General features: G+C 66.3%; 51 protein-coding genes and 1 pseudogene (1 of these 52 only partly in view). 26 read left to right on the top strand and 26 right to left on the bottom strand.

The window, feature by feature from the left end:
* Position 1: 1 nt before the first annotated feature.
* The 5 genes from ACHQ4I_RS03370 to ACHQ4I_RS03350 are packed head-to-tail and all read right to left on the bottom strand — an operon-like array spanning position 2 to position 5,819.
* Positions 2-844, bottom strand: a complete 843-nt coding sequence (locus tag ACHQ4I_RS03370) for an HAD family hydrolase (protein WP_420770142.1) — start codon at positions 842-844, stop codon at positions 2-4.
* Positions 844-1,971 carry a cysteine protease StiP family protein gene (locus ACHQ4I_RS03365; protein WP_420770189.1) on the bottom strand — a complete coding sequence of 376 codons (1,128 nt, stop codon included), beginning with the start codon at positions 1,969-1,971 and terminating at the stop codon, positions 844-846. The genes ACHQ4I_RS03370 and ACHQ4I_RS03365 overlap by 1 nt, the downstream gene beginning before the upstream one ends.
* Before the next feature lie 50 nt (positions 1,972-2,021).
* Positions 2,022-3,365, bottom strand: coding sequence for a phosphoribosyltransferase family protein (locus ACHQ4I_RS03360; protein ID WP_420770141.1), 1,344 nt, complete (start codon positions 3,363-3,365; stop codon positions 2,022-2,024).
* Positions 3,362-4,573 (bottom strand): HpcH/HpaI aldolase/citrate lyase family protein, encoded by a 1,212-nt coding sequence (locus tag ACHQ4I_RS03355; RefSeq protein WP_420770140.1) that lies wholly within the window; start codon positions 4,571-4,573, stop codon positions 3,362-3,364. Before ACHQ4I_RS03355 ends, ACHQ4I_RS03360 begins: the two co-directional genes overlap by 4 nt.
* A gap of 28 nt (positions 4,574-4,601) precedes the next feature.
* Positions 4,602-5,819 carry a hypothetical protein gene (locus ACHQ4I_RS03350; RefSeq protein ID WP_420770139.1) on the bottom strand — a complete coding sequence of 406 codons (1,218 nt, stop codon included), beginning with the start codon at positions 5,817-5,819 and terminating at the stop codon, positions 4,602-4,604.
* Between the two features lie 143 nt (positions 5,820-5,962).
* On the opposite strand from ACHQ4I_RS03350, the gene ACHQ4I_RS03345 reads away from it, so the two are divergent.
* The 3 genes from ACHQ4I_RS03345 to ACHQ4I_RS03335 all read left to right on the top strand — a co-directional run bounded on the left by ACHQ4I_RS03345 (position 5,963) and on the right by ACHQ4I_RS03335 (position 8,623).
* The gene (locus ACHQ4I_RS03345) at positions 5,963-6,538 is read left to right on the top strand and encodes a TerD family protein (RefSeq protein ID WP_420770138.1); all 576 of its coding nucleotides are present in this window, start codon (positions 5,963-5,965) and stop codon (positions 6,536-6,538) included.
* 277 nt (positions 6,539-6,815) lie between these two features.
* Positions 6,816-7,925, top strand: coding sequence for a DUF475 domain-containing protein (locus ACHQ4I_RS03340; protein ID WP_420770137.1), 1,110 nt, complete (start codon positions 6,816-6,818; stop codon positions 7,923-7,925).
* A gap of 74 nt (positions 7,926-7,999) precedes the next feature.
* Complete coding sequence (locus ACHQ4I_RS03335; RefSeq protein ID WP_420770136.1) at positions 8,000-8,623, top strand: TerD family protein; 624 nt, start codon at positions 8,000-8,002, stop codon at positions 8,621-8,623.
* A 1-nt stretch (position 8,624) separates the two neighbouring features.
* On the opposite strand, the gene ACHQ4I_RS03330 is transcribed toward ACHQ4I_RS03335, so the two are convergent.
* Positions 8,625-9,566 carry a DMT family transporter gene (locus ACHQ4I_RS03330; protein WP_420770135.1) on the bottom strand — a complete coding sequence of 314 codons (942 nt, stop codon included), beginning with the start codon at positions 9,564-9,566 and terminating at the stop codon, positions 8,625-8,627.
* A gap of 100 nt (positions 9,567-9,666) precedes the next feature.
* On the opposite strand from ACHQ4I_RS03330, the gene ACHQ4I_RS03325 reads away from it, so the two are divergent.
* Positions 9,667-10,203 (top strand): CGNR zinc finger domain-containing protein, encoded by a 537-nt coding sequence (locus ACHQ4I_RS03325; protein WP_420770134.1) that lies wholly within the window; start codon positions 9,667-9,669, stop codon positions 10,201-10,203.
* A gap of 50 nt (positions 10,204-10,253) precedes the next feature.
* Here the strand turns inward: ACHQ4I_RS03325 and ACHQ4I_RS03320 are convergent, their stop codons facing one another.
* Together ACHQ4I_RS03320 and ACHQ4I_RS03315 are read right to left on the bottom strand one after the other, a co-directional pair.
* Positions 10,254-11,183 carry a DUF389 domain-containing protein gene (locus tag ACHQ4I_RS03320; RefSeq protein WP_420770133.1) on the bottom strand — a complete coding sequence of 310 codons (930 nt, stop codon included), beginning with the start codon at positions 11,181-11,183 and terminating at the stop codon, positions 10,254-10,256.
* Positions 11,184-11,285: 102 nt separating this feature from the next.
* Positions 11,286-12,677: a glycosyltransferase family 87 protein gene (locus ACHQ4I_RS03315; protein ID WP_420770132.1), complete on the bottom strand. Its 1,392-nt coding sequence runs from the start codon at positions 12,675-12,677 to the stop codon at positions 11,286-11,288.
* A 305-nt stretch (positions 12,678-12,982) separates the two neighbouring features.
* Here ACHQ4I_RS03315 and rpsF point away from each other — a divergent pair, with 305 nt between their 5' ends.
* The 6 genes from rpsF (at position 12,983) to ACHQ4I_RS03285 (ending at position 18,550) form a co-directional block, all read left to right on the top strand.
* Positions 12,983-13,270, top strand: a complete 288-nt coding sequence (rpsF, locus tag ACHQ4I_RS03310; protein ID WP_420770131.1) for a 30S ribosomal protein S6 — start codon at positions 12,983-12,985, stop codon at positions 13,268-13,270.
* A gap of 84 nt (positions 13,271-13,354) precedes the next feature.
* Positions 13,355-13,888 (top strand): single-stranded DNA-binding protein, encoded by a 534-nt coding sequence (locus ACHQ4I_RS03305; RefSeq protein ID WP_355177187.1) that lies wholly within the window; start codon positions 13,355-13,357, stop codon positions 13,886-13,888.
* 54 nt (positions 13,889-13,942) lie between these two features.
* A complete protein-coding gene (gene rpsR / locus ACHQ4I_RS03300; protein WP_040697505.1) occupies positions 13,943-14,194 on the top strand; it encodes a 30S ribosomal protein S18 in 252 nt (83 codons plus the stop codon).
* Positions 14,195-14,210: 16 nt separating this feature from the next.
* On the top strand, positions 14,211-14,663 hold the full coding sequence (rplI, locus tag ACHQ4I_RS03295; protein ID WP_420770130.1) for a 50S ribosomal protein L9: 453 nt from the start codon (positions 14,211-14,213) through the stop codon (positions 14,661-14,663).
* 711 nt (positions 14,664-15,374) lie between these two features.
* Complete coding sequence (gene dnaB, locus ACHQ4I_RS03290) at positions 15,375-16,757, top strand: replicative DNA helicase (RefSeq protein ID WP_397042906.1); 1,383 nt, start codon at positions 15,375-15,377, stop codon at positions 16,755-16,757.
* Between the two features lie 143 nt (positions 16,758-16,900).
* Positions 16,901-18,550, top strand: coding sequence for a cutinase family protein (locus ACHQ4I_RS03285; protein WP_420770129.1), 1,650 nt, complete (start codon positions 16,901-16,903; stop codon positions 18,548-18,550).
* A gap of 1 nt (position 18,551) precedes the next feature.
* Here ACHQ4I_RS03285 and ACHQ4I_RS03280 read toward each other — a convergent pair whose 3' ends face one another.
* Both ACHQ4I_RS03280 and ACHQ4I_RS03275 read right to left on the bottom strand, forming a co-directional pair.
* The gene (locus ACHQ4I_RS03280) at positions 18,552-18,680 is read right to left on the bottom strand and encodes a hypothetical protein (RefSeq protein WP_420770128.1); all 129 of its coding nucleotides are present in this window, start codon (positions 18,678-18,680) and stop codon (positions 18,552-18,554) included.
* Between the two features lie 323 nt (positions 18,681-19,003).
* Complete coding sequence (locus ACHQ4I_RS03275) at positions 19,004-20,044, bottom strand: alpha/beta hydrolase (RefSeq protein ID WP_420770188.1); 1,041 nt, start codon at positions 20,042-20,044, stop codon at positions 19,004-19,006.
* Between the two features lie 266 nt (positions 20,045-20,310).
* Here ACHQ4I_RS03275 and ACHQ4I_RS03270 point away from each other — a divergent pair, with 266 nt between their 5' ends.
* Positions 20,311-21,210, top strand: coding sequence for a DMT family transporter (locus ACHQ4I_RS03270; protein WP_420770127.1), 900 nt, complete (start codon positions 20,311-20,313; stop codon positions 21,208-21,210).
* A gap of 7 nt (positions 21,211-21,217) precedes the next feature.
* On the opposite strand, the gene ACHQ4I_RS03265 is transcribed toward ACHQ4I_RS03270, so the two are convergent.
* Positions 21,218-21,721, bottom strand: a complete 504-nt coding sequence (locus ACHQ4I_RS03265; RefSeq protein WP_420770126.1) for a MarR family winged helix-turn-helix transcriptional regulator — start codon at positions 21,719-21,721, stop codon at positions 21,218-21,220.
* A gap of 55 nt (positions 21,722-21,776) precedes the next feature.
* Between ACHQ4I_RS03265 and ACHQ4I_RS03260 the strand changes: the two genes are divergently transcribed.
* The 4 genes from ACHQ4I_RS03260 (at position 21,777) to ACHQ4I_RS03245 (ending at position 25,887) form a co-directional block, all read left to right on the top strand.
* Complete coding sequence (locus ACHQ4I_RS03260) at positions 21,777-22,412, top strand: hypothetical protein (protein WP_420770125.1); 636 nt, start codon at positions 21,777-21,779, stop codon at positions 22,410-22,412.
* A 7-nt stretch (positions 22,413-22,419) separates the two neighbouring features.
* Entirely contained in the window at positions 22,420-23,064 is a 645-nt protein-coding gene (locus ACHQ4I_RS03255; protein WP_420770124.1) for a class I SAM-dependent DNA methyltransferase, read from the top strand.
* A 141-nt stretch (positions 23,065-23,205) separates the two neighbouring features.
* Positions 23,206-24,561 carry a WS/DGAT/MGAT family O-acyltransferase gene (locus ACHQ4I_RS03250; RefSeq protein ID WP_420770123.1) on the top strand — a complete coding sequence of 452 codons (1,356 nt, stop codon included), beginning with the start codon at positions 23,206-23,208 and terminating at the stop codon, positions 24,559-24,561.
* A 201-nt stretch (positions 24,562-24,762) separates the two neighbouring features.
* Positions 24,763-25,887 carry an NAD(P)H-dependent flavin oxidoreductase gene (locus tag ACHQ4I_RS03245; protein WP_420770122.1) on the top strand — a complete coding sequence of 375 codons (1,125 nt, stop codon included), beginning with the start codon at positions 24,763-24,765 and terminating at the stop codon, positions 25,885-25,887.
* A 131-nt stretch (positions 25,888-26,018) separates the two neighbouring features.
* On the opposite strand, the gene ACHQ4I_RS03240 is transcribed toward ACHQ4I_RS03245, so the two are convergent.
* Entirely contained in the window at positions 26,019-26,795 is a 777-nt protein-coding gene (locus ACHQ4I_RS03240) for a GntR family transcriptional regulator (protein ID WP_420770121.1), read from the bottom strand.
* Between the two features lie 108 nt (positions 26,796-26,903).
* Here ACHQ4I_RS03240 and ACHQ4I_RS03235 point away from each other — a divergent pair, with 108 nt between their 5' ends.
* Entirely contained in the window at positions 26,904-28,385 is a 1,482-nt protein-coding gene (locus ACHQ4I_RS03235) for an ABC1 kinase family protein (RefSeq protein ID WP_420770120.1), read from the top strand.
* Between the two features lie 62 nt (positions 28,386-28,447).
* On the opposite strand, the gene ACHQ4I_RS03230 is transcribed toward ACHQ4I_RS03235, so the two are convergent.
* A complete protein-coding gene (locus ACHQ4I_RS03230; RefSeq protein ID WP_420770119.1) occupies positions 28,448-29,050 on the bottom strand; it encodes a DUF459 domain-containing protein in 603 nt (200 codons plus the stop codon).
* Positions 29,051-29,166: 116 nt separating this feature from the next.
* Here ACHQ4I_RS03230 and ACHQ4I_RS03225 point away from each other — a divergent pair, with 116 nt between their 5' ends.
* Positions 29,167-29,955 (top strand): 2OG-Fe(II) oxygenase family protein, encoded by a 789-nt coding sequence (locus ACHQ4I_RS03225; protein ID WP_420770118.1) that lies wholly within the window; start codon positions 29,167-29,169, stop codon positions 29,953-29,955.
* Positions 29,939-30,715: an SDR family NAD(P)-dependent oxidoreductase gene (locus tag ACHQ4I_RS03220; RefSeq protein WP_420770117.1), complete on the top strand. Its 777-nt coding sequence runs from the start codon at positions 29,939-29,941 to the stop codon at positions 30,713-30,715. Before ACHQ4I_RS03225 ends, ACHQ4I_RS03220 begins: the two co-directional genes overlap by 17 nt.
* Before the next feature lies 1 nt (position 30,716).
* Here ACHQ4I_RS03220 and ACHQ4I_RS03215 read toward each other — a convergent pair whose 3' ends face one another.
* Complete coding sequence (locus ACHQ4I_RS03215; RefSeq protein WP_420770116.1) at positions 30,717-31,565, bottom strand: SDR family NAD(P)-dependent oxidoreductase; 849 nt, start codon at positions 31,563-31,565, stop codon at positions 30,717-30,719.
* Between the two features lie 190 nt (positions 31,566-31,755).
* On the opposite strand from ACHQ4I_RS03215, the gene ACHQ4I_RS03210 reads away from it, so the two are divergent.
* The gene (locus tag ACHQ4I_RS03210; protein ID WP_420770115.1) at positions 31,756-34,128 is read left to right on the top strand and encodes a lysylphosphatidylglycerol synthase transmembrane domain-containing protein; all 2,373 of its coding nucleotides are present in this window, start codon (positions 31,756-31,758) and stop codon (positions 34,126-34,128) included.
* Here ACHQ4I_RS03210 and ACHQ4I_RS03205 read toward each other — a convergent pair.
* Complete coding sequence (locus ACHQ4I_RS03205) at positions 34,125-34,835, bottom strand: methyltransferase domain-containing protein (RefSeq protein WP_420770114.1); 711 nt, start codon at positions 34,833-34,835, stop codon at positions 34,125-34,127. The two genes, ACHQ4I_RS03210 and ACHQ4I_RS03205, sit on opposite strands and share 4 nt — an antisense overlap.
* Before the next feature lie 112 nt (positions 34,836-34,947).
* Here ACHQ4I_RS03205 and ACHQ4I_RS03200 point away from each other — a divergent pair, with 112 nt between their 5' ends.
* Positions 34,948-35,559 (top strand): TetR/AcrR family transcriptional regulator, encoded by a 612-nt coding sequence (locus ACHQ4I_RS03200; protein WP_420770113.1) that lies wholly within the window; start codon positions 34,948-34,950, stop codon positions 35,557-35,559.
* 56 nt (positions 35,560-35,615) lie between these two features.
* Here ACHQ4I_RS03200 and ACHQ4I_RS03195 read toward each other — a convergent pair whose 3' ends face one another.
* Together ACHQ4I_RS03195 and fadD5 are read right to left on the bottom strand one after the other, a co-directional pair.
* Positions 35,616-36,221 carry a cysteine hydrolase family protein gene (locus ACHQ4I_RS03195; RefSeq protein ID WP_420770112.1) on the bottom strand — a complete coding sequence of 202 codons (606 nt, stop codon included), beginning with the start codon at positions 36,219-36,221 and terminating at the stop codon, positions 35,616-35,618.
* Between the two features lie 58 nt (positions 36,222-36,279).
* Complete coding sequence (gene fadD5 / locus ACHQ4I_RS03190; RefSeq protein WP_420770111.1) at positions 36,280-37,851, bottom strand: fatty-acid--CoA ligase FadD5; 1,572 nt, start codon at positions 37,849-37,851, stop codon at positions 36,280-36,282.
* A 339-nt stretch (positions 37,852-38,190) separates the two neighbouring features.
* Here fadD5 and ACHQ4I_RS03185 point away from each other — a divergent pair, with 339 nt between their 5' ends.
* Complete coding sequence (locus ACHQ4I_RS03185) at positions 38,191-39,165, top strand: NAD(P)H-dependent flavin oxidoreductase (RefSeq protein WP_420770110.1); 975 nt, start codon at positions 38,191-38,193, stop codon at positions 39,163-39,165.
* 65 nt (positions 39,166-39,230) lie between these two features.
* Here the strand turns inward: ACHQ4I_RS03185 and ACHQ4I_RS03180 are convergent, their stop codons facing one another.
* On the bottom strand, positions 39,231-40,184 hold the full coding sequence (locus ACHQ4I_RS03180) for an MBL fold metallo-hydrolase (RefSeq protein ID WP_420770109.1): 954 nt from the start codon (positions 40,182-40,184) through the stop codon (positions 39,231-39,233).
* Positions 40,185-40,374: 190 nt separating this feature from the next.
* Here ACHQ4I_RS03180 and ACHQ4I_RS03175 point away from each other — a divergent pair, with 190 nt between their 5' ends.
* From ACHQ4I_RS03175 to ACHQ4I_RS03160, 4 genes are all read left to right on the top strand, one after another.
* Positions 40,375-40,644 carry an acyl carrier protein gene (locus tag ACHQ4I_RS03175; RefSeq protein ID WP_420770108.1) on the top strand — a complete coding sequence of 90 codons (270 nt, stop codon included), beginning with the start codon at positions 40,375-40,377 and terminating at the stop codon, positions 40,642-40,644.
* Positions 40,641-48,200, top strand: coding sequence for an SDR family NAD(P)-dependent oxidoreductase (locus tag ACHQ4I_RS03170; RefSeq protein ID WP_420770107.1), 7,560 nt, complete (start codon positions 40,641-40,643; stop codon positions 48,198-48,200). Before ACHQ4I_RS03175 ends, ACHQ4I_RS03170 begins: the two co-directional genes overlap by 4 nt.
* Positions 48,197-49,873, top strand: coding sequence for a fatty acyl-AMP ligase (locus ACHQ4I_RS03165; protein ID WP_420770106.1), 1,677 nt, complete (start codon positions 48,197-48,199; stop codon positions 49,871-49,873). Before ACHQ4I_RS03170 ends, ACHQ4I_RS03165 begins: the two co-directional genes overlap by 4 nt.
* Positions 49,874-50,122: 249 nt before the next feature.
* Positions 50,123-51,259 carry a cation:proton antiporter gene (locus tag ACHQ4I_RS03160; protein ID WP_420770105.1) on the top strand — a complete coding sequence of 379 codons (1,137 nt, stop codon included), beginning with the start codon at positions 50,123-50,125 and terminating at the stop codon, positions 51,257-51,259.
* Positions 51,260-51,546: 287 nt separating this feature from the next.
* Here ACHQ4I_RS03160 and ACHQ4I_RS43240 read toward each other — a convergent pair.
* The 4 genes and pseudogenes from ACHQ4I_RS43240 to ACHQ4I_RS03145 form a co-directional block, all read right to left on the bottom strand.
* A pseudogene (locus tag ACHQ4I_RS43240) lies at positions 51,547-51,687 on the bottom strand (RNA-binding S4 domain-containing protein); the annotation flags it as partial.
* A gap of 45 nt (positions 51,688-51,732) precedes the next feature.
* Positions 51,733-52,140, bottom strand: coding sequence for an RNA-binding S4 domain-containing protein (locus ACHQ4I_RS03155; protein ID WP_420770104.1), 408 nt, complete (start codon positions 52,138-52,140; stop codon positions 51,733-51,735).
* Between the two features lie 2 nt (positions 52,141-52,142).
* Positions 52,143-52,811 carry a C40 family peptidase gene (locus ACHQ4I_RS03150; protein WP_420770103.1) on the bottom strand — a complete coding sequence of 223 codons (669 nt, stop codon included), beginning with the start codon at positions 52,809-52,811 and terminating at the stop codon, positions 52,143-52,145.
* Between the two features lie 382 nt (positions 52,812-53,193).
* A complete protein-coding gene (locus ACHQ4I_RS03145) occupies positions 53,194-53,466 on the bottom strand; it encodes a hypothetical protein (protein WP_420770102.1) in 273 nt (90 codons plus the stop codon).
* A gap of 141 nt (positions 53,467-53,607) precedes the next feature.
* Between ACHQ4I_RS03145 and ACHQ4I_RS03140 the strand changes: the two genes are divergently transcribed.
* Positions 53,608-54,789, top strand: a complete 1,182-nt coding sequence (locus tag ACHQ4I_RS03140) for an AAA family ATPase (RefSeq protein WP_420770101.1) — start codon at positions 53,608-53,610, stop codon at positions 54,787-54,789.
* Between the two features lie 9 nt (positions 54,790-54,798).
* Here the strand turns inward: ACHQ4I_RS03140 and ACHQ4I_RS03135 are convergent, their stop codons facing one another.
* From ACHQ4I_RS03135 to ACHQ4I_RS03120, 4 genes are all read right to left on the bottom strand, one after another.
* Positions 54,799-55,116 (bottom strand): peptidoglycan-binding domain-containing protein, encoded by a 318-nt coding sequence (locus ACHQ4I_RS03135; protein ID WP_420770100.1) that lies wholly within the window; start codon positions 55,114-55,116, stop codon positions 54,799-54,801.
* Complete coding sequence (locus tag ACHQ4I_RS03130) at positions 55,022-55,441, bottom strand: peptidoglycan-binding domain-containing protein (RefSeq protein WP_420770099.1); 420 nt, start codon at positions 55,439-55,441, stop codon at positions 55,022-55,024. The genes ACHQ4I_RS03135 and ACHQ4I_RS03130 overlap by 95 nt, the downstream gene beginning before the upstream one ends.
* Positions 55,442-55,632: 191 nt before the next feature.
* The gene (locus ACHQ4I_RS03125) at positions 55,633-56,784 is read right to left on the bottom strand and encodes a BTAD domain-containing putative transcriptional regulator (RefSeq protein WP_420770098.1); all 1,152 of its coding nucleotides are present in this window, start codon (positions 56,782-56,784) and stop codon (positions 55,633-55,635) included.
* Positions 56,766-57,671 carry the 3' portion of a protein kinase domain-containing protein gene (locus ACHQ4I_RS03120; protein WP_420770097.1) on the bottom strand. Its footprint extends 465 nt past the window's final position, so the window shows 906 of its 1,371 coding nt (coding positions 466-1,371); the start codon falls outside the window, past its right edge; the stop codon is at positions 56,766-56,768. Before ACHQ4I_RS03120 ends, ACHQ4I_RS03125 begins: the two co-directional genes overlap by 19 nt.

Here is a 57,671-nt window from a genome sequence, read left to right as displayed (position 1 = left end):
GCTAGGGGGTGTCGGGGGCGGCCTTGATGAACCAGTTGATGATCTCCTCGCCCGCGAGGATGCCGGAGGCTCGGGTAATGGTGAGATTGGGGTGGGTCCAGTTGAGGTGTTCGAGTTCGCCGTGGCGGGGGCGGATGGCGGAGTCGGCGGTGCGCAGCATCTCGGCGTCGAGGGCGCCGTCGCCTGCGGCGAGAGTCATTGCCGCATTGCTGAGTTCACCGTTGTCGATCAGGCGGCGGCGGACCTCGCGGACCGCATGGCTCTTGCAGACGGCCATGGGCATGGTGTAGATCTTGCGGCCCTGCTGGGAGACCGACCAGCCGCGCGGGCGGCACCAGTCGTCCCATTCGGCGAGGAAGCCCTCGGGTACCTCCTTGGGCTTGACCACCAGGTAGGTGAACAGATGGTCGGCGATGCGGAATTTGGTGACCCAGGATTCGTCGATCCGCGCGCGCAGTTCGGCATTCACCTCCGACAGCGTCGCGCCGCCGGCCCGCACCTGTGCGTCGATATCGATGCGCCAGCGCATATCCGGAACGCCGTCGACCAGGATATTGCCGCCATTGCTGGTGATCGCGTATCGCCAAGGGGCGCCGGGGAGTTGGATCCGCTCGAACTGCTTGATGGTCCGAGTGGTGGTGGGGATGACGGCGGCGGGGTCGGTCAGGGTCTGCATCCGCAGGGCGGCGGTGGTCGTCATGAACGACAGGGGCGCGCCCTCCAGGTGCTCCACACAGACCGTCGGCACGTCGGTGGCGGCGTGGAAAGCGTTGCGCGAGTAGATCATCGTCCGGTCGAGATCAGTAGCGATAAGAGCGTGTCTGCGTAGTTTTCGTAGATGCATTACTGCTGTACGTCCTTGATCAATCCCATGCACGAATAAGCGAGATCGGGAACGACCTCGACCGGAACACCCCGAGCGGCGGCGAGCAGCCGGATATGCGCGTGCTCGGGCGCATCCGCCTCACGCACCAGCACCCGCCACGGCAGCCGCCGCAGCAGCACCCGGGTCGTTTCGCCGACACCGGGTTTCACGAAATTCACGCTGGCTACGCCATACGCCGCACGCACCTGGTCCACCGAGGCCCAGCCGGTCCAGGTCGGGGTCCGGTCGCCAGCGCGCACGGCGGCGAGTTCGGCGGGCACACGGTCGCGGACGGTATCGAAGGCCGCGCTCACGGTGTCGAGCAGGCGGCCGGACACATCGTCGCCCGCCAGGTCGCGGTAGAACTTCGCGCCGTGGAAGTCACCCGGTCCGATCAGCGTGTCGTTGAGCACCGTGCGTGAAATCAGTCCGGATACCGTCGAATTGAGGCAGGCCGAAGCGATGAGGAAGTCGTCGCGGGTGCCATAGGTGCGCACACAATGTCCCGGATCGGCGAGTACGGCGAGTTCGTCATTGAAGCGCGCGCCACCCGCGGCGTGATAGGCATCGAGCGCTTCGGTGAGTTCGCGGGTGATGGCGCCCTTGCCGGTCCACCCGTCGACGAATACCACCGACGCCGGATCATGATGGCGCGCAAGGTAATCCAATGCCATGGCATCGATGCCGCGATCGCGCACGATCGATACCGCGTAATGCGGCACATCGAGACTCGGCAGATCCGCACCACGCCCGCTGCGCAGCCAGCGCCGCATCAGGATCCCGATCGGCGTCCCGGCCCGCGCCAGTGACACCAGCACGATGTCGTCACCGCGTTCGGCGACAACGAGTTCCGATACCGTCGCGACGGCGAGCGCCAACCGTTCGGCGCTGTCGGCCAGCACCTCGTCGAACAGCGAGCGATACGCGGCATCGGGCTGATATTCGATCGGCAGCGATTCCGCGTAATGCGCGGCACCGGACTGGATCCGGCGCTCGCGCTCGGCGACATCCGCCTCGAGGTCGACCTCGGATAGATCCTTCAGCAGCCAGGAAACCTCCTGGGCCGCATACGATCCGAAGGCCGGGCCGTGCAGCGGCACCGGCAGTTCCGATGTCGACTGCGTGGTGATATTCGGTTCCGGCACAGCGTTCGACCTCACAGCACTCTCGGTTCGGGCACATCGCCCATAAGCAGGGCATCGCTGCGCTCGGCATGCAGCATTCGCGGATCCGCACCCGGCAATACCGCCAATACGACATCGGCACCGGATGCGGTCAGCACATCGATCAGACCGCTTTCCGCGCGCAGTTCCGCGGTGTCCGCGGGCGCATCGATGACAACGACCAGAACCGGATCGACCGACAGCGCATCCTCGATCCAGTGCGCGTTATACAAATAGCGTGGCTGCGCCTCACCGGGTTCGGGTGCGATGAACCGAAACCCGCGCCGCAGCGGATAACCGGGCTCGTCCAGCACATACGCGGGCGAGCGGGTGGTGGTCTGGAAGCGCGTCGGAATCCCGGACTCGGTGAGTTCGGCCGCCAACCGCAGCGGCAGATACATCAGCTCCTCGTGCCCGAGGACAATCGCGGGCCGTCCGGCGAAATCCTGCGCGAGCCGGACCCGCAACGCCTCGGCCGCCTGCACGAGCGCCGCCTCGAAAGCGTCGGTATCGGATCGCAGAATCCCGTGCCTGCCGCCCTCGGGAACCGAAGCGGGCCACGGCAACTCGACCTGATCGAACGAACCACGCCGCACCGCAGTCGGATTCAACACCGGATCGGGCAAGGCGGACACCGTCTCGATCAGATTGTCCGGCAGCGAGGTACGCCCCGATGCCAAACACACGGTATCGATCCGCGCGCCCAACTCCTCGGCCGCCGCCTCGAACCGCGCCCGATCATCCGCGGTCCGCATATCCACCAGCGACGCGAGCACATAGCGCGAACGCGGCGCGAACGCGTGCAGTGCCCGTACCGCATCGATCGCGGTATCCCCGGTGGAGATTTCATCGTCGACCAGCACCAGCGGCAGATCGTTGACGAAGATATCGGCGGGCGCGGGCTGCAGCAGATGCGAGGTGGCGTGCGAATGCCCCTCCTCGAATCCGGTCAGTGTGGTGGCGGCGGGCACCTCGCGCCGGGTCGAGTGCAGATAGCATCCGGCCCCGATCCGGGCCGCCACGCAGTGCCCCAATCCGGTTGCGGTCTCGGCGAATCCGAGCACCACCGCCGCTCGATCGCCGAGTACCTCGCGCACCACATCGCCGAGCCGATTGCCGGCACCGAGCACCACCCGGGGATCGGTCGGCAGATGTTTGCCGAGCACCGTCGAGACCAGCAGATGCGCCCGGCGTGGGTTGCGCCGCAGCCCGGGCTGGATCAGCGTCGCGATGGGGAGTTCGGCGGGCAGCACATCCACCGATCCGGCACCGCCGTGGGAGCGCTCGTGGTGCAGCTCGATGCCCAAATTAGTTGTCGCCCAAGCATCCGCGCTCATTCGGTCACCAGCGCCGTCAGCAGATCCACGAAGGAAACACCCTTGTGCGCGACACCGAAGACCCGGGCCCGCAGCAGCGTCTGGCGCGCCCAGCTGCGATGCGGCCGCATCTCGTTCATCTTGTTGCGATAACCCGATGCCGCCACCCCGCCGACGTCGACCTGCAGAATGTCCAGCGCGTCCGAATACTCCTCGTGCGTCACCACCGACAGCGCGTGCACCGCCGCCACATGCGACGGATGGATCACCGTCTTGCCCTGGATGCCATTGGCCCGGTCCAGCGTGATCTCACGTAGTAGACCGTCCAGATCCCGGCTGACCAGATAGCGCCGGAACGGCACCGCATCGGATTCCTCGAACGGCGCGGTCCGCAGCAGCGGCCGGAACATTCGCTCGTGGTCGGCGAAGTACTCCCAGACCGGCCCGGTGATCACGAAACCGGAACCGTCGGAACGCCCGAGGTAGTTCACGATATCGGCGATGACATCGGCGACCACCCGCACGTCGTAGATCGTCAGATCCCGGTCGCGCCGAATGCCGAAGGTGGAGCACATATCCGTCGCACCGACGCGCACCGCGAGTATCCGCTCCCGATGTTCGCCGAGCAGCGCGGCGATCTGGGTCAGCTCCTGATCGCGGGTCTGGCGATGCACCAGCGCCGCCGATTCGAGTACCGGCATGCCGTAGACCGGCCTGCTCAGCCGCTCCCCGGCCGCCTCGAGCGCGGCGAGATATTTCGGTCCACTGGCACTGTCGAACTTGGGGAAGACGAATCCGGTCAACACCGCCGCACCGGCGCCGAGCTGCTCGACGATCTCGCCGACGGTATCCGCGTCCCGAACACGGACGAACAGCAGCGGGTTCGGATCAGCGCTGCCCGCAAGCAGATTCAGCGTCATGACGGTCTGCTGTTTGGCGAATTCCACCTCGTGGTCGGCGACCGCGTCCTCGAGATCGATGACCATCGAGCACACCCCGCGCGCGGCCCGCCTGCTGATGGTCACGGCGAGGTCCGGCCGGGTCGCCGGTGCGTACAGGGTGGCGCCGAGCGCGATCGCCAGTAATTCCCGGTCGGCATGATCACCGAACGGTTCGGGTTGTCGATGGAAAAGGCGCCGCGCCTCCGGGCCGTGTAACTGCCGGAAATGGCGCAGCGGCAATTGCTTTCGCAGGGAGATCTGTTGCTGGACGGCGATGCCCGCGGTCATCGTTGCGCTGTCCTCATCCCTTGTTGCCTCATTCTCGTCGTGGTCCTGCTTGCTTTCTCATTCGATCCACTACCCCGGCTACGAACTCCGCGACGGCATCCAATTCGGCCACATAGGCCCAGTAGTCGGGGTGACGCCCCGACAGGTTTTCGGTGATTCGATCGATTCGGTCCACCTGTGCATCGAGCACAGATCCCCATTCGCCGACCAGCCCGCGGCTCACCGCGAGCATTTGCGCGTCCCGCAGCCGAAATCGTACGGCCTTGGCCTTCTCTTGCGGATTCTCACGGACCTCGCGCAGCAGCGTCAGCCGTTTGGTGACGGCGTCGACCTTTTGTTCGGCCTCTGCGAGGTAGCCCCGTGCGGATGTGGTCAGCTCAAGTGCAAACTCCGGATTGTTCTCGGCCGCCGCCGCACGCGCCCGGACCAGGGCAGCGTCGGCGGCATCGATGGCCCGTTGACTGTCCTGCCCATTGTTAGCCAGATCCGCCGAACTCGCAGCATTGAACTCCCGCAGCAACTCCGAATAGGCGGGCGCCAACCGTTCGCCACGGGTGCGCACGGCGGCCATTCTGGTGCCTACCGAGGTGATCGCGTTGGCAGCCGCGGCGGCCCGGGATGGGGCCTGCGCCAACGCCTCTGCCAGCGCTTTCGTCGCCGCTTCCAGGCGGCTGGCGGCCTCGCGGATAGTCGCCGCCGGTACCCCGGAACCATGGGCCTGCAGTGTGAGCAGCGACTCATCCACCGCCGCGGCGTGCTGACGCACTGAGGGGTAGTCGGCGTATTCGGATTCGGCGGCCTGTCCGCGGACGCCCGCCGCGGCAATCTTCACCTGCTGGACGAACTGCGGCACCGTGCCGAGCACCGCGACGGCATGCTCGAGTTCGGATTGGTTGCCGCGATAGAACTCGTCGACGGCGCGGGCCGCGTCGGTCAATTGCCGGACCAGGGTGTCCACCCGCGCCTGCCCCTGCGGTATCTGGGTGCCGTCGCGCTCGGCATTGTCCAATTCCTCGGTCAATGTCAGATATGCGCCCGCCGCGTCGTAGCAGCGGCTGCGCACGGGTTCCCATCGCGTGGTCATCCGCCGCTCCGGGAACACCTGATCGCTGGCATGCACCGCCGCCTCGGCAGCGCTCTGGCGTTGATCCATATCGAGAAACGCGGCCGCCAGCATCGACCGGGCCTGCGAAATCCATTCGCTGTTCCCGGATGAGCGGAACCATCCACGCCTGCGGCCTGTCACGCCCCGATGTTAGGCGGTGTACCACTTCGCCGGGGTTACACCAGTTCCTACGCAAGTCCGGCGAAACCTACTACTGTCGTATGGCGTACCCGGCGATTCGGACATGCTGGGAGCCATAGACGTCTATTGAAAGGGAACCCCGCATGGGTGTCAGTTTGTCCAAGGGCGGCAATGTCTCGCTGACCAAGGCGGCGCCGAACCTTACCGCTGTCTCCGTCGGGCTCGGGTGGGATGTTCGTACGACCACCGGCACCGACTTCGATCTGGATGCCAGTGCGATCGCGACGGGTGCGGACAAGAAGGTCGTGTCCGACAAGCACTTCGTCTTCTTCAACAACCTCAAGTCGCCCGAGGGCAGCATCGAGCACACCGGTGACAACGTGACCGGTGAGGGCGAAGGCGATGACGAGGTCATCAACGTCGACCTGGCGAACACCCCGCCGACCATCGAGAGCATCTTCTTCCCGGTCTCGATCTACGACGCGGATACCCGTCAGCAGTCGTTCGGCCAGGTGCGCAACGCCTACATCCGCGTGGTGGACCGCTCCAACGGCACCGAGCTGGCCCGCTACGACCTGTCCGAGGACGCCTCGACCGAAACCGCCATGGTCTTCGGCGAGCTGTACCGCAACGGTGCCGAGTGGAAGTTCCGCGCCATCGGCCAGGGCTACGCCTCGGGTCTGGCCGGTATCGCCCGTGACTACGGTGTGAACGTCTAAAGACAGAAGGTTTTGCCGTAGCGACTGCTTGCAGGTCGCTCGAAAAGGTCAGCAGCGACTGCTTGCAGGTCGCTCGCAAGGGTCGGCACAGGGGGCTCGGCGACGAGCCCCCTGTCCGCGGTCCCCGGAACGATTTGCCACAGCGCACCGTTGGACAATCGACGGTTCCGCGACCACGCTGGAGCCATCATTGTCATGTGGGTCATACGACCCCGGGTTACATCAGCAAAGGCGCGCTCGGACAAACATTCGACCGCCGCACGGAAAGGGTCTCCGCGTGGTCCTGCGAATTTTCGGGATGTCCATCGGCGTCACGGTGATATCGCTCATCGTCGCCTTCCTCTACGGCGGGCCGACCGCGCTGGCCCTTGCCGCCATCCTCGGCGTGCTGGAGGTGTCGCTGTCGTTCGACAACGCCGTCATCAACGCCACTGTGCTGGAACGCATGAACGAGTTCTGGCAGAAGATCTTCCTCACCGTCGGCGTCGTGATCGCCGTATTCGGTATGCGCCTGGTCTTTCCGCTGGCGATCGTGTGGATCACCGCGGGCCTGAACCCGGTGAAGGCCTTCGACCTGGCGCTGAACCCGCCCGCCGACGACGCACTGGTGTTTCCGGACGGCAGCCCGAGTTACGAGAAGCTGCTGACCGACGCGCATCCGCAGATCGCCGCATTCGGCGGCATGTTCCTGCTGCTGCTGTTCCTGAACTTCATCTTCGAAGAGCGCGAGATCACTTGGTTGTCCTGGCTGGAGCGGCCGCTGGCTCGGCTCGGCAAGCTGGACATGCTCTCGGTGGTCGTCGCGAGCGTCGCCTTGGTGCTGACCGGTGAGCTCATCGCGACCGATGACCAGCGCGCCACCGTGTTGGTCGCCGGTCTGCTCGGCATGATCACCTACATCGTGGTCGACGGGCTCGGTTCGCTGTTCCATACCGAAGAGTTCGAAGAAGGGGCCGACGGCGGCCCGTCCCAACTTGTCAAGGCCGCTGGCAAGGCCGCGTTCTTCCTGTTCCTGTACCTCGAGGTGCTGGACGCGTCGTTCTCCTTCGACGGTGTCATCGGCGCCTTCGCCATCACCTCCGACCCGATCATCATCGCGCTCGGCCTCGGTCTGATCGGCGCCATGTTCGTCCGCTCGATCACGGTGTTCCTGGTGCGCAAGGGCACGCTGTCGGAGTACGTGTATCTGGAGCACGGCGCGCACTGGGCGATCGGTGCACTGGCGATCATCCTGTTCATCTCGATCGGGGTGCACATCAACGAGATCGTCACCGGCCTCGTCGGCGTGGCGTTCATCGGCGCGGCGTTCATTACCAGCATCATTCGGAATCGGGGCGAGGATGCCGACGAAGTGGAGAGCGAACGAGAGGTCACCCCGGTAGGCTGAATTCCGGCACGTAGCCGAAGAACTCGAGCGGTAGCGGCCCTGAGCCGCTACCGCTCTTCTTTTCCCGAGGGGGGATGGCGATGGTGAACAACACTCCTGGCGTGAATCTGTCCAAGGTGACCTTGTCGAAGGCCACGCCGAGCATCACCCTCACCAAGCCCGGTGACCAGCAGGGCACCATGCGGGTCAACCTGAACTGGTCCAGCGGCCCGAAGGGATTCTTCCGCAGGTCCAAGGCCGTCGATCTGGACCTGGGCTGCCTGTACGAATTGTCCAGCGGCGCCAAGGGAGTGGTGCAGGCCGTCGGCAATAACTTCGGCTCGTTGCAGTCCGAGCCGTTCATCCGGCTCGACGGCGACGACCGCAGCGGCGAGTCGGCGGGCGGGGAGAATATGCATATCAATCTCGCTCGGCCCGAACTGTTCCGGCGCATCCTGATCTTCGCGTTCATCTACGAGGGCGTGCCGAACTGGGCGGCGGCCGATGGTGTGGTCACGCTGTTCCCGACCTCCGGTCCGCAGATCGAGGTTCGGCTGGACTCCCCGGTGGACGGTGCGCGTTCCTGTGCGATCGCCCTGCTGCAGAATCACGGCTCGGGCATCACCGTGCACCGGGAAGTCAACTACATCAACGGTTCTCAGCGGGCGATCGACGAGGCGTACAACTGGGGCATGAAGTGGCACGCCGCCCGTAAGTAGTTCACCGCACGGGCACCGGCTGCCGCTGCTCACCGACCGGTGTGGGTCGGCGCGAGGCGAACACCATGCCGATAAGTCCGACGCCGAGTCCGGCGACGGCCAAGGGCCGCAGCGGCTGATCGATGAACAGCCAGGCCAGGATGGCGGTGACCGCCGGGGTCGCGAAGAACAATCGGCCGACTCGCGTTGCCTCCCAACGCTTCAGCATCGCGTTCAACAGCAGGAATGCGACCATCGAATTCACCAGCACCATCCAGGTGAGCGATTCCGCGAACCGGGTCGCATCCCAGATATGCAATTGTCCGGTGCTCCAAGCCAATACGCCCGCGACCGGCGCGCTCGCGGCCATATGGATCGCGGTGGCGGCGCGCGAATCGACCTGGGGGACGAAGCGTTTCTGGTAGATCGTGCCGATACTGAGGCCGATCAATCCGACCCCGCACAGCAGCAGGCCGACCAGCGACATGCTCGATTGGTCGAGCACGGCCAGCCCGACGCCGATGCCGCCGATGCCGAAGCCGAACCACTGTCGCGCGGTGACGGTTTCGCCGATGAATCCGGCCAACAATGCGATGACCACGGGATTGAGACCCTGCACCAGGGCGATGATCGCGGCCGAGACATGCAGGCTCATCGCGGTGTAGAACGCGCCGAACTGCACGATCTGCATCAGCAGTCCCGCGATCACGACATGTTTGAGCTGACCGCCGCTCGGCCAGCTGGCGTGCATCACCGTGGCGTACACCGCGAGTAGGACCGCGGCGATGGCGAACCGGGCGAACAGCACCATCATCGGCGGTGCGGCGCCGACGCCGACGACTCCGGCGATGAAGGCGCTGCTCCACAGCACGACGAATAGTGGCTGCATGCCCGCCGCTAGCGATGGCTTGCCGGTCGCTCGAGACAACACTGCCAGGGATGGCTTGCCGCTTGCTGTTTTCACGTGCACTCCTCGATCGACCACGACTGGTAGATAACCACCTAAGGCGGTTACTAACGTCGCATCTTGGCGCATAACCTGTCAAGGCGGTTACTATGAGAGGGTGTTCGCATTCGTGAGCGGTAATCTCGCGCTGGACTTCGCAGGCACGGTCAAGGCCCGTGCCACGACGTTCGACGACTTCCTCAGCACACCGGCCGATCTCGACACCTGGCTGCTCGCCGCCGATCTCCTCGACACCGCCCCGCACTGTGACGCGGCCACCCTCGACCGCGCCGTGCGACTGCGGGAAGCGGGTTACCGACTGGCCCTGGCCGCCGCCCGCGACGAACCATTCGCCGACGCGGACCGCGAGATCGTCAACGAACTGGCCCGCGGCGCACTCCCCCAGCTCGCCTTGCGCGCCGACGCGACGATCACCCGCCACGGCGATCCGGACGCGGCACTGGCCGCGATCGCCCGCTCCGCCATCGAAATGCTCGGCGGGCCCGAGCGAGGGCTGATCAAGGAATGCGGGCGCATCGAATGCACCCGGCTGTATCTCGATACCTCACGCGGAAAGTCGCGTCGCTGGTGCGATATGACCATCTGCGGCAACCGCGCCAAAAGCGCCGCCTTCCGCGCCCGACATGGCGATTGACCGCGATACCGCGCCCGCCTGCCCGAGCGCGGTTGTCGGCGGCAGTCGGGTCAGAGCATTCGGCGCGGCCGCCCCATGGCTTTCGCGCGCCGCACCGAAACCCGCGACCAGACCGCATTCTGGAAGTACAGGGTCGCCCAGCCGGCCACGGCCATGCCCAACAGGTTCACCACGAGTTGCAGTGTGCTGGCCGCGACCTCGGACCCGGCGCCGACGGCGAGCGCCAGCGCGATATTGCCCGCTGCCGGGACAGTGGTCACCGAGATGAACACGCCAGCCAGCCCCGTTGACTTCGAGGACGTGAGCGCCAGTACCCCGGCCGCCCCCGCCACAACGGCGACGATGAATGACCATTTGTCCGGGCTGTAGATAAACGCGGTGCCAGGGCGCGGCCCGGTCACGCTCTGAATGGTGATCCAACCCAATGCTCGACCGATGAGCGCGAGCAGAAACGCACATGCGATCGCGGCGACGAACCCGATGACGAGCGTCCGGACCGCGAGTCCGAGGAGCGCGAACCGGCGGCGCACCAACGCGGCGCCCAACGCGGCGACAGGACCGAACTCGGGCCCGAGCACCATCGCTCCGATCACCAGAATCTGCGAATCGACGGTGATCGCGATGCTCGCGATAATCGTTGCCAGCGTCATGAAACTCAAATAGGTCCAGTTGAGTTCGCTCTCCTCATAGGAGCGCTGCGCCACATTGGCCCACACGACCGCGTCCGTACTCGAACCGGGCACATGCATTTCGGCCTCGAAGCCGCGGCGCGACAACCAGGTATCTATCGGCTGGAGCTCGATACTGCCCGCATGGTGCAAGCCCAATGCCCGCAGCTGCGCAATGACATCATTGGCCACCTCCCTGGCCAAAGCGGCGAACACCATATCGCCCGGCGGCCGCAGGGACGACCCGCGCATCACCGCGAGACCACTCACCCCCGGATCCGTCTCGAGAACTGCGATCACATCATCGGTCATCTCCTTCGGAGCCAATATCCGCAGATGCAACATCCCCATAGTGTGCCGTGCGCATCGAAGCATTCAGCGGCATCGGACGGCGCGATTCCATCGCGTCGGCGACTAGCCCACAGGTACGAGGCTGCCGGGTTCGAATCGGGGTACCTGCGGCGGCTCGGGTCGGAATCCGCGCGGCATCGCGCGCACGAATACGAAGAAGAACACCACCAACAGCGCGGCACGCCCCCACACGCCGAATTGCACCACGTTCTCCATCAAATCCACCGAGTTGCCGGATCCGATCGAATAGAAGTACCGGAACACCCCGATCCCGATCGTCGCATCGGCGACCAGATAGGCCCCGATCACCGCCCACGGCACCTCGAGCAGCACCAGGAACGGCACCAGCCACAGCGTGTACTGCGGCGAATGCACCTTGTGGAACAGCAGGAATCCGCACAGCATCGCGCCGCTGACCCCGATCCACGGGAAGGCACCGGTCCGCCTGAATCGCTTCCAGCCCAACCACATCGCCAGCGCGAAGGAGGCGAGCACCAGCGTCGGCGAGGCGATCGACACCGCATGCTGAAATGTGGTCTCGCTCTCGGCATCCTGGCCGAACATCTGCCGAAGTCCCCAGTACCAAATGGAATTCGTGGTGATATCGGCCTGACGCAATTGCTGGAAGGTGATCGATGCGCGCCAGCCCTCGTAACCGGCGAGCGCGAAAGGCAGATTCACCACGATCGCGGTGCCGATGGCGGCGCCCGCCGTCATCAGCGCACCGCGCACGTCCAGCCGGGTCCGCGTCGGTGCGTCCATATCGCGCTGACCGCCGGTGAGCACATGGGCCAGCAGCGGCAGCACGAAAATACCCGGATACAGCTTGAGACAGAACCCGATGCCGAGCAGGACAGCTGCCAGAATTCCCCTGGTGCGCAAAGAATATCGAGTCAGCGCGGTCACCACATACACCGCGGCCACCGCCATGCAGACCACGGGTAATTCCCAGTTGTGGAAGGCGTAGAGCACCAATGGCGGGCCCGCCGCCCACAACAGCGCCGCCCGTCCGGCCAGCCGGACCAGCAGCCATGCGGTCAGCAGGGCGAATGGCGCCAATAACAATGCCGAGTGCAGCAGGAATTGCGCGTCGTTATCGGCCCCGACCGCGCCGAGCCACATCAATACGCCGCTGAGCACCGGATACTCGACCGCGCCGCCGGTCAGCGTGCCGTCGTCGGTAATGCCGCCGTTGATATACGGAAAGACGTGCTGGTCGATATCGCGCCCCAACCACAGGAATTGGATATCGGAATAGCAGACATCCGAGTCCTTGATCACGTCGAAGACCGCACTGCGGCCATCCGCACCGAACGGCGCGCCCGCGCAGCGCGCCTTGTTCAGATAGGCCACCGCCAACGTCAACCCGCACAGCAACACCACCACCGCGGCCAGGGCCGCGCTGCGCGTCACACGACCCGCGATCCTGTCGCGGGTAGCGAGTCCGGTCGGCATGGGCACCACCCTAGGCCGCCAGACTGCACAACGCCCGTGTTCCCCCCGATGGATACGGTCGCGACGACTGATTTCGTGCGCACCTGGGTAACCCGTCGGGCACGCCCCGAACTGGATCCGCTCCCGACCGGCGGCCAGCGACGAGACAACTCGGCGCTGTCACCGATCGGCGGAGGATTCGGGGAGGCGGGGGAGCTTCGCTGCTCAGATGGCGTTCATGTAGCCTTGTCGGGTTGCTGACGCAACGACCCTCCTGCCACGGACCGTCCGTGGCCGTTTCCTAGTCCACAGGAGGTGATTGGTCCGTGCGTCATTACGAAGTGATGGTTATCCTCGATCCGAGCCTGGACGAGCGCACTGTTGGTCCGTCGCTGGACAACATGCTGAGCGTCGTCAAGACCGAAGGCGGCAAGGTCGACAAGGTCGACATCTGGGGCCGCCGCCGGCTCGCCTACGAGATCGCCAAGCAGGCCGAAGGCATCTACGCGGTGGTCGATCTGACCGCCGAGCCCGCCACCGTGAGCGAGCTCGACCGCCAGCTGGGCCTCAACGAGTCGGTGCTGCGCACCAAGGTTCTGCGCCACGGCAAGTGACCCTCGATTGCGTCGGTGCCTGTCTCTAGGCTCTAGCGCAACAGCGAGTGCACTGCGGACTGCATACCGAGCAGGAGGAACCACATGGCAGGCGACACGGTCATCACCGTCATCGGAAACCTGACGGCCGATCCCGAACTTCGATTCACGCCCGCGGGCGCTGCGGTGGCGAATTTCACCGTCGCATCGACTCCCCGCGTGTTCGACCGTAATTCGAATGAATGGAAAGACGGCGAAGCGCTTTTCCTGCGCTGCAATATCTGGCGTGAAGCTGCGGAGAATGTCGCCGAAAGCCTGACCCGAGGCGCCCGTGTGATCGTGAGCGGACGACTGAAGCAGCGCTCCTACGAAACCCGCGAGGGTGAGAAGCGCACGGTCGTCGAGCTCGAGGTCGACGAGGTCGGTCCCTCGCTGCGTTACGCCACCGCGAAGGTTGCCAAGGCCAGCCGCGGCGGCGGGGGCGGCGGCTTCGGTTCCGGCGGCGGCGGTGGCAACTTCGCTCCTGCCGGTGGCGGAGGCGGCAGCCGTTCCGGCGGCGCCGACGACGACCCGTGGGGCAGCGCACCCGCGGCGGGCTCCTTCGGGGGCGGCCGCGTAGACGACGAACCGCCGTTCTGAGAACGGCTCACATCGGCTCGAATTTACTGAGCCATCATTGATTACGGAGTAACCATGCCTAAAGCGCCCGCGCGCGAAAAGGTGCTGAAGAAGAAGGCTTGCACCTTCTGCAAGGAAGCCAAGTCCGGCACCGTCAATATCGATTACAAGGACACCGCCCTGCTGCGGAAGTACGTCAGTGATCGCGGCAAGATCCGCGCTCGCCGGGTCACCGGCAACTGCGTGCAGCACCAGCGCGACGTCGCCGTTGCCGTCAAGAACTCGCGTGAGGTGGCCCTGCTGCCTTACGTGTCGACGGCTCGCTGAGAAGGGAGGCATCGCAATGAAGTTGATTCTGACTGCTGATGTGGACAACCTCGGTGCCCCCGGTGACACCGTGGAGGTCAAGGACGGTTACGGCCGCAACTACCTGCTGCCGCGCGGCCTGGCCATCGTCGCCAGCCGTGGCGCCCAGAAGCAGGTCGAGGGCATCCGTCGGGCGCAGGACGCGCGCAAGGTGCGCGACCTGGATCACGCCAACGAGCTGAAGCAGGCCATCGAGGGCCTGGCGTCGGTTTCGCTGTCGGTCAAGACCGCGGGCACCGGCAAGCTGTTCGGCTCGGTCACCCAGTCCGACGTCGCCGCCGCGATCAAGTCGGCCGGCGGCCCGGTCGTCGACAAGCGCAGCATCGAACTGCCGAAGTCGCACATCAAGACGGTTGGCAAGCACAACGTCGTGGTGCACCTGCACCCCGACGTGGTCGCCAAGTTCGACCTGCAGGTCGCCGCTAACTGAGTTCCTTCGAAGGCCACTCTTGTGTTCCGGCACAGGGGTGGCCTTCGACTGTGCGGCATCGATCCACTGTGCGGTCGCGGCCTGGGGGTGAGCTGTGCCGTTCGGCAAAATAGCCGAATGTTTGCGATATGTCCGAAACGGTGATCTGGACCATTCTCGGCAGCCGCCGCTATCGGCTCTACCACCGGTTATTCAGGTTGTGGATCACCGAGAAAACCAACCGGACGCAATGTGATCCAGGTCATAGGCGCCGAACTAGCTGTTTACCCTCAACACGCCCGACTGTTCAACTAGACCGACACGCCGATACTTCATTAATCCACACGTCGATAGATTCAGAAATCGATATCTATCAGGGTGTTTGAGCGGTGTGACCTGGGTTTTCCCCAAGTTGTACACAGGGGGTGCACATCGTTGGGTAAACAGTCCCCAATTTATCCACAGGTGTGTACACAGTGCGGTTTGGCGACTGGCCATCGGGTCGCCTAGGTTCGTCGCAACATCATGCACGGACCACCCGGAACGGCATGATTCGGCACCTGCCGCGGCGGTTTGCTGGAACCGCAGGTGAGGCCCGCTAGCCGGGGGTCCTCGACCGCGGTGTGCTGCCGAATGTGTCGTAGCCAGGGAGTACAACGAGTGATCAATAGGGTCGGCGGGTAGGCGTTTTCGGGCGGCCTGCAAAGTGGCGAGAGAGGACGGTCGAGTCTGGTGACCACCACCGATGACCGCGGGCATACGGACTATCCGCCCGAACCGCCCGGCGAGGACTTCGGCAGGCAGCCGCCACACGATATGGCGGCCGAGCAATCCGTCCTCGGCGGCATGCTGCTGAGCAAGGACGCGATCGCCGACGTCGTCGAGGTGCTGCGCCCCGGCGATTTCTACCGCCCGGCCCACCAAGCGGTCTACGACACCATCCTCGATCTCTACGGCCGCGGCGAACCCGCCGACCCGGTCACCGTCTCCGCCGGTCTCGACCGCCGCGGCGAACTCAAGCGCATCGGCGGTCCGCCCTATCTCGTCACCCTCACCCAAACCGTCCCCACCGCCGCCAATGCCGGTTACTACGCCGAAATCGTCGCGGAGAAGGCGATCCTGCGCCGCCTCGTCGAAGCGGGCACCCGCATCGTCCAATACGGCTACGCGGGCGCGGACGGCCAGGACATCGCCGAGGTCGTCGACCGCGCCCAGGCCGAGGTCTACGAGGTCACCGAACGCCGCACCACCGAAGACTTCCTCCCGCTCGAGGAACTGCTCCAGCCCACGATGGACGAAATCGACTCCATCGCCTCCCGCGGCGGCATCTCCCTCGGCGTCCCCACCGGCTTCACCGAACTCGACGAACTCACCAACGGCCTGCACCCCGGCCAAATGATCATCGTCGCCGCCCGCCCCGGCGTCGGGAAATCCACGCTCGGAATGGATTTCATGCGCAGCTGCTCGATCAAGCACGGCTTGGCGAGCGTCATCTTCTCGCTCGAGATGAGCCGCACGGAAATCGTGATGCGGCTACTCTCGGCCGAGGCGAAAATCAAGCTGGGCGATATGCGTTCGGGCCGCATGAGCGACGACGACTGGACCAAACTCGCTCGCCGCATGAGCGAGATCAGCGAGGCACCGCTGTTCGTCGACGACTCCCCCAACTTGACCATGATGGAGATTCGCGCCAAGGCGCGGCGGTTGAAGCAACGCCATGACCTGAAACTCGTTGTGGTGGACTACCTCCAGCTGATGACCTCGGGTAAAAAGGTCGAATCCCGACAGCAGGAAGTCTCGGATTTCTCGCGAAACCTGAAACTCCTCGCCAAGGAACTCGAGGTCCCGGTAATCGCGATCAGTCAGCTGAACCGTGGTCCCGAACAGCGAACCGATAAGCGCCCCATGGTGTCCGACCTGCGCGAATCCGGATCGCTCGAACAGGATGCGGATATGGTCATTCTGTTGCACCGCCCGGACGCGTTCGAACGGGACGACCCGCGCGGCGGCGAGGCAGACTTGATCGTCGGTAAGCACCGTAATGGCCCGACGGCGACAATCACAGTCGCCCACCAGTTGCATCTGTCTCGGTTCGTCGATATGGCGCGTGGCTGAAAAACGACTACGCCCCGGCGTGTCGTAGTGGTCACAACTCTGCGCGGTAACGATCACATCCCGAACTCCGACATGCCTCGTGACATATGGCCTGTCGGGGGGCCTGTCCGTCCACTTGTCGGTTATGGATTGGGGACCGGGACATGGCTCTTCGGGAGTTCTTCGCGCGCCATCGGATCGCTTCGGCCGTTGTCGCGCCAGCTACGTTGGGGATAGTGGCGATCGTCGCCGCGACGTGGGCCCTGACATCGACATCACAAACCGTGGATACGCAGCTCAGGGCATCCGTGACGGAATGTCACGACATGGTGACCATCTCGGTGGCCGGGCGTCGTGACACTCCGGTCGAGGGCACCACGAAGCTGCTGGTCGGGGCCAATGGTGCGGAATTGCCCGCCGCGCTGTCGGATGACTATCACAGTGAGTGGGTCGACCCCGTCGTCAACGCACCGGCCGACGACGTCCCTCCCGGCTCGTATGCCGCCGTCTACATCGCGTATCCGGCGAATATGGCCACCTACGAAGACGCCGTCAATGCCGGTGTCGCGAATACCGAACAGGTGATGCGGGAGATCAGCCAGGCCTGCCCGGACACCAAGTTCTCGATCGTCGGATACAGCGAGGGCGCCGATGTCGTGCGCCGCGTCGCCATGACGGTCGGACATCAGACGCCCGATCAGAACGGTGGCTACGGGATCGTCGATCCGGCCGATGTCGTCGGTGTCGTCATCCTCGCCGACGCCGGACGTTCGGCGGGCGACGGGCCGTTCCCCGGCGCGAAGGATCCGTACAGCCATCCCGACGGCTTCGACCAGCAATATCAGAACGGCACGAAACCGGTACCCGGCCAGGGTGCGCTGCCGGGCACCAGCGGTGACTTCGGCGCGCTGAACGGCAAGATCGCGTCGTTCTGCTCCGATGGCGATCTCACTTGTTCGGCGCCGCAGAATATTTCGCTGCTGCAGTTGGTGGTCAATGTGGGTCGGCAGTTGAATGTGGACGCACTCGAACGCGACGGGCTCACCCCGGCGACCGGTCAGGACGTCGCGGTTACCCTCGGCCGGATCGCGCTGGCGGCGTTCGCCGATATTCAGTCGCAGCCGAACTGGATGCAGAGCAACGAAACCTTTCTCCAGGTGCTGCTGAGAGTGTCGGATCCGGCATACAAACCGGGTCAGACGCCGAAGGCCCCGGCGCAGGCGGACTCGATCGCGACCAACGATATGTCGCCGCTGGCCTACCTTCCGCAGAAGATCTTCAACGAGATCATCGGTCTCATCGTGACGAACCAGAACACGATCCCCGTGATCATGAGCGATCCGTACCAGCTCACCCTCGGACCGAACGCGACCGGTCACCACTTCGACTACTGGCGTGACGCCGCCGACGGTAAGCCGCTGACCTCCGCCGAGTACGCGGCCGCCTGGCTCACCCATCTGGCGCAGCAGGCGCAGGCGGGTCAGCCGGTCGATACGAGTGCCAAGCCGCAGCCAGCCGATCTCGCCGCCGCCTACCAAGCGGCGACCTCGACGAGCAAGACGACGGAACCGACCAAGACCACAACCACGTCGCCGACAACCACGCCGACGACGACCACCAGCACGTCCCCCGCGAAGACCGATGTCAGCGCGTCGATACCGCCGTCCACGACATCGAGCGCGGCCGTCACACCTCAGGTGACGACCACGCCACCGGCTCCGACCACCACCACTCAGACCACGAAGCCGACCACCACCGAATCGACCACCACGACAACGCAATCCGCGGCGCCGACCACCACTACCGCTCGGTAGGTCACCCCTGGTGTTCGGCGAGGATCGAGACGTCGCGGCCGCCCGTACCGTGCGGCCAGGCCCGCAGGGCGGCCGCGGCGATCTCGCGTAGCTCGGCTCGGCTGGCTCCGTCGCGGGCTTGCGCCGACATTCCTGGCAGGACAGCGCCATAGAAGTTCGCCAGCGCGTGAGCGTCGGCGTCGGCGGGTAGTTCCGCGGTGCGAATGGCGGCGATCTTCTGTACCAGTGCGTCTCGGCCCGCGGTGCGCAGGTCGCGAGGTGGGTGCGGATATCGGCCGATCGACGTTGTCGACGCATTCCTGGACGAGGCGGGGCGGCAGGTCCACCTCGACGACTATCTCGGCGTGCTGGATGCGGCCACCCCCGAAGCCGCCGTCCATCGAGTACACCGACGTCGTCGCGGCCAAGCCGCCCGGATAGCGAAGACCGCCGCGACCGAGCCATTCGCAGGAGTTATGGAGCGGAGTACAGACCCTGCGCGAGCACCGGCCAGGAGGTGTGCAGATCTTCCTGCCAGTAGCCCCAGGAGTGGGTGCCGCTGTCTCGGTAGACGAATGTGGCCGGGATACCGAGCTGGTCGAGCCGGTTCTGCAGATTGTGCGTCGACCAATTGACCCCGGCCTCGATCGCCGCGCCGACCGCGACCGTCTGCGCGTTGTCCTCGGGCTTCTCCAGCCGGAACTTGCCGCCCGGCTGGTCGTAGACGCCGGGGATGCCATTGCCGGTGGAGACGAAAAGGTTTGGTCCACGCAGTTTTTCGGCGTTGATGATGGGATCGTTGGCGGCCCAGAGCGGACTGTCGGCCGGGCCCCACATATTCCGGGTGTCGCCGCCGCCATAGGTCTCTACGGTCACCTTGACCATGCGCTGACCGATCGGGTCACTGGTCTGGGCGATGCCGCTGTAGACCGCGACGCTGCGATACAGACCGGGCTTCGCGATCTCGAAGTTGAGCACCGAGGTGCCCGCCATCGACAGTCCGGCAATGGCATTGACGCCATTGGTGCCGAGCGCGGTATCGATCAGCGGCGGCAGTTCCTCGGTGAAGAAGGTCACCCATTTGTTGTTGCCGAGCACCGGATCCGGCGCGATCCAATCGGCGTAGAAGCTCCAGTGCCCGCCGATCACGTTGACCACATTGACGTTCTTATCCGACAAGAACTCCATCGCGTCGGTATTGCGCTTCCACGACGCGTCGTCCTGCCCACCGCCCGCGCCGTTCAGCAGATACAGCGTCGGGCGCGGCACCGAGGTGTCACTCGGGCGCAGCACGTCGACCGGGAAGGTCGAATTCATTGCGGCGGAGTGGATATGGAGCCGAACGTTGCGGGCGTCCTTGGCCTCGACCTTCTCGATGAAGGAGCCGTCCGGCGACTGCACCGACGACGGCAGGACAATGGCGGGCTGCGTCGAGCCCGATGCGGAGCCCGTGCCCGGCTCCGCATGCGCGGGAATCGCGGCGAGCCCGAGCAATACCGACATCGCCGCCAACATCACGCGCTTCGTTCGACGGTTCAACACCCACACCTTCGTTTGCGTCCCGGGCCGAATGCACATCGGCCCGGGCAGTTGATCGAGAACCGGACCGGCCTCGTTACTACAACCAAAGCCGAAGCCGTTGTGCGGCTGGACGATTGAAACCGATGCTGCTGCGGCCGTCGAGCCCCCGGTTCCAGTGGCTCGACCAGCACAATTTCCCCTCGAATCATGGGATGAACCCATATAAGCTCCGGTGCGAGGAATGGATCGGAGGTCCCACGATGACCAGGCGTGGCTGGGCGCTGTTTTTGGCGATGGGCATCATCTGGGGCGTGCCCTACGCGATGATCAGGATCGCGGTCGAGGACTTCGATCCGATCGTGGTGGCATTCGGCCGGACCTTCCTGGGCGCGCTGATCCTGCTGCCGATCGCGTTCTACACCAAGGCGCTGGCACCGGTATTCCGCCGCTGGCGCCCGCTGCTGCTGTACACCCTGGTCGAGATCACCGGCCCGTGGCTGCTCATCGGCTTCGCCGAGACCACGCTGAACAGTTCGACGGTCGGCCTGCTGATCGCCGCCGTACCGCTGATCGCGGTGGTCATCGTGACCAAGCTCGGCCACGACCGCTTCGACGCGCGCCGCACCATCGGCCTGATCGTCGGATTCGCGGGTGTGGCGGCGCTGGTCGGCTTCGATATCGACCTGACCGAACCCGCCGCCATCGGCGCCATCGGGCTGACCACCATCGGGTACGCCGTCGGCCCCATCATCATCAACCGCGCACTCGCCGATCTGCCGCCGCTCGGCGTGGTCACCGGATCGCTGATCCTCGCGGCGGTGATCTACGCACCGTTCGCGGCGCTGCGCCGGCCGGCGCACTTCACCGCCGACGCGTCGTGGTCGGTGCTCGGCCTCTCCGTAATCTGCACGGCCGCAGCGTTCCTGGTGTTCTTCGCGCTGATCGGCGAGGTCGGCCCGGCCCGGGCCACGGTCATCACCTACATCAACCCCGCGGTCGCCATCCTGCTCGGCGTGACCCTGCTGGACGAGCCGCTGACCATCGGCATGGGCATCGGCTTCCCACTGGTCATCCTCGGCTCGATCCTCGGCACCGCACGCACCCGCACCGCCGAGCAGCCGGAGGCAACGCCCGTCGCCCAGTCATCGAGCCAGGCCTGACTCGCGCTCAGTCGGTGCGCTTCACTTCGACCGCCTCGGTCGCGCCCGCGCTGAAGGTCAGACCCGCACCGCCGATGATCTTCATCAGCACCTCGCGCAGCCGGACCACCTCGGCCGCACCGATTATCGCGTCGAGGTGCGCGTCGAATCGCGCGACCACATCGAGTCCGGCCTCGAGCACGGACCAGCCGCGCGGCGTCAGCCGCACCAGCCGCGCCCGCCGGTCCGTCGGGTCGGGCGACACCTCGACATAGCCGCACGAATCCAGATGCCGCACGAGTTCGCCCATGGCCTGTTTGGTCATGCCCGTCCGACCGGCGAGGTCGATCAGCCGCGTGCCCTCGGGATCGATCACCTGGAATACCGGCGTGTGCGCGGCGCGCAGGTCGGTGAATCCGGCCGCGGCCAACCCCGCATCCAGTTCGGCCGCAAGCGTTCGCGCCGCGGCGCCGAGCAGATTCCCGAGCGGCGGCGGCCGATCGGCCAATGGATTAGTCAGGCTCTTGACCATTCTGGAACTCCTTCGTACCTTTAGTCAGGGACCTTACTACTTTCGGATGGTGCACATGACTAGACAGGTTGTCCTCGGGTTCTCGGTACTGGCCCTGATGATCGAAGTGGGATGGCTGGTATTCGCGGACGGGTCGGTCGGATCGATCACCGCGGTCGTGCTGGCGAGCGTCGCGGTGCTCACGGTGACCGCGGCCCGATTCGTGGCCGTCGATACCGTGGTGCGAATCCTGTTGGGCGCCTTGTTCGCCGGATCGGTCGCGGACCGGTTCGGACTGCTCGGCGCGCCGGGCGTCGAAGGTGTCTCCTGGGGTAGCTATTCGGCGTTCGTCGACTACACCCGAACCCTGGTACCGCAGGCTCTGGACTGGTCCGTGCCGACCCTGGCCGCCATCGCGACGGCACTGGAAACTCTGATCGCCATCGGCCTGATCCTCGGCATCGCCGCGAAACTCACCGCACGCGTCGCGACCGCGATGCTGATCGCCTTCGCCGCGGCGATGTGGACATCGGTGGGTTTCGGCGAAATGTGCTCCTACGGTGTGCTTGTCGTCGCCGGCGGCACGGCTGTCCTCGGAACCTGCGATACCGCCTTGCATTTCGACCACCTGCTCGGCCGCCTGCCGTCGCCGCGCCGCACAATGAAATCCAGCGTCGCGGAACAGCTCGATGGGGGTGGCAGTAGGGCATGATGTCCCGGTGACACGGACCGATCACGCCGATGTGGCGCGCACCCGCACCGCCTACGACGACGTCGCGGACATCTACGCCGACTTCGTCAAGGACCATCTCGTGTCCCAGCCGTTCGACCGCGCCATGCTCGGCATATTCGCGGAACTGACCCGGGCCGACGGTTCCGGTCGGGTGGCCGACCTCGGGTGCGGCGAGGGCCGATTGACCGCGCACCTGGCGGGGCTCGGTCTGGACATCTTCGGGATAGACCTGTCACCGCGACTGATCGCACTCGCCCGAGCGCAATATCCGGCCCTGACCTTCGACGAAGGTTCACTGGAACACCTCGACATCGGCGACGCCGCCCTCGCTGGCATCCTCGCGTGGTACTCGCTCATCCATCTGCCGCCCGAGCGGATACCCGCGGTCTTGACGGAGTTCCATCGGGTACTCGATAGCGGAGGGCATGCGCTGCTCGCCTTTCAGGTTGCCGATGCCCAGGATGTGGAACCGTTCGACCACAAGGTGATTCGCTCCTATCGATGGTCGCCGGATCGGCTGGCCACGCTGGCCGACCAGGCCGGTTTCACTGCGGCCGCCCGATTGGTGCGGGAACCAGATCCGGGCGAGCGTGGCCGCCAGGGCTACCTGCTGCTGGTCAAGGATCCCTGATTCGGCGAACGGGAATCCGTACTTTTCAGTAAGGTTGGGAACACCGCGCAGGGGACATGGCTGCGCGAGCCCTTACCGACATCGTGGTCGATTCCGTTGTAAAGACCTCCACACCACACCGTCGTCAGGGGGCGACTCACCATGGAGCTCATTTCTCCGATCGATGCCGTATTCCTACTCGCCGAATCCCGCGAGCACCCGATGCACGTCGGTTCACTGCAACTATTCGAAGCGCCGGAGGACGCCGGACCCGATTTCGCCCGGATGATCCACGAGAAGTTATTGGCGGACAAGGAGTTCCACCCCACCTTCCGCAAGCATCCGGTGAATTGGCTCGGCTCACCGCAGTTGGCGTGGACGCAGGCCGAGGACGTCGAACTCGCCTACCATCTGCGCCGGTCGGCGCTGCCCAGCCCGGGGCGCTTCGATCAACTGCTCGAGCTGGCCTCCGACCTGCACAGCACGCTGCTCGACCGGCACCGTCCGCTGTGGGAGATCCATGTGGTGGAAGGACTGAGCGACGGCCGCTTCGCCCTCTACTCGAAGATGCACCACGCGCTGATCGATGGCGTCACCGCACAACGGCTGCTGCAGCGCACACTCACGAACGATCCGGCGGCGAACGAGACCCGCGTGCCGTGGAATCTGCCCAGGTCGCAGCGCGCGCCCAAACCGTCCGGCTCACTACTCGGCGGGATCGCGCGAAACCTCTTGTCGGCGGCGAATTCCGGTCCCGCCGTGCTGCGGGTGGCCCGCGCGGCACTGGTGCAGCAGCAGCTGACGATGCCGTTCGAGGCACCGCGGTCGATGTTCAATGTGCCGATCGGCGGCGCTCGGCGTTGCGCGGTTCGGTCTTGGCCGCTGGAACGCGTCAAACAGGTCAAGAAGGCCACCGGCACCACCGTCAACGATGTGGTGCTCGCGATGTCGGCAGGTGCGCTGCGCGGGTACCTGATCGAACAGAATGCGTTGCCCGATAAGCCATTGATCGCCATGGTCCCGGTCTCGCTGCGGGCCGATGAGGACACCACCGAGGCCAGTGGCGTGAAGGTCGGTGCGATCCTGTGCAACCTCGGCACCGATATCGCCGATCCGATCGAACGGCTGCGCGTGGTGAGCGAATCGATGCGCCGCAGCAAAGACGTCTACAACTCGCTCTCGCCCATCCAGACGATGGCGCTTTCCGGGATGATGCTCAGCCCGCTGGCTCTTACCCTGCTGCCCGGCATGCTGTCACTGGCCAACCCGCCGTTCAATATCGTCATCTCCAATGTTCCTGGCCCCAAGGAACCGCAGTACTGGAATGGCGCGCGGCTGGACGCGACCTACCCGATGTCGATCCCGTTCGACGGTCAGGCCGTCAATATCACCCTCACCACCAACGGCGACAACCTGGACTTCGGACTCGTCGGCTGCCGCCGCAGCGTGCCGCGGCTGCACAGCTTGCTCGACCACCTCGAGAACTCCCTCGCCGAGCTGGAGCAGTCGTCGGACTGAACACCTACCGCTACAAAACTAGAACGTGTTACATTCGACTTCAGGCGCCCGAGCCTGTTGACGAAGCCGTCGTCGCGTCATGGCGATATCCGCGGTAGATGGTCGAATCGGCGGCTCGGGCCAGCGACCAAATATGTAACCCGTTCCAGCACCTGCGGTCGGTCGCTCCGGCTGTGGGTCGAGTAGGGAGACCAGCACGCCATGCGTACCGAAATCTGCGACCGGCTGGGGATCGAATTCCCCATCTTCGCCTTCACCCATTGCCGCGATGTGGCGGCCGCGGTCAGCAATGCCGGTGGTCTCGGCGTGCTCGGTGCGGTCGGCTTCACCGCCGAACAACTCGAGGTCGAACTGGCCTGGCTCGACGAGCACGTGCACGGCGTCTACGGTGTCGACCTCGTCATTCCGTCGAAGTACGAGGGCAAGGGCATCGATGATCTGAGTCCGGAACAGCTGGAAGCCAAACTGGCGGAACTGGTTCCGCAGGGCCACCGGGACTTCGCCGAGAAGATCCTCAACGACCACAATGTGCCGCACCTGCCCGACGGCGAGCACCACAACGAACTGCTCGGCTGGACCGCGACGACCGTCGCGCCGCAGATCGAGGTGATCCTGCGCCACCCAAAGGCCAAGCTGGTCGCCAATGCCCTCGGCACCCCGCCGCCGGAGGTGGTCGAGCAGATCCAGGGCTCGGGGCGGCTCATCGGCGCGCTGTGCGGTTCGGTGAAACACGCGCTCAACCACAAGCGCGCCGGCCTGGATTTCGTTGTCTGCCAGGGCACCGAGGGCGGCGGGCACTGCGGTGAGATCTCCTCCATGGTGCTGTGGCCGCAGGTGGTCGACGCGATCGGCGATATGCCGCTGCTGGCCGCCGGCGGCATCGGCGACGGCCGCCAGGTCGCCGCGGCCTTGGCGATGGGCGCGGCGGGCGCGTGGACCGGCTCGCTGTGGCTGACCGTCGAGGAGGCGAATGTGCCGCCCGCGCAGATGCAGACCTATATCGATGCCGCCAGCAGCGACACCGTGCGTTCGCGGTCCTGGACCGGTAAGCCGTGCCGCATGCTCAAGAACGACTGGACCGAGGCCTGGGAGGCGCCGGAGAATCCGGACCCGCTGCCCATGCCGCTGCAGATGATGGTGGCGCTGGACGGCGTCAAGCGCGGACACCGCTACCCGGAGGCCGCCAAGGATGTGAACTTCAACCCGGTCGGCCAGGTCGTCGGCATGATGAACAAGGTGGAGCGCTCCGCCGACGTGATCGCGCGGTTGATCAACGAATACGTGGAGGCGTGCGATCGCCTCAACAAGCTCAATAGCGCGTTGTAGAGATGTGCGGTGATCAGCTCACCGAGCAGTCGTATCGCACGTCGGTGAGCTGTTCACTGCGCCGCCACAGCGTTGAACGGCGTTGGGCAGGAATGGCCCAGACAGTGGAATCGGGAGGAAGTCGGGGGCGATCAGGCCGTCGCCGCGTGCGCCGCTTCCTCGTGGTCCTCGGCCGGGACGAGCAACTCCACGAACCGGGCCATCACCTTCTCGTGATACAGCCCGAACAGATCCTCGAACAGCGCGAGCTGCGCATCGGACGGGCCGGAATCGGAGTCCCACACCGCGACCAGCGCACGCCACACCAACACATGCAGGTCGGCGGCGCCCGCGAAGAAGGCCTCGATGGCCTCGGGCACCTCGAGCACCATCTCGCCGATGGAGTTCATGATCGCGCGCTGCATGCTCAGTCCGAGCGCGGTGAGCAAGCGGCGGACCAGTCCGATCTCGATGGCCAGAATCTGGCGGAAGTCGGGAACATTCTGGCGGGCAAGCGATTCCAGTTCGTCGATCTCGGCCTTGAGTTCGGCCGGGTCGATCTCCTGTTCGCTGCCGGTGTAGGCGAGCAGCGCCTCCATGACGATGCCGCGCTCCACCTCGACGATGTCGCGGAACATCTCGATGGCCACATCCGGCATCGGAACCGAGAACCGGAACAGGTGCCGATACACATCGATGCCGCCCGCCTCACGGACATCGCGGATCGTGAACCCCTTGCCGCGTCGCGCCTCGACGAATCCGTACGATTCCAGCCGACCGAGGGTCAGCTGTGCGGTCGCGCGGTTCATATCGAACTCCTCGGCGACCTGACGGACCGACGGCATCAAATCCCCCGGCTGATATTCCCCCGCGGCAACCCGGCGTGCCAGCTCATCGGCAACGTCGGCGACTACCGTCTGGGATCCCACGAGATGCCACCTTTCAACTCGGTTCCGAATACGTCCCAGACAGTCTAAGCCCTCCTGTGCGAGACTGCACCTGTGTAACACTGGTCAGCGTGCAGTGTGAGGTGAGTCATGACCATTCAGCGTGGCAGCGGTCGGCCGACCGAGAGTTCGACTACTAGACGTGCACGCCTTTTCGCGGCGGATCCGAACGGCAGACCCCCTGTTCACACCGCAGTTCGCAATGCGAAGCTAGCCGCACTCCCGGTCGCCTTCGCGGGTCGCCAGGCCGCCGGAGTCGGCAAGCGGGCGCTGGGCAGATCGGCCAGTGAAGTCAATCGCGAAATCCAGATGCGCACCGCACAGCACATCTTCGAGGTGCTCGGCGAGCTGAGGGGCTGCGCAACGAAACTCGGTCAGCTGCTTGCCATTTACGAACTCGCGCTGCCGCGCGAACTCGCCGAGCCGTACAAGATCGCGCTGAGCCAATTGCAGGATTCCGCGCCCGCGATGCTGCCGCGCTCGGTGCACGCGGCGATGGCCGCCAATATGGGGGAGAACTGGCGCTGGCACTTCCGGGAATTCGACGATCGGCGGGCCGCCGCGGCGTCGCTGGGTCAGGTGCATCGCGCGGTATGGCAAGACGGCACGCCCGTCGCGGTGAAGGTGATGTATCCCGGCGGTAAGCAGGCGGTCGCGAACGATCTGGATCAGCTGCGCCGCGTCTCCACCCTGGCCACGGTCTTCGTGCCGGGCGCCGACGTCAAGGGGGTGACCGAGGCGATCTGCGACTGTGTGCTCGACGAACTCGACTATGCGGCCGAGGCCGAATATCAGCGGGTGTTCGCGGCGGCCTACGCCGACGATCCGGATTTCTACATTCCCCGGGTGATCGAACAGCGCGGCGATGTGCTCATTACCGAATGGCTCGACGGCACGCCGCTGCCGCGCATCATCGCCGCCGGGACGCGCGCCGAGCGCGATCGGGTGGGTATGCAGCTGGTCCGGTTCATGGCGTCCAGCTGGATCCGCAGTGGTCTGCTCTATGGCGATCCGCATCCGGGCAATTTCCGGGTGTTGCCCGACGGGCGACTCGGCGTCGTCGACTTCGGGGCGTGCACGCCGTGGCCTGCCGAGGGGTTCGAGGAGTGGGCGTTCGACTACTGCGATGCGTTGTTCAACGGCGGCCCAATCGATTTGGAGGCGGCGGCACGGCGGCACGGCTTCTGCGAACCCGGCCGCGTACTCGATGCCGAGGCGCTGTTCAACATGGTCGTGCCGTGTATCGAACCCTTCCAGCACACGACCTATCGGTTCACCACGCGATGGCTGCGCAAGCAGGTACTGCGGGTGACGAATCCGCGGCTGTCCAATGCGCTGCGGCAGGCGACCATGCCCGCGCACTACACGCCGTTCGCGCGCTCGATGCTCACCCTGATCGGCGCGATCGGCCAGTTGGAGACCGAGGGGCCATTCCGCGACGAGGTCGGTCGCTGGCATCCGACGCTGCACGAGTTGGTCGTCCGGCCCGCCGAAGAGGGCGCGCCACCGGTCGACTTGGCGGTGGCGCGGCGCAAGCGAGCCGAGACGGCCGCGCGCATGTCCGTCGGTTGAACCGATCTAGACGACTCTGACCTGCCCTAATGCTCTATTGGCCATCATTGTCTCAGACAGCATTACCGAGCGAACAGCCACTCTCGCCACTGCGGGCCGACCAGCGCCGCCAGTTCGTCGTAACCGGCCGCGCCGGGATGTGCGCCGTCGCCCGCGCGCACTTCGCGCATCCATACCGCGCTGTCGCGCAATTGGTGATGGACGCGCACGTAGGGGACTGCGGCGGCGGCGCAGATATCGGCGAAACGTTCGTCGAGCGCGGCGGTCCTGGCATTCTGCTCGGCGTCATCGATGGGCGGCGGCGCGACCATCAGAACGGGCAGACCGCGCTCGGCCGCCTGCGCGAGTAGTTCGGTCAGATTGGCCGCCGATCGGTCGGGCGTGACCCTGGGTTGTCCGTCGATCAGCGTGGTGTCGTTGACGCCGAACGAGATGACCAGGCGGGCATCGGATCCGTCCGGAAGTCGGGGTGCGCATTCGGCCTGCCAGCGGCCCGAGATCTCGGTCGAGGTCTGCATCCGCACGCCGAGGTTGTACGCGGTGAGCGGCTGTCCGGCGGCATAGGTCTGGGCGGCCAGGCGGCCGACCCAGCCGAGGCAGTGCGGGTCGCCGACACCCGCGACGAACGAATCACCGATGAAGCACACGCGAAGGTCGTTGAACACCAGGCGATCTTCGCAATTGCTCGCCGCCGCCGCGGACCAGGTGCCCCGATCACGCCGGGACACGGATTCCGGTCGTGGCCGTTAGGATCGCTGTGGTCATTCGGGAGGGATTGAAGTTGACAGGGGTAGCCGAGTCCGCGGTGGCCGCGGTGCCGCAGTGGTTCGCGGAGCTGTTCGCGCATCGGCGCTGGATTCGCCGGGTCGAGCCGTTTCCGCATGTCTATGCCAGGGATGTGTTCGTGCCGGAGTTCTACCGGCGGCTGGCCGATGAGCTGGCGCGGGTGCGCCGGGAGCGGCCGGAGGCGTTCGGGCCGGTGGCCGCCGATTACGGTGCGGTCGGGACACAGCTGGCGGGGCTGCGGGACGGGCCACTGGCACTGTTCCTGTCCCGGGAGTGGCACGATCTGATCGCCCGCGTCGCGGGGGTGGCAACGACCGGCGACGTCGAGGGATCGGTGCACCACCATCCGCCGGGCAGCCCGCCGGGGTGGCCGCACAATGATCTGAATCCGGCCTGGTTCAAGGGTCCGGCGCCCGGTCCCGGCGAGATCGCGACGGTGGATCCGGAGGTTGATCTGAAGACCGGCGCACGCACGCCGGACGTCTTCGCGCGGGAGACCGTGCGCGCGGTGGCGGTGCTGTTCTATTTCGGCAATCCGGACTGGCAGCCGGGCGACGGCGGCGAGACCGCGCTGTACGCGCATCTGGGCGCGAATCCGGTTCCCGCACTGACGGTTCCGCCGTTGGATAATTCGCTGCTGCTATTCGAATGCACACCGCGCTCATGGCATACCTTCGTCGGCAATAACGCCGCCGCGCGCAATAGCGTGGTGATGTGGCTGCACCGGCCGAAGGAAGATGTGGTGCGGCGCTGGGGAGGAGACAGCATTGCGCAGTGGCACTGAACGCCGGGTATGTCTGCTGACCGGAGCCGGTGGCGGACTGGGCGAGGTCTTCTGCCGTGGCCTGTACACCGATTACGACATCGTCGCGGTGTGTCGCAATCGCACACCGGCCGCACCGTCGCAGCTCGAATGGTTCGTCGACCCCTTCGAACCGGAAATGCCGGTGCCGGAGAATGATTCGCGAATCTTCGTGATCAAGGCGGATCTGACCGAGGACGGCGAAATAGAGCGCGTCGTCGATCTCGCGCTGGCCAGGTTCGGCCACGTCGATCTGCTGGTCAACAATGCCGCGCACAGCCGATTCCTGCCGCGCGGCATCGTCGACGGCGACGCGGCACTCGACGAATTCGAACCGCATTTCGCGCTGAATGTGGGTGTGCCGCTGCGGTTGTCGGCCCGGCTCGCGCAGCGCGACTGGGTGCACGCCTGCGCCGAGAACCGGGCGCGCAATCGCAATATCGTGAACGTCTCCAGCATTGCGGGCTCGCGCGTGTACCCCGGCGGACAGGCGTTATACGCGGCGTCCAAGGCGGCGCTCAACCAGCTGACCCGGCATATCGCGGCCGAATTCGAGGAGTTCGGGGTGCGGGCGAATGCGATCGCGCCCGACAGTTTTCCCTCGATCGTGCCCACCGAACAGGTGGTGCGGGCGATTGTCGAGCTCGACCGTGGCGATATGACGGGCGAGGTCTTCAGCGTGGGTGTCGAAGCCGAGGATGCGTCCGGTGGGCGTCACGCACTGGGTGCGGACGCCCGCTGACCTACGTCGCCGAACTCGTCACGCCGGTGATCTCCTCGGACATCGCCCAAAGCCGTTGCGCGAGATCCGGATCCACCGCCTGTCTGTTCCGCGGCTGCTCCAGCTCGAAGCGGTGGAAATACTTGCCGTTGATGTCGTCCTGCGTTGTCGCCAAGTGCACCAACGGATCCGCGCCCTTATCGGGCCGGATGAAGAAGGGCCGCGACAGCGGGGAGCGGATGAAGGCGCCGATGCCGAGCGGGGCGTTGTCGTAGACGTGGGTGGCGACCGCGCCGGGATGGAAGGCGGCGGTGACCAGCCCGGTGCCCTCGGTGCGGCGGGCCAGTTCCCTGGTGAAGATGATGTTGGCGAGCTTGGCGGCGCCGTACGCGGCGAGCTGGTTGAACGATCCGGTCGAGGCGTTGACGGTTTCGAGATCCAGCTTCGCCATCCGGTAGGTCATGCTCGCGGTATTGATCACCCGGGCCCGCGACTGCACCAGCCGCTCCAGCAGCAGGCTCGTCAGCAGGAATGGCGAGAGGTGATCGACCTGGAAGGTCAGCTCGTTACCGTCATCGGTGACAGTGCGTTTCGCCCAGGCGCCGCCCGCGTTATTGGCGAGCACATCGATGCGCGGATAGCGGTCGAGCAGTTGATCGGCGAGCTTGCGCACCTCGTCGAAGCGGGCGAAATCGGCGATGAACGACTCCGCGCCGATCCGCGCCGCCACCTCGGCGGTGCGCTCCGGCGAGCGCCCGACCACCGCGACGCTCGCGCCGCGCGCCGCCAGCTCGGCCGCCGCCTCGGCGCCGATGCCCGAGCTGGCGCCGGTCACCACCACCGTCTTGCCGGATAGATCCTGTGCTGCCATGTCCTGCTTGCCTCCTGGCCGTCGTGCCCGGCACTCGGACGATGCCCGGCTGCCGACTTATCGGACCTGATCGTCACCGGGTCGAACGGATTCGGCAAGACCCATACCGGAACCCTCGGCCCGCAACGGTAAGTTAGGCACACCCCACGACCGGCAAAAGCCCGGAGAGGCGGAGGAGCGGAGCCACGAGATGCGAGTCGATGGGCGGGAGATCCCGGTCACCGGGAGCCTGCTGCAACCGCTGATCAGGCGGACCAGTGACATCATCCGCGTCGTGCTCGCCGCGCTGTGGGTCGGCGTGGTCGTCGCGGCCTCGCTGATCACCCGGCCGGAATGGCTGGCGCTGGAGCGGTCGGTCTCGAATATCGTCGGGTTCCTCAATCCCGACCAGTCCAATCTGGTGTATCTGGTCTACGGCTTGGCGATTCTGGCGCTGCCGTTCGCGATCCTCATCGAGTTGATCATCGGCGGGCAGTGGAAGCTACTCGCGGGATATGCCGCGGCGGGCCTGGTCGCCGGCCTGCTGCTATCGATCACCGGGACGGGACTGTCCGCACCGCAATGGCATCTGCAGGTGCCGGATCGGCTCGATACCTTCCTGTCGCAGTTCCTGGACGATCCGCGCTGGATCGCCATGCTGGCGGCGGTGCTGACCGTCTCCAGTCCGTGGCTGCCGACCCGGCCGCGGCGCTGGCTGTGGTTCCTGCTGCTGGCATTCGCGCCGATCCATCTGGTGGTCAGCACGGTGGTGCCCGCGCGCGCCATGTTCGGGCTGGCGGTCGGCTGGTTGGTCGGCGCGGTGATCGTGCTGGTGGTCGGCACGCCGGCGCTGGAGGTGCCGTTGGACGCGGCGGTGCGGGTGCTGGCCAGGCGTGGACATACCGTCACCGCGTTCACCGTGCTGCATCCCGCCGGGCGTGGTCCGCTTGTGCTCGCCGCCGCCATCGACGGTCCGGAGCGCGCGTTGACCGTCGAACTGTTCGGCAAGAATCAGCGCAGCTTCGGTGCGCTGCGCCAGCTGTGGCGCTGGCTCACCTTCCGCACCAGCGAAACCGCGGCACTGCACGGCTCCATGCACCGTGCCGTCGAGCACCGTGCACTGCTGGCCATCGCCGCCGGCGAATTGGGGCTGGCCGCCGTGGACCAGGTTGCCGTCGCCGCGCTCGAGCGTGGCTGGATGCTGTACGCGCACACCATGCCGCGGGGTAAGCCGCTCGACGAGAACTCCGACGATGTGCTCGCCGGTGTGTGGAAATCGCTCGACGCATTGCACTGCGGCCAGATCTCGCACGGCGATCTGCGGCCCGCCGAGATCCGAATCGAGAACGGCGCCACGCTGTTCAGCGGATTCGTCAATGCGGAATTCGGCGCGTCCGATAAGCAGCGGCAGTCCGATGTCGCGCAGTTGCTGGTGTCGACCACGGCGGTCTTCGGCAAGGAGGCCGCGGTGCGCACCGCCATCGACACCCTCGGCGAGCAGCCGGTGCTGACCGCGGCGAGCCGACTCACCAAATCCGCCATGCCCGCCGGGATCAAGAAGTCGATACCGGACTGGGCCGAGGTCGTCGCCTCGGCCCGCGACGAGGTGCGCAGGCAGACCGGGCAGGACAAGATCGAGGCCGACCAGATCACCCGGTTCAGCCGCAACCAGATCATCCAGCTGGTGCTGCTGATCGGACTGGTCTACGTCGCCTATCCGTTCATCAGCGCGGTGCCGACCTTCTTCTCGCAGTTGTGGCGCGCCAACTGGTGGTGGGCGCTGCTCGGGCTGGCGTTCTCGGCGCTGACATATCTCGGTGCGGCGGCGGCACTGTGGGCCTGCGCGACGCGCCTGGTCAGCTTGCGCAATCTGGTGATCATGCAGGTCGCCAATACCTTTGCCGCCACGACAACCCCGGCGGGCGTCGGCGGCCTGGCCTTGAGCGTGCGCTTCCTACAGCACGCCGGACTCGGCGCGGTGCGGGCCACCGCCGCCGTCGCATTGCTGCAGGCCGTGCAGGTGATCACCCACATCAGCCTGTTGATCCTGTTCAGCGTGGCGGCGGGCACCTCGGCGAATCTGTCGCATTTCGTGCCCGACGCAACTGTGCTCTATCTGGCGGCCGGTGTGGGCGTCGGCATTATCGGCGCGTTCATGTTCGTGCCGAAACTGCGTCGCTGGCTGAACAATTCGGTGCGCCCACAATTGCAGGAGGTGCTCGGTGAACTCGGCGATCTGGCCCGGGATCCGAAACGCTTCCTGGTGATCGTGCTCGGCTGTGGTGCGATCACACTCGGCCTGGCGCTCGCGCTGTGGGCCAGCGTCGAGGCATTCGGTGGTGGCGCGTCGTTCATCACCCTCACCATCGTCACCATGGTCGGCGGCACCCTCGCCGCGGCCGCGCCGACACCCGGCGGCGTCGGCGCGGTCGAGGCCGCACTGATCGGTGGTCTTGCCGCCTTCGGCCTGCCCGCGACCATCGCCGTGCCGTCGGTGCTGCTCTACCGCGTGCTCACGTGCTGGCTGCCCGTGTTCTGCGGCTGGTTCTGTATGCGCTGGATGGCATCGAAGGACCTGATCTAGGCGTCCTTGGTTGCCAGCAGTACGCCGGTCATCGGCGGGATCGCGGTGAATTCCACCTTCGTGAATCCGGCTGTGCGCAACGCCTCTCGGTAGCGGCGAATGTCGATGGCCGCCAATGGGTCCGCTTGATGTCCGGTCGCATGCGGGTCGTCGGTGCGGCGCGCGGCGAAGCGGGACATGACCCGGACCAGCGTCGGCAGGACTCGCCCGGTCGGGTGGGTGTCGGCGAGCAGCAGTCGGCCGCCGGGGCGGAGCACGCGGAACATCTGGGCCAGGGCCGCGACGCGCTGTGCCTCCGGAATGTGGTGCATGACGAAGGTCGAGGTGATCACGTCGACCGAGGCATCGGGCAGGGTCAACGACTGGGCGGCACCGACTTCGAACCGACATTGGGTCAGTGCGCGGGTCTGCCTGGTCGCGTACTCGACCATCTCCGGCGCGGGGTCGATGCCGATCACGCGACCGGACGGGCCGACTCGCTCGGCCAGCACCCGAACGAGTTGGCCTGGGCCGCAACCGATATCGACGGCGTGCTCGCCCGCGGCGGTGCCGGACAACTCGACGAGTCGTGCGTTCAGCGCACCGACCCGGCCGAGCAGGAGGGCCGATTTCAGGGCGAGGTAGCCGCGCGGTTTGGTGATGAGGGCGCCGACTTCGGAGTTCCGGTCACTATGTGTGGTAGCAGACTGTTGTGTGTTTCCGGTCATGTGTTCATAATCGGACCAGATGCCCGGAACGACCAGAAGCAAAACGCGGAAACCGTGCCGTTCCGGACGCAACCGCACCATCTGTACGGAAACGCGATAGTCGGAGGACGAGATGACCGGCAGCACCGATCGCCGGGTCCGGCGGACCAAGAGTCTGCTGCATCGGGCATTGATCGAGCTGATGATCGAATGCGGCTACGACCGGATCACCCTGCAGGACATCCTGAATCGCGCCGATGTCGGGCGCTCCACGTTCTACGCGCATTTCCGGGACAAGGACGATCTGCTGCTGGTCAGCAGCACCGAATTCCTGCGCGCAGCGGTCGCCGATACCGAATCGGCGGCGGGCGACCCGGACGCGCCCGAGCATTCGGCGCCGCTCGCACCGCTGTACACGCTGTTCCGGTTGGCGTCGGCGAATCCCGAGGTCTACCGGGCGCTGCTGGGACGAAGGGCGACCGGGGTACTGCTGCGCTCGACCCGGCGCATGGTGGAAGAGATTCTCACCGAACAACTCTCGGGTCGGCTGGAGATGGACGACGCCGAATTCGCGGTGACGATGACATTCCTGTCCTGGGGGGTGGTGGGCCTGCTCGGCTCCATCGCCGACGCGGAGCCACCGCTGCCCGCCGCCGAAACCTATCGGCAGCTAACAGATCTGGTCGGCCCCGGCCTCGACCGCCGGGTCCGGCGCGGCGAAATCAACCGGCGCGCAGGCCGATAACCAGTCCGTCCTTGGTCACTTATTCGGCGGCCACGCCGGGGTGCGTCCGGATCAGGTCAGCGCGGGCCGATCAGGTCGAGTGCTTGGTCGGCGGTGCGGCAACCGGCCGTGGTCATTTCGAGATTCGCCAACGATGCCGCATGCGTTTCCAGACTCGCCGCGGCGACGCAGTCCGAGATCGGATGGACGGTGAAACCCAGATCGGTTGCGTTCCTGGCGGTTTGCTCGACCACGAGGTTGGTCGCGACACCGGTCACGAACAGCGTGTCGACGCCTTGTTCGTCGCACCATTGCTGCAGTTTGCACCCCGCCAACCCGGAGAGCTTCTGATTGTCGAATACCGTGGTCGGCTGCTCGATCATCTCCGGGATCAACTGTGTGCCCGGCGAATCCGGCCGGAATTCGGTCTGCGCCGCGGCCACCGACCGCATGAATCCGGTATTGCGGACCAGCCCGCCCTCACCGATCGGAATCGTGAAGCGCACGAACACCACCGGCAACCCGCGCTCGGCCGCCGCGGCGTGGAAGCGCACCGCTCGCGGCACGACACCGCTGGCGGCGACCGGAGCGGCCAGCATGGGCCCGAAGAACCCTTCGGGCCGAATCACATTCACCTGCCAATGCAGGGCAAGGACGGCGGCGCGAATGCGTGGGATCGCCATAGGGTGATCTTCACGCATGCGTGCCGCTCTGTCCACGATTTCACCGCCAAGCCCGACCTCAGGACGAATAATCCTTGCGCAGTTGTACTTTCACGACCTTGCCACTGGCATTGCGCGGCAGCTCGGCCACGATCACCAGATCCTTGGGATGCTTGTAGCGCGCCAGATTCTCGTTGAGGTACGGCGCCAGCTCGTCGAGGGTGAGCTCGGCATCCGGATCGACAAGGGCGACAACAGCAACCGGCACCTCGCCCCACTTCTCGTGCGCCCGGCCGACCACCGCGGCCTCGCGGATCTTCGGATGTGCGAAGAGCACATTCTCCACCTCGGCGCAGTAGATGTTCTCGCCGCCGGAGATGATCATGTCCTTCTTGCGGTCCACCACCCAGAGGAAGCCCTCCTCGTCCGCGCGGACCAGGTCACCGGAGTGGAACCAGCCACCGGCGAAGGCATCGGCGGTCGCCTCCGGCTTATTCCAGTAGCCCTGCATGAGAGTCGGTCCGCGGTAGACGATTTCGCCGATCTCGCCGGGGGCGACATCGTTCATCTCGTCGTCGACCACGCGGGCCTGGATGGTCGGGATGGGCTTGCCGACCGAGCCGAGCTTGCGGATCGCGTCCTTGCCCTCCAGCACACAGGTGATGGGCGACATCTCGGTCTGCCCGAAGACCGCGACATTGACCGCGTCCGGGAAGCAGTCGGCCATGGCCCGCAGCACGGTATCGGAGGCCGGAGCCGCACCCCAGCTGAGCACCTTCAGTGCGAGCTTGCGTTCCTTGACGGTCGGCTCCTCGCAGATCATCTGCCACTGCGCGGGCACGCAGAAGGCGGTGGTGGCCTGCTCGCGTTCGACGGCGTCGAGGAATTCGGTGGGATCGAACGCACCGAGCGGATGCAGCACGGTCTTGGCGCCGAGCATGAAATGCGGTGCGAGACTGCCGAGTCCGGCGATGTGGAACAGCGGAGAGGTGCAGAAGCCGACCGAATCGGGGCTGATTTCGGTGGCACGGACGCAGGTCAACGCTTGGGCGTTCATATTCGCGTACGAGAGCACCGCGCCCTTCGGGCTGCCGGTGGTACCCGAGGTGTACATGATGAGCGAGGGGGTGTCCTCGGGAATGTCGAGCGGCGTATGCGGTGTGCCGCCCTCGGCCAGCACGTCGTCGTAGCCGAGCACACCGTCCGCGCTCTTGCCGCCGATCACGATGCAGGTTGCCAGCTCGGGCGCCTGGCCCTGTACGGCCGTGGCCAGCGGCTGCAGCATGGTGTCGGTGACGATGGCCTTGGCGCCGGAGTCGCTGACGATATAGGCGACCTCGGGCGGGGTGAGGCGGAAGTTCACCGGGACCGCGATGGCGCCGAGTGCGTTGATGCCGAAGACGGCCTCGAGATATTCCGGATAGTTCAGCGCCAGGATCAGCACCCGGTCACCGAAGCCGATGCCGCGGCGGGCGAGCGCGTCGGCGAATTTCAGCGAGCGCTCGTGCAGCTGCCGCCAGGTGGTGTCCACACCACGAAACCGCACGGCGACCGCGTCCGGGCGCATCTGCGCGTGTGATGCGAGCTGGTTGTTCCAGTGGTTGCGCCGCGACCTGATCGGCTCGTCGAGCGCCTGCGCACCGGTGGTCATGCCACGAACTCCTCTCGGACCGCCACCCGCCCGCCGGAGTATCCGACGGCGGCGACGGGCTGAATTGAGAGCAGAATAACAACTAACTTCTTCGACGGGCAAGAGCTCAAGATATGAATCGCTGTTAATCGCCTCAGGGTCAGGTTTGCGCCCATAAAATGCCTTCTAGCTGCGTATTTAGCTCCACTCTTCGCGGCAGCACTGCCTGCCTGGTCGCGTCTACCCGGCGTGACGATGCGAATCCCGGCTCACTTATGAGTTGAACAACGGACGATTCCCGTGTCACCATCACTGCATAAGGGCGGACTGGCGCGCCCCGCAACGCATAGGAGAAGCGCAATGCTGCGTACCAGGTTCACCGAGATGTTCGGCGTCGAACACCCGATCGTGCAGGGTGGCATGATGCATGTCGGCCGCGCCGGACTCGTCGCGGCGGTCGCCAATGCGGGCGGCCTCGGCTTCATCACCGCACTGACCCAGCCCACCCCCGAGGACCTGCGCAAGGAGATCGCGCGGACCCGGGAGCTGACCGATAAGCCGTTCGGCGTGAACGTCACGATCCTGCCGTCGATCAACCCGCCGCCGTACGCCGAATACGTGCAGGCGATCATCGAGAGCGGCGTCAAGATCGTCGAGACCGCCGGCAGCAATCCCGAGCCCTTCCTGCCCTACTACCGGGAGGCCGGAATCAAGGTGCTGCACAAGTGCACCAGCGTGCGGCATGCCTTGAAGGCGCAGAAGATCGGCGTCGACGGCGTCAGCATCGATGGTTTCGAATGCGCGGGACATCCTGGTGAGGACGATATTCCCGGCCTGATCCTGATTCCGGCCGCCGCACGGGTGCTCGACATTCCGATGATCGCCTCCGGCGGCATCGCCGATGCCCGCGGTCTGGTGGCCGCGCTCGCCCTCGGCGCCGACGGTGTCAATATGGGCACGCGCTTCCTGTGCACCCAGGAATCGGCGATCGATCAGAAGGTCAAGGAACAGATCGTCGCCAACTCCGAACTCGACACCCAGCTGATCTTCCGGACCATGCGCAATACCGCGCGCGTCGCGGATAACGAGATCAGCCGCAAGGTCGTCGAAATCGAAAAGGCCGGCGGCACTTTCGAGGATGTCCGGGATCTGGTCGCGGGCGCGCGCGGGCGCCGCGTCTTCGATGAGGGCGACCTCGACGCCGGCATCTGGTCCGCGGGCCTGGCCCAGGGCCTGATCCACGACATTCCGTCCTGCGCCGAACTCATCGACCGCATGGTTTCCGAGGCGGCCGAACTGATCACCGCCCGGCTCGCCGAAGCGGTAGTCGCCTAACGGACTACCCAGCCGTCGCAGTCCATCGAGGGGTGACCGCGACCGTGCCGAGATACGGCACCGGGTTATCGGGCTGCCAGCGCCTCGACCGCCGCGTAGTCGTGGGCCGCGACGATATCGATGCCGTCGGGCAGGGCGTGCAGCCGGTGGATCGTGGCGAATGCGGCATCACGATCGGCGTCGAACAACTGGCCGGGCATGGGTGCCTTCTCGCGGATCAGCTCCACCTGCAGCTTGTTCCAGACCGCGTCGCCCGCGAGCAGCACGCGGGTGCCGTCGTCCACCGCGAGCAGGACGCCGATGCTGCCCGGCGTATGTCCGGCGAGGTCGACCAGCAGTACCGAGCCGTCGCCGAACAGGTCCAGGCTGTGCGGGAACGTGAGCACCGGTGGACCGTCGAGTTCGAAGGTGTCGAAGGTGCGCCCGCGCAAGGGACCGCGAGCAACGCCGGCCGGAGCATGCGGGCCGTCGAGCGCCCAGGCGCGTTCGGCGGCGGGCAGTCGAACAGTCACGGAATCGGGCAACTCCAGCAGACCGGAGACATGATCCCAGTGCAGGTGTGTCGGAAGCACGAAATCGATGGCCTCGACGGCGATATCGCGGGTGGCGAGCGCCTCGGCGAGGCCGAGCACCGGTTTGTCCGGGGCGACCAGCAGCGGAATCGGAAACGGCAACTCCGGCAGCACTCGATCGTGCACACCCGCGCACAGGGCCGGATCGACCAGGAATCGCGCCTTCGGATGCTCGATCAGATACGCCGACATGGTCATCGGCAGTTCGCGCAGGCTGCGCACGCCCTCCGCGACGATCGTGGCGGGGACGGCCATGCGGGCCTGCATCAGCACGGTGAGCGCGACCGTCGCCTCGGCCTGCGGCAGGGGCGCGGGGTCGAGTGCGGCGAGCAGCGCGGCATCGGGGCGACGCGGGCGCAGCAACCGTCCCGGCGTGGCCGCCAGGGCGGCACAACATCGCAACACGGTGGGCAGAGTCGGGGTCCGCTCGGTTCCTGATTCGGGCACGGAGTCACCGTAAGCGATCATGGCGGATGGTGAAAGTACCCGGCAGCCAGCGCAATTCCGGACAATCACGGACAATTCACCCGCCTGTCGTGATCGGACGGACAGACCTTGCTCGCGCCGATATCTACGGCATAATCGCAGGGGGTACCGCGCGGGGGCACCAGCCCTCGGGCAAGGGGTAGGAGGACGGATGGGGCTTGGTCTTCCGCACGGGCAGAGTGTTGTCCCGCGGCGCGCGCAGTTACTAACCGCTGCCGTCACCGCCATCGCCGACCTACTAGATGTCGACGCGGCCGCGGTGTCCACCAGCGCGCCATTCAGTGATCTCGGCCTCAGCTCGCTACAACTGGCGCGGCTGACGGCGCATCTGGAAGATGCCATGGGAGTCGAGGTTTCGCTCACCGCCCTCTACGACCATCCGGACATCGAGCAGCTTGTCGAGTACATCGCGATGCGATGACCACCGCCGATACTGCCTCCGTCCGGCCGTATCCGCCGGTATCGATCGTGGGTATCGGCTGCCGGGTGCCCGGCGCGGCGGGGGTCGACGAATTCTGGCAGATGTTGCTCGCGGGCCGGGACGCCACCGGCGCGCCACCGCCGGGGCGGCTCGGCACGCGGCACGCCGGATACCTCCCGGATGTCGACGCATTCGATAACGACTGGTTCGCCATCTCCGGCCGGGAGGCCGCGCTGATGGATCCGCAGCAGCGGCTGGCGCTCGAGGTCGCGGTGGAGGCGCTCGACGATGCCGGAATCGGCTATCGCACCAGGGGTTCCGGGGCCGCGGTGGTATTCGGGGCTTGCGCCTACGATCACGGCATCGCGGTGCTGGGCCGGGGTGGGCACGACGCGCCGTACGCGGTTACCGGATCGGCGCTGAGCATCATCGCGAATCGGCTCTCCTATGTGCTGGACCTGCACGGACCGAGTCTGGTGGTGGACAGCGCCTGCTCGTCCTCGCTGGCGGCGGTTGATCTCGCATTGCGTCTGCTCGCCGATGACGCGGTGCCCTTCGCGATCGTCGGCGGGGTGAACCTCACGCTGCTGCCGCATACCTCGGAGTACATGGCCGAGGCTGGTTTCCTCGCTCCGGATGGGCGTTGTAAACCGTTCGACGCGGCGGCGGACGGCTATACCCGCAGTGACGGTTGCACCGTGGTTGTGCTGCGGCGCACCGCGGATGCGTTGCGGGACGGGCTGCGCGTGTATGCGGAGATCCTGGGCGCGGCTGTCGGATCGGACGGGCGGTCCAATGGCATGTACGCGCCGAATGGCCGGGCTCAGCAGGACACCGTTCGGACCGCGTGGGCGCGGGCCGGGCTCGATCCGCGTGGTAGCGGGTACATCGAATGTCATGGCACCGGAACGCCATTGGGTGATGCGGTGGAGGTCGGCGCGCTCGCGGCCGTGGTCAGGGGCAGTGGCGAACCGACCTGGATCGGCTCGCTCAAATCCAATATCGGGCATTTGGAGGCGGCCGCCGGTGTCACCGGGATGGTCAAGGCGGCGCTGTCCATTCGACACGGTGTGATCGCTCCGACCATCAACTTCCAGACCGAGAATCCGTTGCTGCGGCTCGCGGAACACGGACTGCGGGTGCCCACCGAGCCGATCGACTGGACCGGGACGGCGGTTGGTGCGCGGTGCGCCGGGGTCAGTTCATTCGGGTTCGGGGGGACGAATGCGCATGTGGTGTTGCGGGGGATCGAGCCAGAGCGGCATCGGGGTTATGAACCGCCCGTTTTGATTCCGGTGACCGGACGCGATGTCGCGGACCTGCGCGTGCGGGCACAGCAGTGGGCTGGACTGCTCGACGGTGCCGATACGCGCGACATATCCGGTGCGAGTTCCGCTTTCGATGTGGTCACGGCGATCGAGAGCAGGGCCGACGTTCTTCGGCAATTCGGCTCTGCCGCAGCACGATTGATTCCCGAACCCGCTCGCGCCGCAGTGATTGCCCGCGACCGCAGCGACGCGGTGGCTCAGCTGCGGGCGCTCGCGGACGGAGGTTCCGGCGCGGGGGTGATCGGCACGAGTTCGGTGCGGCGACGCGGCGGAGTGCTGTTCCTGTTCTCTGGGCAGGGGGGTCAGTATCCCAAGATGGGGCGGGCCCTGGCAGCACGTTATCCGGTGTTCGCCAAGGCGGTGACCGACGCAGCGGATGCGATTGTCGCCGCGGGCGGAGCGCGAGTGTGGACGCCGCGCAACGGATTCGGGCTCGTTGGTGCGACCGCCAGCGCCACCGAAGTCGTGCAACCGGCGATCTTCGCATTCCAGGTGGCGCTGTCCGAATTGCTCGCCTGGTGGGACGTCGAGCCGGATGCGGTGGTTGGGCACAGTCTCGGCGAGGTCGCCGGTGCGGCGGTGAGTGGTGCGCTGTCGCTTTCGGACGCCGCACGAGTCGTGGTGCAGCGCAGCAGGATTCTCGCGCGGCTCGATGGACACGGCGCGATGGCGGTGCTGGAGGCGACACCGGATGAGGCGGCACGGCTGGTGGAACCGCTGCACGCGACGGTGGGAATCGCGGCGATCAACGGTCCCCGTTCGGTGGTGATCTCCGGTGCGCCGCGCTATATCGATGCGCTGGTCCGGCGGGCCAGGCGGCGGCAGATGTTCGCACAGCGGATCGCCGTGAACTTCGCGGCGCACAGTCCACAGGTCGGCGCGCTGCTTCCGGAATTCGTCGACGCGCTCGACGGGCTCACTGCGCGGGTGCCGCGCGTGCCGGTCTATTCCACGACACGTAAACGAGAAACGATCACCACCGCCGCGATGGATGCCGACTACTGGGCCGAAAATGCGTCAGGGACCGTCGAACTGGCCGCGGCATTCGAGCAAGCCGCTGAGGACGGCTTCGCGTCGGTATTGGAGATCGCCCCACATCCCGTGCTGATCCCGGCGATTCGGGACTATCCCGATTTCGCCGACGCCACCCACGCGGTGACCAACCGCGACGACGAGGCCGGAGCCTTCCTGACCGGCCTCGGCCAGCTCTACCTGGAAGGCCGCCACGTGAATTGGGCCGCGAACGGACCGTTCACGGCGCCACCACCACCGAGACAATGGGCCAGACGCCAGTTCCCACTGGTCACGGCACTCGATACCGGGGTTGCCGGGCAACACCATTCGACCACTGGTCGCGGCATCAACGACGACACCGCTACCGGCGCAAGTGCCCACCCCAGCACCCCCACCAGCATCAACCACAGCACCGCGGCCGGTCCCGGGGTCAACCAAGGCACCGCTACCGGTGCGAGTGCCGACCTCAACGCCGCCACTGGATCCGGGCTCAACCACAGCACCACCACCGGAACCAGCGCCAACCACAGCACCACCGCTGGATCCGGTATCAACCAAAGCGCCACTACTAGTCCCCGTAGCGCCGCCGGTGCCGGTTTCAACCACGGCTCCCCCACTGGTCGCGGCATAAACCCCAGCACTACCGCCGGAGCAAGTGCCGACCTCAACGCCGCCACTGGATCCGAGCTCAACCACAGCACCACCACCGGACCCGCTGCCAACCACGGCACCACCACCGGAGCCAGTGCCGACCACAGCGCCACCGCTGGTTCCGGGCTCAACCACAGCGCCACTACTGGTCCCAGTAGCGCCGCCGGTGCCGGTTTCAACCACGGCTCCCCCACTGGTCGCGGCATAAACCCCAGCACTACCGCCGGAGCGAGTGCCGAACACAGCACCGCCACTGGTTCCGCTATCAACCAAAGCGCCACTACTAGTCCCGGCATCGACCCCAGCACTACCGCCGACCACAGCGCGGCCACTGGATTCGGTGTCAACCACGGCACCAGCACCAGCCACGGCACCACCGGCGGCCCCGGTTTCGATCAAGGCACCACTACCGGGCCAGGCTTCAACAGCAACGTCACTACTGGATCCGGTATCAACCACAGCACCGCTACGAGTCCCAGTACCGTCGCCGGTCCCGGGGTCAACCAGCGCACCACTGCTGGTGCCGGCTTCGACCGTAGCGCCACTGCTGGTGCTGGTTTCAACCGTGGCAGCACAATCAGCCGCAGTGCCGCCGGTGCGGATGCGGACCAGTCGGCCGTTGGTGGCTGGGATACCGTCGGTGTCGAGTTTGCCGATAGGCGAGAGACTTACGGTCCGAGCGCAGTTGGCATTGCCGTGGCCGAATCCGAGTTCCCCGGTGACGATCTCGATGATCATGTGGTGCAGGGGGTGCCGACCGTTCCGGCGGTCTTCTGGCTGCTCAGGTTGCTCGATCTGGCTCGGGACGGGCGCATATCGACCACTACGATCGGCGATTTCGTGGTGCACGAGCGAACCGATCTGGCGGCGCTGTCCGCTGTCAGCTATCGGAACACCGGCGGTGGAAAGCTACAGGCGGAGGTCACGGGCGCCGGGACGCTGGCTTCGGCACGGCTGGCCGGTGACCCCACACCCGGGGATATCGTCGCATGGATGCGGGTGGTCGATGCAAATCGGGCCGCGCGCAGGCGGATGCGAGTGCTCGCGCCCGGCGACTTCTACGACTCGCTGCGGGCGCGCCACCTCGAATACGGTCCCGGCTTCCGTACGCTGCGCGGGATCGAGGCCGGGCCCGATTGTGCGGTGGGGTCATTCGACTCCGCACCGCCCCGGCGCTCGGCGACCCTCGACGGCTGCCTGCACTTGCTCGCTGCCGCGGGCAGCGACTACCTGCCCGCCGATGCCGTCCCGCTGCCGATCGGCATCGAATCCGCCTGGCTGTCCGCCGAATCCGAACTCGTGCTGTTGGAAGCCCATGCGTTCGTGCGTGATCGATCCGCTGACGGACTGACCGGTGACATCATCGGCACCGATCAGCACGGTGTCCCGATCCTCGCACTGTCAGGTGTCCGGATCCGTTTCGCGACCTTGCCCCGACGACCCGAATCCGCCACGCACGTCGGCCCTTTCCGCCGCGAAATGTGGATACCGTTCGAGCACCCCGCAATTCGTCATTCATCGGACAGCAACGGTGACCGAGCCAAGCGCCAACCCGATCCGCAGCGCGCCTTGGTGATCGGCGAGTCCCCGCTCGCCATCCGACTGGCCAGGGCACTCGACCGCACACTGCCCACCGAACGGGTCGCCCGCGAACCCGACGCCGCCGGTCCAATCGTCTCCGCCGTCCTCGCCGCACGCACCAACTCCACCCGCACCACGGTCGTCATAGTCTGGCCCGCCGCCTCCAGCGCGCCCCACGAATCCGACTGCGCCACCGACACCACCAGCGACGGCACCAGTACCAGCAGCGTCACTGGAACCGGCAGTGGCGTCACTGGCAATAGCAACCCGACCGCCAGCGGCACCAGTGGGCCCGGCGGCACCAGCAGCAGCGGCCTCGGCATCGGCATCGATAGCGGCGCCAGCGTCGGTAGCGGCAGCGGTAGCGGCAAGACCGGAACCAGAGGGCCCAGCAGCAGCATCAGCGGCGGCAGCGGAGTCGGTAGCGGCAGCGGCGAGGAATCCGGAATCATCGGGCTCAGCGGCACCGGCAGCGGCAGCGGCAGCGGCAGCGGCAGCGGCAGCAGCGTCGGTATAGGCGGCGGCAGCGTCGGTATCGGCAGCGGCAGCGTCGGTATCGGCAGCGGCAGCGTCGGTATCGGCAGCGGAAGCGGCAGCGGCAGCGGCGAGGAATCCGGAATCAGCGGACTCAGCGGCACCGGCGGCAGCAGCATTGGCGGCGGCAGCCTCGGCGTCGACAGCATCGTCGGCAGCGGCAGCAGGCTCGGCGTCGATAGCGGCGCCAGCGTCGGTAGCGGCAGCGGCAGCGGCAACAACAAGACCGGAACCAGAGGGCCCAGCGGCAGCAGCATCAGCGGCGGCAGCGGAGTCGGTAGCGGCGGCAGCGTCGGTATAGGCAGCGGCAGCGGCGAGGAATCCGGAATCAGCGGACTCAGCGGCACCGGCGGCAGCAGCATTGGCGGCGGCAGCCTCGGCGTCGACAGCATCGTCGGCAGCGGCAGCAGCCTCGGCGTCGATAGCGGCGCCAGCGTCGGCAGCGGCAACAACACGACCGGCACCAGAGTGCCCAGCGGTAGCAGCATCAGCGGCGGCAGCAGCGGCGGTAGCGCCGGCAGCGTCGGTGTAGGCAGCGACGAAGAGTCCGGAATCAGCGGGCTCACCGGCACCGGCAGCAGCAGCGTCCGTATCGGCAGCGGCAGCGGCGAGGAATCCGGAATCAGCGGGCTCAGCGGCACCGGCAGCAGCGGCGGCAGCGGCTTTGGCATTGCCAGCAGCGACAAGACCGGCACCAGAGGGCCCAGCGGTGTCGGTGGCAGCAGCAATGACGTTGGTGTCGGCGGCAGTCATAGCGGCAGCGGGGAGACCGGCACCAGTGGGGCCAGCGGCGCGGGTGGTACCAGAACCGGCAGCGTCGTCGGCTTCGGCGCCAGCAGCGGTACCGGCAGCACGGGCAGCACGGGCAGCACGGGCAGCACGGGCAGCACGGGCAGCACGGGCAGCACGGGCAGCAGCATCGTCGGCGTCGGTAGCAGCAGCGAGACCGGTGCAAGCGGCAGCAACGGCACCATTGGGGCCGGGGGCAGCAGCGGCGTCGCTACCACCGCGCGGGTGCTGGATCTGCTGCAACGCGTGCAATCCGAAGATGCCACAGCATCTTTGATGATCGTGCTCCCCGACGACGCACTCACCGACCATCGGCTCCCCGACCATCAGCTGCCCGACCGCAGGACAACGTCCGCGAGCCGACAGCGCGGGTCGACACCGCCGGGCGACGGCACCGTGCCGATGGCTGTGGCAGGTTTGGTGCGATCGATGCAGCTCGAGTCGGGCCGTGACGTGCGGCTGGTGTGGACCGATGGGGCGGAGACCGCGGTGCCCCGACTGCGCGACCTCATTGTCGAGGCGGCAACGGCGTCCACCGCGCACGCGCTGCCCGATGAGCTCCGAATCTCGGAGGGCACCGTCGCCGTGCGCCGTTTCGTACCCGCGCGACCCCAGTCGACCACCCCGACAACAATCGACCCCAATGGCACCTATGTGGTCACCGGCGGATTGGGTGCGCTGGGTTCGGTCGCGGTGCGCTGGCTGCTCGACGCCGGCGCCCATGACGTGGTCGTACTCACCCGCGCGCCCCGCCCGGTCCCCGCGCTGCTGGACGGACTCGAGGACCGAATCGTCGTGGTGCGCTGCGACGCGGCCGACCACAACGATCTCGCCAATGCGCTCGACGATGTTCGGGAATGCGGTTCCACCATCCGCGGCGTCGTACACGCCGCGGGGGCACTCGAGGATGCCGCCTTCGACGCCGTGACCACGCGTCAGCTCGCCCGCATGTTCGCACCGAAGCTGATCGCCGCGGGCAATCTGATCGAGCTCACCGCCACCGATCCGACCGACTTCGTACTGCTGTTCTCCTCGGCCACCGGCGCACTCGGCGCGCCAGGTCAGGCCGCGTACGCCAGCGCCAATGCCGCAATGGACGCACTCGCCCACGCGCATCCGGGTCGGCGGGTGTTGAGCATCGGCTGGGGCGTCTGGGATTCGGGACTCGCCGACGCCGCAGGCGGTGCGGCACATCTGCGACGCGCCGGAATCTCAGCCTTCGACATCCCACGCGGCACCGAATTGTTCTGCCAGACCATGCATTACGACCAGCCATACCTGCTCGCGCTCGACTACACGCCGACCTCGGATCCGGCCCCGATCGCTACCCGCCTCCGCAACCTGCTCACTACCGACCAACCGGCCGCCGCGCAGCCGAATCCAACACCCCCGCAATACCATCCGGCCGAACCGCTCTCTGCGACGATCCGCTCCGCACTCGCCGCCACCCTCGACCTGACCGCCGAACACCTCGATCCGGAAGCCGATTTCAACGACTTGGGCCTGACTTCACTGCTCGGCATAGAGATGCGCCGCCACCTCGAATTCCGGCTCGATATCCGGATCTCCACTGCGGAACTGTTCCAACACCCCACCATCACCGCGCTCAGCGCGGCGCTGGCCGACCGGGTAGCCGCGAAATCCGATGAGGTGCAGTGACTTCGCCGCGCCGGAACGTACTTGCCAGCCGAGTCGACCAGTGGGCGCGGACGAAACCCGACAGCGCTGCGTATACCGAGTTGCGTTATCGCGGACAGCACTGCGAACCAGTCACGCTGACCTACCGGCAACTGCACGCCGCGGCGGGCGCACTCGCCCAGAGGCTCAGAGCTACAACTGATCCCGGCGATCGAGTGGCAATCCTCTGCGCACACGGAATCGACTATGTCGCAGCATTTCTCGCATGCCTCTACAGCAATCGCATCGCGGTACCGCTATTTCCACCGATAGGCAGTAGAAACCGGTCCCGACTCGACGGCGTGCTCGCCGATGCCCGCCCAGCACTCAGCCTGATCTCCGCCGCCGACACCACAACCCGCGAGGTCTTCGGCCCGGCACTGGGTCGAGTACTGGAGATCGCACCAGTTCACAACGCATCAGAAGATCCGCTTGTCGATGCCGTCCGAACGGATACGGCCTATCTGCAGTACACCTCCGGATCGACCAAGGCCCCCGCCGGAGTCGAGGTCACCCACGCGAATCTCGCGGCGGCACTGGATCAATTGTGGACGGCAGTGCCCGCTGTGCGCACCAAACCGATCGTCTCGTGGCTGCCGTTCTTCCACGACATGGGCCTGGTACTGGCCCTTTCGCTACCGCTCTACTCGGGCGTGCACGGCGTCACCATGGCGCCCGCCGAATTCGTCAAGCGCCCCATCCGCTGGCTGCGCGCGCTCAGCGACTACCGGGCCGGCGCCACCGGCGGCCCCAATTTCGGTCTGGCCCTCGCGGTCTCGGCGACCACAGCCGAGGAACGCGAAGGGCTGGATCTATCCGGACTCGACGCGCTGCTGAACGGCGCCGAACCGATCCGCGCCGATGCGCTCACCGACTTCACCGAAACCTTTGCCGTCCACGGATTCCGGCACCAAGCCCACACTCCCGGATTCGGCCTGGCCGAGGCCACGCTGTCGGTGACCATCTGCCGCGAGCCGGATCCGCCCGTCTCCCATACCTTCGATCGAGCGGCCCTGACACAAGGCCGTGCGCAGACCGCGCAGGAAGGGGTTCCGCTCGTCGGCTGCGGCATTCCCGCAGGCCAGCAGATCGCGCTGGTGGACCCGACCGAGCGGATCGAGGTCGCGGCGGGCGCGGTCGGCGAGATCTGGGTCAGCGGCCCCAATGTGTGCGCCGGGTACTACAACAATCCGGCCGCGACCGCGGCGAGTTTCGGCGCCACGCTGTCCGGCAGTCAGGAATCCTGGTTGCGCACCGGCGATCTCGGCTTCTGGTACGAGGGCCAGCTCTATATCGCGGGCCGACTCGAGGACCTCATCGTCGTCGACGGCCGCAACCACTATCCGGCCGATATCGAGACCACGGTGGCGGACTGCGCGCCCGAGGTACGGGCCGGGCACGTGACCGCCTTCGGATACGACGACGGCCGCCGCGAAGATCTGGTGGTGGTCGCCGAACTCGCCGATCCGGCGGCCGCCGGAACAGCGGAGCTGGCCGCACTGGCCCGCCGGATCCGCAATGCCATCGCGACCGCACACGAGGTGACACCCGGCGCCGTCGTCTTGGTGGAGCCGGGCCGAATCCCCAAGACCTCCAGCGGCAAACTGCGCCGCGGTGAATGCCGGGCACTCTACGGCGCGGGCCGTCTGCCCTAGTGCCCCGTCCAGATAGCTCCTGCCGTATCGAGCCCGGGGTTCCGGGTTCTGTCGAACGTAGTCGAATGGTGGCCGCCCGGGCCGTATTCGACCGCCATATGACTACGCTCGGCGAGCAGCCGGGGTGGGTAGGGCGGCAATCTATCTGGACGGGGGACTAGCCGAAGCGCTGCGGAAACTCCCGCTGATGTCCCCGTGATCGGAGGCATCGAGCGCGATGATGGACGGCATGGCGACCGAAGAGCCGCGATGACCTTCTCCACCCTCGCCCTGGTCATCGCGCTCGGACTGTGCGGCCCGCTGCTCGCGCTGCGGCAGGGCTGGCATACACCGGTGATCCTCGGCGAACTGCTGGCGGGTGTCGTATTCGGCACCACCGGGTTCGGCGTCCTGCACGCGAGCGATCCACTGTTCACCTTCCTCGCCGACATGGGTTTCGCGCTCGTCATGTTCGTCGCGGGCACGCATGTCCCGGTGCGTGATCCGGCGGTTCGCTCCGCACTGGGGAAGGGCGCGGTCCGGGCGGTGCTGGTCGGATTGCTCGCTACCGCGGCCGGTTTCGGTATCGCCAGGTGGTTCGGGACCAGACACGGCCCGGTCTATGTGGTGCTGATGGCGTCCTCGTCGGCGGCGCTGGTACTGCCGATCATCGATTCGCTCGGCCTGCACGGTAAACCGGTGCTGGCACTGACCGCCCAGGTCGCTATCGCCGATACCGCCTGCGTGGTGGCGCTGCCGCTGGTGATCGATCCGGCGAATGCGGGTCGTGCGGCGCTCGGTGCGGTCGCGGTGGCGGCGGCCGCCACGGTGCTGTTCCTGGTGCTGCGCAAGCTGGAACTGTCGGGTCGGCGCAAACGGGTGCATCGGTTATCCGAGGATCGCGCCTTCGCCCTCGAACTGCGGGTCAGTCTCGCGGTGCTGTTCGCCTTGTGCGCGTTGGCAACCCGGACCAATGTGTCGATCATGCTGGCCGGATTCGGGGCCGGGCTGGCCGTCGCCGGGGTCGGGGAGCCGCGCCGGGTCGCCCGCCAACTCTTCGCCATCAACGACGGCTTCCTCGGTCCGCTGTTCTTCGTCTGGCTCGGCGCCCGGCTCGACCTGCGCGAGTTCGGCGACCACCCCCGGCTCATCGTGCTCGGCCTCGCACTCGGCATCGGCGCGATCCTGGTGCACCTGGCGACCCGTGCCGCAGGACAGCCGATCGCCTTCGGCACCCTGGCGGCGGCGCAGATCGGCGTCCCGGTCGCCGCCGTCACCGTCGGCACGCAACTCCACGTACTGGTGCCGGGCGAAGCATCCGCGATGATGCTCGGCGCTCTGTGCACGATCGCCGCAGCCGCACTCGCGGCCAGCCGAGTCGCGACGCGCAGCGCAAAACGGGCTTGAGTTAGCGCCTCGGTCGCCCCCGGTCAGGGACGGCCGGAGCTGCTCCCGCGCACGCACCGCGCATGTTTTCGCCCACGAATTCTTGCGCCGCGCAACAGTTAATGCGCGGCGCAGCAATCAAACGGGCGGCGCAACGTCAACGCGCAGCGCAACAGTCAACACGTGGCGCAGCAATCAAACGGGCGGCGCAACGTCAGCGCACGGCGCAACAATCAATGCGCGGCGCAATGTCAGCGCACGGCACGCAGCGTCGCCCGTCGCGACTGGCGCAACCCCATCTGGACAACTCAGCTGTCAGTGCGCCCGAGCAGACGGTCGGTCTCGCGGCGTTCCCGTTTGGTTGGCCGTTCGGAACCACGGTCGCCGCGTGGCATGGCACGAAGATCTCTCGGGGGCTGCGGAGGAGGACTGCGATCGATCAGCGCGCGGCACTCAGGATCGCCCGTCTCCACGGCGCAACCCATCTGGACAACTCAGCTGTCGGCGCGCCCGAGCAGACGGTCGGTCTCACGACGTTCCCGTTTGGTTGGTCGGCCGGAGCCACGGTCGCGGCGCGGCATGGCCACGAAGATCTCTCGGGGTGGCGGCGGAGGGCTGCGGTCGATCATGCACTGCGCGGCGATCGGCGGGCCCACGCGTTTGGTGATGACGCGCTCCACGATGACGATGCGCTCGATACCGCCGGCGCGAATCCGGACCTCGTCACCCGGACGAACAGGCTGGGCCGGTTTGGCCGCAACGCCGTTCACACGCACATGCCCGCCACGGCAGGCCTCCGCGGCGGCGGACCTGGTCTTGAAAAGACGCACCGCCCACGTCCACGAGTCCACACGGGCCTGTGTCGGGGCGGTGTTCTTGGTAGTCGGTTGGGCGGGTGCCACCCTTAGACCATACGGCGTGCCGTCACAACCATGTCGGGGCGCAGCGGGGTGTAGGACACCGGCTGACCGGACTGGACCGCATTGAGCAGCTTGCCGTCGCCCGCGTACAGGCCGACGTGGCCGCCGCCGTTGGTCACGACGATATCGCCGGGCTGCAGGTTCTCGAAGGCGACCGGCGCGCCGACGTGCGACTGTTCGAAGCTGGTGCGCGGCAGTTCGATTCCGGCCTGCTTGTAGGCCCACTGGACCAGACCCGAGCAGTCGAAGCTGAACGGACCGGAGGCACCCCAGGAGTACTGCGCGCCGATCTTGGACTTGGCGGCGTCAAGCGCGATGTCACTGGCGGTGTTGTGGTTGAACATCTGCGGCACGCCCGGGGTGAAGAAACCGGGGATCGACGGCGCGGCCTGCGGCGCGGCGGCCTCCGGCGCGGGCGCGGCGGGCATCGAAGCGAGTGCCTGCGTGAGCTGCTTACCCAGATCCTGGGCCTGCTGATCGAATTCTTGCGGAACCGGGACGTCGAAATCGCCGATCCCTGGGATGTTGATGGTGGCTGCCATCGCGGGGATGGCCGGCATCGCACCAGTAGATGCGGCGACCGCGCCCATGACGAGCGCACCCTTGACGGAATTCGGTAGCCGCGATTCCCGCTGCAAGCTGTGTTTACCCACCGAGCCGAGTCTCCGATCTTTCTGCTCTCCCGCCGACCGGGTCAGCTGTCGGCTCAGACCGGCAGAACGGCCCGAACTCCCAGTTGAATCTCTGGGTCCCGGCACGGCAGCCGGATTAATGGCCCCGACAGCCGATTTGGCGGTTACTCAGTGGCGCCGCTTCTCTTCCGAACCGACAGACTCCACTAAGTCACGAAGAGATTACGGCCACGGCGCGGTGTTGTCCAGCGCACAGAGCAGACTGTTCTCAGATGATGGAAAATCCCTGGACAAGCGGCCGGAATCTGGCTGACCCCAGATAGTCACGGCTAGGTATCGGCGCCGCGCCCCGCGGGTTATCGAATCGAGAGTTCCGATCGGATCCGGCCCGCGCCCACAGGATTCACCCCCGACTATCCGTCGGACCCCGCTGCGCGAGCGCGCGCTCGAGTTCATCGATCCGGCGCCGCGCGTCGGCCAGACCGACCTCGAGCTGACCGAGTGCCATTACCAGCGGCCCGACCGCGAGATCGGCGACCAGCTGCGGATCGTCATAGCCACGTTCGATCGCCACCAGGATGTTGGAGCGGATGCGTCCGGCCACGGTGGCCCCGGCGGGAACGTTCCACGACTCGACCACCTCGGCGGTGGTTGTGGGAGTGGATTCCTCGGACATGCCCCTCCGTTCCATAGCTACGTCGTGAGCGACTGCTTGCGGGTCGTTCCATTCAACACTGCGATAGGTTGCTAGCAATATCTAGGACACGCCGTATATATGGCCAGATTTGGCTGACGAAACGCGCTACGGTGTCTGGGCATGGACCCCGTGCGGAATCCGTATGCTCCCGGAGCCGGACAGCGCCCACCCGAACTGGCCGGGCGCGATAAGCAACTCAAGGCCTTCGATATCGTGCTGGAGCGGGTCGCGCGCGGCAGGCCGGAGCGCAGCGTGATGCTGACCGGACTGCGCGGGGTCGGAAAGACCGTGCTGCTCAACCAACTTCGCTCCGCCGCCGTCTCGCGGGGTTGGGGCACAGGAAAAATCGAGGCCAGACCCGATCAGGAACTGCGCCGCCCACTCTCCTCCGCACTGCATATGGCCGTCCGCGCCGTTGCCATGGCGCACCGCAACCAGGAACGCGTCGACGACTTCCTCGGCATACTCAAGGCTTTCGCGCTGCGCTCCACCGCCGATAAGGGGATGCGGGAGCGTTGGCAGCCAGGTATCGATGTACCCGCGGTGACCGGTCGCGCCGACTCCGGCGATATCGAGATCGATCTGATCGAACTGCTGAAGGAGGCGGCCGGACTGGCCAGCGATATCGGCGTCGGCATCGCGGTCTTCATCGACGAGATGCAGGATCTCGGTGCCACCGATATCTCCGCGATCTGCGGCGCCTGTCACGAATTGAGCCAGGACGCCGCGCCTTTGATCGTGGTCGGCGCCGGGCTGCCGCACCTGCCAGCGGTGCTGTCGGCCTCGAAGAGCTACTCCGAGCGGCTGTTCAGCTACCACCGCATCGACCGGCTGGACCGCGAATCGGCGGATCAAGCCCTCATCGCACCGGCCGAGCGGGAAGAGGTGAAGTTCACCGAGGAAGCGCTGGATGCCCTGTACCACAGGGCAGATGGTTATCCGTACTTCGTGCAGGCCTACGGCAAGGCCGCCTGGGATCAGGCGCCGGAGAGTCCGATCACCGCCGAGGACGTCGACGTTGCGGCACCCAGCGCCGAGGAAGAACTCGCCGTCGGATTCTTCGGGTCCCGATACGAACGCGCGACCCCGGCCGAACGCGAATATATGCGCGCCATGGCCGATTTGGCGGGCGACGACGGTCCGGTGCCGACCGCCGCGGTGGCCAATGAACTCGGCCGCAAACCCGCCTCGCTGTCACCGGCCCGCGACGGGTTGATCAAGAAGGGCCTGATCTATTCGGCCGAGCGCGGCACCATCGGATTCACGGTGCCGCACTTCGGCCGCTATCTGCGCAGCGTTTAGCCGAAAGGCTCAGAACGGCAAGGGAAGCGGATACCGGTAGTCGCAGAGCCCCTGCGCGGTGCACGCGTTCTGCAGGGATCGCCAGGTGGCCGGTCCGACCACTCCGTCGTCGTAGATGCCGACGGCCCGTTGGAAATTCCGCACCGCCGCCTTGGTCTTCGGCCCGAACTTACCGTCGACATCGACCTGACCGTTCCCATAAGGCGAACCAACGAAGAACTCACGGCGCAGCTCAGTCGGGCAGGGGGTACGGCCACTTCTCGTCGCAGAAGCCGGTGAACCAGCACGTGTCCTGCAGAGCCTGCCAGGTGACCGGGCCGACCACACCGTCGACCGTGATGTGCCGATCCTTTTGGAAATTCTTCACCGCCTCCTTGGTCTGCGGTCCGAACTTGCCGTCGACATTGACGAAGTCATTGCCGAAATCCCAGCTGAGGTACCACTGCACGGCCGCGACGCATTGCGCCTGATGGGTGACCCACTCGCGCAGCGTCGGACGAAATGCCAGGCACTCGTTGATCGATGATGCGTAGACCGCCGCGTGCGCCGGTGCCTGAACGGCGACGCCACCGGCCACCGCCGCGATACCGACAGCGGCAGCGGCAATCGCACGGCGAATCCGGGTGGATCCCGAAAGTTGCTGTGTATTCATGGTTTTTCCAATGTCTTGCGCGGAGCTCCGAATCGAATGTCCGAAGCTGGCACCGACGCTATGAACCACGACCAAGGATTCGGCAACGAAGCGCTCACGCCCGTGGCGTTCGCTCATGGCTGCGCCTCGCTGGCGCTCGGCTCCGCCATGCGCGAAGCGCGCTGTGTCGATGATTCACTCACTTCGTTCGCTCATGCCAGCGGCCTGCGCACCTCGAGCGTCACCGACCCGATCCGAATGCGATCCCCGTGCCTCAGCACGGCCGCGCCACGAATGCGCACATCGTTGACATACACACCAATGGCCGAGCCGCGATCCTCGATCCGCACCGCATCGCCGTCCAGCACGACCCTGGCGTGCCGACGGCTGGTCTTGGCGTCGTCGAGCCGGATATCGTTCTGGCCGCTGCGCCCGATCGTCATACCAGCCCTGGTCACCTCGAACCGCCTGCCGTCCTCGACGTACAGCAGCACATGTCCCAGCGTCTCCAGCAGCGTCGACCCGTCGGAATCAACGTTCAGCCGCAACGGAATCCGAGCCGGTTTCGGCAACGGTTCATGCCGCAGAATCCGCTGTTCGAGCCCTATCAACCGGTCGCTGGGATCCATACCCTGGTCACGCAGCGACCGCTGTGCGGTGCGGCAGGCAGCCAGCGCATCACCGGCTCGCCCCGTCTCGTACAGCGCCGTAATCAGCTGCGCCCACAGGGATTCCCGCAATGGGTGACGCGCCGTGAGCGCGCGCAGTTCCCCGACGACCTCGGCGGCGCGGCCGCAGGCGATCTCGAGATCCAATCGCGCCTCGAGCGTGCGCTGCCGCTCTTCGTCCATATGCGCGCAGAACGCCTCGACGAAGGTTGACATCGATAGACCATCCAGCGCCGCGCCGCTCCATTCCCCGAGTGCCTGGAGGAAATACTCGGCCGCGCGCTCATGGTCACCGATATCGAACGCGGCCATCGCCGCGGTTCTGGCTCGCTCGAAGCGACCGAGATCGCAGTCCTCGTCCCGAATGTCCAAGCAGTAGTTGCCGGAACCGTCGGTGCGCAGTATCGCGGTCGCCGCAACCTCGGCGGCCTGCAGCGCGGCCCGCAGTTCGGCGATGCGATTGTGCAGGTTCGCGCGAAAGCTCGGCGGCGGATCACCATCCCAGATGGTGTTCGCCAACCGCGCCGGCGAGATGGCATTACGCCGGTTGACGACGAGAACCGCGAGCATCGACCTGGTCAGCGGCCCACCGATGGCGAGCGGTCGGCCCGCGACATACCACCGGACCGGGCCGAGGATGCGCACATCGAGCGCGCGCGGCGGCACGGCGCCGGGTGTCATGGCGCCGGTACGCATCGGCCGTCGAAGGCCCCGTCGGCGACCCGGAATACCGGCCACTGTATGGCCTTTGCCCGCGTCTCCGGTCCGTAGATGCCGTCGACTACGGCACCGTGGTCGACCTGCAGATGCCGAATGGCGCGCTTCATCGGGAGGTCGTACATCGTCGTCTTGTCCAGTTCGATGCCGTGGCACATGGTCAGCGCCTGCCGCAGAACCATGACCGAATCACCCCGATCGCCCTCGTTCAGCGCGCAGCGCGGATCGTCGTGATCGGCTGCCCCACTTGGCAATTCGAGATAGAAATCGGCGCCGATCGGTACCCGCACACGCCAATAGCACCGCAGCAGCCCCGTCTGCACACCGCTCGTACGCGGCACACTCGTCGGGGCCGCGCCATCGGATCGATGGGGCGTCGGCCAGACCGCGGTCGTCACTGCTGCCACGACCACGGCGACGATCCCCCCGACCACGGCGATGCGGGCACGCGGACCGCGAACCAGGTCGGACAACCCCCACCGATGCGGCCACCGCTCGGTATCGCCGATCGCCGACTCCACCGCACGCGCGAACTCCGTGCAGCTCTGATAACGCCGCCCCGGATCCGCCGCCATCGCACGGGCGATGACATCGTCCAGCGCCGGTGGCACATCCGGCCGAACCCTGGTGAGCTCCGGATTGTCCCGCACCGTTCGGGTCCCACCGGGCGTCGGTGAGCGGCCATTGGGGTTCGATCCGGTGAGCAGCGCCAACAGAGTCGCACCGAGCGAATAGATGTCCGCCCGCCGATCCACCGCACGCCCACCCAGCACCTCCGGTGCCGCGAAGGCGGGAGTGCAAGCGCGCCAACCGGTTTCGGTGACGGTGGCGGCCTCCTCGATGGTGCGGGCCAGCCCGAAGTCGGC

This window comes from Nocardia nepalensis (assembly GCF_048910785.1).
GTDB lineage: Bacteria > Actinomycetota > Actinomycetes > Mycobacteriales > Mycobacteriaceae > Nocardia > Nocardia nepalensis.
The sequence above is the reverse complement of the archived record's forward strand: the minus strand, read 5'-3'. Positions and strand labels throughout refer to the sequence as shown.

Excerpts from the sequence above, each read along its gene's own strand:
- ACHQ4I_RS03200 (WP_420770113.1), top strand. The coding sequence starts at position 34,948 with ATGACCGGCAGCACCGATCGCCGGGTCCGGCGGACCAAGAGTCTGCTG.
- ACHQ4I_RS03260 (WP_420770125.1), top strand. The coding sequence starts at position 21,777 with ATGACTAGACAGGTTGTCCTCGGGTTCTCGGTACTGGCCCTGATGATC.
- ACHQ4I_RS03185 (WP_420770110.1), top strand. The coding sequence starts at position 38,191 with ATGCTGCGTACCAGGTTCACCGAGATGTTCGGCGTCGAACACCCGATC.
- ACHQ4I_RS03275 (WP_420770188.1), bottom strand. The coding sequence starts at position 20,044 with ATGTTGGCGGCGATGTCGGTATTGCTCGGGCTCGCCGCGATTCCCGCG.
- ACHQ4I_RS03285 (WP_420770129.1), top strand. The coding sequence starts at position 16,901 with ATGGCTCTTCGGGAGTTCTTCGCGCGCCATCGGATCGCTTCGGCCGTT.
- ACHQ4I_RS03305 (WP_355177187.1), top strand. The coding sequence starts at position 13,355 with ATGGCAGGCGACACGGTCATCACCGTCATCGGAAACCTGACGGCCGAT.
- ACHQ4I_RS03245 (WP_420770122.1), top strand. The coding sequence starts at position 24,763 with ATGCGTACCGAAATCTGCGACCGGCTGGGGATCGAATTCCCCATCTTC.
- ACHQ4I_RS03315 (WP_420770132.1), bottom strand. The coding sequence starts at position 12,677 with ATGCCGACCGGACTCGCTACCCGCGACAGGATCGCGGGTCGTGTGACG.
- rpsR (WP_040697505.1), top strand. The coding sequence starts at position 13,943 with ATGCCTAAAGCGCCCGCGCGCGAAAAGGTGCTGAAGAAGAAGGCTTGC.
- ACHQ4I_RS03145 (WP_420770102.1), bottom strand. The coding sequence starts at position 53,466 with ATGTCCGAGGAATCCACTCCCACAACCACCGCCGAGGTGGTCGAGTCG.
- ACHQ4I_RS03130 (WP_420770099.1), bottom strand. The coding sequence starts at position 55,441 with ATGAATACACAGCAACTTTCGGGATCCACCCGGATTCGCCGTGCGATT.
- ACHQ4I_RS03235 (WP_420770120.1), top strand. The coding sequence starts at position 26,904 with ATGACCATTCAGCGTGGCAGCGGTCGGCCGACCGAGAGTTCGACTACT.
- rplI (WP_420770130.1), top strand. The coding sequence starts at position 14,211 with ATGAAGTTGATTCTGACTGCTGATGTGGACAACCTCGGTGCCCCCGGT.
- ACHQ4I_RS03140 (WP_420770101.1), top strand. The coding sequence starts at position 53,608 with ATGGACCCCGTGCGGAATCCGTATGCTCCCGGAGCCGGACAGCGCCCA.
- ACHQ4I_RS03320 (WP_420770133.1), bottom strand. The coding sequence starts at position 11,183 with ATGACCGATGATGTGATCGCAGTTCTCGAGACGGATCCGGGGGTGAGT.
- ACHQ4I_RS03360 (WP_420770141.1), bottom strand. The coding sequence starts at position 3,365 with ATGAGCGCGGATGCTTGGGCGACAACTAATTTGGGCATCGAGCTGCAC.
- ACHQ4I_RS03205 (WP_420770114.1), bottom strand. The coding sequence starts at position 34,835 with ATGACCGGAAACACACAACAGTCTGCTACCACACATAGTGACCGGAAC.
- ACHQ4I_RS03345 (WP_420770138.1), top strand. The coding sequence starts at position 5,963 with ATGGGTGTCAGTTTGTCCAAGGGCGGCAATGTCTCGCTGACCAAGGCG.
- ACHQ4I_RS03270 (WP_420770127.1), top strand. The coding sequence starts at position 20,311 with ATGACCAGGCGTGGCTGGGCGCTGTTTTTGGCGATGGGCATCATCTGG.
- fadD5 (WP_420770111.1), bottom strand. The coding sequence starts at position 37,851 with ATGACCACCGGTGCGCAGGCGCTCGACGAGCCGATCAGGTCGCGGCGC.
- ACHQ4I_RS03355 (WP_420770140.1), bottom strand. The coding sequence starts at position 4,573 with ATGACCGCGGGCATCGCCGTCCAGCAACAGATCTCCCTGCGAAAGCAA.
- ACHQ4I_RS03160 (WP_420770105.1), top strand. The coding sequence starts at position 50,123 with ATGACCTTCTCCACCCTCGCCCTGGTCATCGCGCTCGGACTGTGCGGC.
- ACHQ4I_RS03195 (WP_420770112.1), bottom strand. The coding sequence starts at position 36,221 with ATGGCGATCCCACGCATTCGCGCCGCCGTCCTTGCCCTGCATTGGCAG.
- ACHQ4I_RS03335 (WP_420770136.1), top strand. The coding sequence starts at position 8,000 with ATGGCGATGGTGAACAACACTCCTGGCGTGAATCTGTCCAAGGTGACC.
- ACHQ4I_RS03265 (WP_420770126.1), bottom strand. The coding sequence starts at position 21,721 with ATGGTCAAGAGCCTGACTAATCCATTGGCCGATCGGCCGCCGCCGCTC.
- ACHQ4I_RS03215 (WP_420770116.1), bottom strand. The coding sequence starts at position 31,565 with ATGGCAGCACAGGATCTATCCGGCAAGACGGTGGTGGTGACCGGCGCC.
- ACHQ4I_RS03125 (WP_420770098.1), bottom strand. The coding sequence starts at position 56,784 with ATGCGTACCGGCGCCATGACACCCGGCGCCGTGCCGCCGCGCGCGCTC.
- ACHQ4I_RS03170 (WP_420770107.1), top strand. The coding sequence starts at position 40,641 with ATGACCACCGCCGATACTGCCTCCGTCCGGCCGTATCCGCCGGTATCG.
- ACHQ4I_RS03250 (WP_420770123.1), top strand. The coding sequence starts at position 23,206 with ATGGAGCTCATTTCTCCGATCGATGCCGTATTCCTACTCGCCGAATCC.
- ACHQ4I_RS03370 (WP_420770142.1), bottom strand. The coding sequence starts at position 844 with ATGCATCTACGAAAACTACGCAGACACGCTCTTATCGCTACTGATCTC.
- ACHQ4I_RS03210 (WP_420770115.1), top strand. The coding sequence starts at position 31,756 with ATGCGAGTCGATGGGCGGGAGATCCCGGTCACCGGGAGCCTGCTGCAA.
- ACHQ4I_RS03280 (WP_420770128.1), bottom strand. The coding sequence starts at position 18,680 with ATGTCGGCGCAAGCCCGCGACGGAGCCAGCCGAGCCGAGCTACGCGAG.
- ACHQ4I_RS03175 (WP_420770108.1), top strand. The coding sequence starts at position 40,375 with ATGGGGCTTGGTCTTCCGCACGGGCAGAGTGTTGTCCCGCGGCGCGCG.